The following is a 56,858-nucleotide window of genomic DNA, read 5'->3' as shown; positions in this document are numbered from 1 at the left end:
GGCGCGGCGCGCGGTTGCCCGCTACCGCGCCGTCTGCTGCCGCTGCACTTCCTGCGCCTTCATCTGCAGATAGTCGCTGCGATCGACCTCGTGCAGTTGCCGCGGATACTGCTCGGTCGCGTCGAACCAGCGCACGAGACGCTGGTCGAGCGGCTTGTCGAGCGTCGCGAGATACGCGTCGATCGCGAGGTAGTAGCGCATCGTGTTGCGCTCGAGCAGCCCGCGCACGCCGCCGACATAGTGCGGCTTGCCGCCCGACGCATCGGCGACGGTCGTGAAGCCGACCTTGTCGCTGCCGATCGTCGACAGGTACGTCTTCATCGCGAGCCGGCCGACCGTGCCGAAGCCGTACGAATACGTCAGATGCAAGAACGTGCGCGACTCGCCGAGCGGCACGGCTTCCAGCGCGATCCGGTAATCCTTCGTGCTCATCGGCCCGCTGTCGGCAGTCAGGTCGACCTGGAAATAATCGGGTGTCGCAGCCGCGACGCGATAGCGAAACTGCAGCCGGTACGTGTCCGACAGTTTCTGCTCGGTCTTGCGTCCGATATTCACGTCGAGCACCGCGCCGTTGCCGCCGGACGACGCATGGCAATACTTCGTGTTCAGATGCAGGATCAGCACCGCACACCAGTTCGCCGGGCCCTGCGCGGGATCGTTCAACTTGCCGTTGACGACCTGGAACGGGTAGTCGACCACCGCGTAGATGTCGCCCTTGAGCGTCGACGCCGCTTCCGACGACTCGAGGTACAGCGGGCGGTGGAACGGGTTGTTCTTCAGTTGATCGCCGAGGCTGTGGTAGCGCTCGAGCAGTGCGGCGGCGCCGTCGGCGCCGAACGACAGGGCGCTCCAGGCGATACAGCAGAGGGCGACGAGCGCGCGGGCGGCAAGACCGGCGAACCGCATCGGGCGCAGGCGTTCGGATAGCTCCATTCATGTGCTCCAACAGGTTGCACGACAGGGCTGCATCAAACGGACAGCATACGCCCGGATCGACAGCGATGCGCCCGCCCGAGTTTCATCGTACGCAAGGATCGGCGATCGGGCGGCCGCCGCACGCCGTCGCACTATCCACAGTTTCACTGGACAACCATGTGGAAAACCGGCGCTCTCCCTTGTCCCGCCTGGGTTTGCACGGCGCGCCCATAAAATGGGCAATGTACCGGGTCTGGATCGTCGAGACGGGCTTTCACCGCGTCATCGGCCGAGCGCCGACGAGCCGCTGCGTCGCCGGCTCCGATCGACCGCTCCCCGCGTCGCGCAACCTCGCCGCCCGAAAAACGAGCGCGCCCGACGCTCACTTGTCTGCCGCGAACGCACTCGCCAGCTGCCGCGCACGCTTCACGTCGTCGCCGTGCAGATAGATCGACGTGGTCGAGATCGACGCGTGGCGCAGGTTGTCGCGCACGGTCGTCAGTTCCGCGCCGCGCGCGAGCGCATGCGTCGCATGCGTGTGGCGCATCCAGTGCGGGCTCGCCTGCCGCAGCTTCTGCGCGAGCGCCGGATTGTCCGCTTCGACGAGATCGGCCGTCTGCACGAAGAAGCGCTGCATCACCTTCCACAGCCGCACGCTCGTGATCGGCGCCGCACCGTCCTCGGTGAGCCGCGAAATCAGCGGCGTGTCGGGCCGCCAGCGAACCGGCGTGACCGGTAATCGGCGTGCGACCAGATAGCGATCGAGCGCCGTCCGCGCGAGCGGCGGCAACGCGACGCGCGCCGCCTTGCTGCCTTTACCGACGACTTTCAGCCACGCGTCGCCGTGCGCATCGGTGTCGATGTCGCCGAGCGTCGCGCCGACCAGTTCGCTCGCGCGCAGCCCGGTCGCGTAGCCGAAATCGAGGATGAAGCGCAGCCGCTGCGCGGCCGCCGGCGTCCATGCGGCAGCCGGCACGTCGGTCTTGCGGAACTCGAGTCCGTCGGCGATCGTCCGCACCAGCAGCCACTCGCCTTCGGTAAACGCGTGCGACGTATCGAGCGCGCTCGCGCCGCGCGAGTCGCGCACCTTCACGCCGGCAAACGGATTCGCGAGCACGTAGCGCTGCTCGATCAGCCAGCGGAACATCGCGCCGAGCACCGACAGCGCATACGCGGCCGAGCGCGCCGACAGCGCGCCGGAAAACGGCCGCCAGTCCGGCGCGCCGCGTGGCCGCACGGGCCCGATCCAGCGCTCGTGCGGCGTCGGCCGCCGCAGGAACGCGCGATACGCGAGCGCGTCTTCGGTCGTCAACGACGACAGCGCACGGCCGCGCTCGACGATCGCCCAGAGGATCAGCCGCTCCGCTTCCTTCCGGTAGGCGCGCCGCGTCGCGGCCGACTCGTGCAGCGACAGCCACGCATGCACGGCCGCGTAATCGTTGTCGGCGTCGAGTGTGCAGGTCGCGCGCGGTGCGCGGAACGTGCCGGCCGATCCGTCGACTTCGTGCGGCAGCTTCAGCTGTTCCCATGGGACGATCGTGCCGCGCGGCGTCGCGGCAATCAACGCGCGCGCACGCTCGGTCAGCGCCGGATGCGCGGCGAAGAACGCCTCGATGCGCCGCGCACCGGCAAGGCCGAGGCCCGCGATCGCCTTCCACCACTGACGCCGGCGCGGAATCCGCACGGTCAGATCGGCGAGCGTCGCGATCCCGTGCGCGCGCAGCGCGGCGACCGCGCGCGCGGGCAGCCACGCATCGATCGCGTCGCCGATCTGCGGCACCGGCGCGCGCGCATGCCGCAGCACGCCGATCGCGTCGGTTGCCGCCTTCGCTTCCCGTAAACGCTCACCGTCGGGATGCGCGAGACAGGCCGCGAGATCGGGGCGGCCGACCTCGCGCGCGATGCGCACGAGCCGTCGGCGAATGCCGCCGATCACGCCGCGCGCCGAGCGGCCGTTGCCGAGGCGGTCGGGCAGATAGCGCTCGACCGCATCGCGCACGGGCATCCCCGCATACCACGCGCGCAGCGCGGCGAGTTCGTCGGCATCGGGAAAGCCTGCGGGCGCAGGGACGGGATCGGAGGAAGACAGGAGCGTGACGCGCGGTTTCATGGGCGCCAGTTTGACAGAACTGCGCGCGGCAGAAAACGCATGCAGCGCGGCGCCCGTCGCGATACGGCGCGCGCTGCCGGCAGCGCGTCGCCGCAGGCGGCGAGCGCCTCAGCCCGTGACGGGCGTGCGCCGCACTTCGGACAGATAGATCAGGATCAGCGACACCCACACGACGCCGTACAGCAACATGAAGCAGGTCGTGCGCACGCGCAGCAGATCGAGCAGCAGCCCGAACAGGATCGGCAACAGGAAGCCGCCGAGCCCGCCCGCAAGGCCGACGATGCCGGTCACGACGCCCATGTTGTCCGGGAAGTCGTCGGCGACGTACTTGAAGGTCGACGCCATTCCGAGCGCGAACACCGCGCCGAGCACGAACGTCAGCGCGACGAAACCGGCGACCGGCATCGACACGTTGATCGCCGCCGTGCCGTCGATCGTATGAATCACGAAGTCGGTAGCCGGATACGACAGCAGGAAGAGGCAAATCCACGCGACCCACAGCCCCCACCAGGTGACGGCATGCGCGCCGAAGCGGTCGGCGAGCGCGCCGCCGAGCGCGCGCAGCACGGAGCCCGGCAGCGAGAAGCCGGCCGCGAACGCGGACGCCATCACGAGCGACATTCCGTATTCGGCTTTCAGGTACTGCGGAATCCACAGCGACAGCGCGGTAAAGCCGCCGAACGTGATCGAGTAGTACTGGCAGAGCCGCCACACGCGCGGATCGCGCAGCACCTTGAACGAATCGAGCCACGAGCCGGCCGCCTTGCCCGCGCCCGGATCGCGCGCGGACATCAGCCAGAAGATCACGGCCGTGACGAGCAGCGCGACCGCGTAGACGCGCGGCACCGTGCGCCAGCCGTATGCGGACAGCAGCAGCGGCGTGACGAACAGGTTCACGGCCGCGCCGCAGGTGCCCGCGCCGAACACGCCCATCGCGAGCCCGCGCCGCTCGGGCGGAAAGAAACGCGCGACATACGGCGTGCCGACCGCGAACGATGCGCCGACGCAGCCGAGAAACAAGCCGATCACGAGGAACTGCCACAGCGCGTTCGCATAGCTCACGAGATAGACCGGCACGGCGCACACGACGAGCAGCACCGTCATCACGATCCGGCCGCCGAAGCGGTCGGTCCACGTGCCGAGCGGCAGCCGCATCAGCGCGCCGGTCAGCACCGGCGTCGACGTCAGCAGGCCGAATTCCGTACTGTTCAGCCCGAGCTCCGTGCGCAGCTGCACGCCGAGCACGCCGAACATCATCCACACGACGAAACACACGATGAAGGCGAGCGTACTGCCGGCCAGCACCGACCATGCGCGCAGCGGAATCGCCGGCGCGCCCGCGGGCGGTACCGGACTTTGTTGTTGTCGAATTGCCATATCAGAAAAATCCCGTGTCATTGGACGAGCGGCCCGTTCGCGCCGTCGAAGCGCACGCCTTCGATGCGCGCGCCGCCCGCGAGAATCGCCACGTATTGCCGCATCGCGCGCTGGCGCACGCGCGCCGTCAGATGCGCGGCAATCTGCGCGGCGACTGCGTCGAACGGCACCGTGTCGCCCGCTACGCGCCGGTCGATCCGCACGATATGAAAGCCGAAGCGCGTGTTGACGAGTTTCGGCAGCACGCCGAGGCCGTCGGTATCGAACAGCGCGGCTTCGAACTCGGGCACGGTATCGCCGCGCAGCACTTGCCCGAGGCTGCCGCCGACCTGCGCCGACGGACAATTCGACGACGCGCGCGCCACCGCGTCGAACGTATCGGGCGCGGCCACCACGTCGGCAAGCGCACGCTCGGCGCGCTGCCGCAGCGGCGCGAGCGGCACGCGGTCGGTCACCGCGAACAGCACGTGGCTCGCATAGACGATGTCGTTGCGCCGAAAGCGCGCCGGATGCTGCGCGTAGTAGCGCTCGCAATCGGCGCGATCGGGCTCCGGCACATGCGTCAGCTCGCGCGCGAGCAGCGCGTCGAGCGCCGCGTCGTCGAGCGGCGCGCCTTCGTCGAGCAATGCGAGCGACACCGCACGCTGCCGCAACAGTTCGCGCACGGCGAGCGCATGCCGTGCCGCATCGAGCGGGTCGCGCGCATCGCCGTGATGCTCGGCTTCGGCCGCGATCGCGTCGTCGCCGATCGCGATGCCGTTGACGACGAGCGGCGCCGTCGCGGCTTCGGAGAGAACGTCGTTCATGCGATCCCTTCAGCGCTTGCGCACGAGCTGATACGGGCGGACCAGATAGGCGACCGACGCGATGCCGCTCCAGATATGCACCATCCGCGTGAACGGCGAGACGAGGAAGATCGTGAAGCCGAGCAGGATATGCAGCCGGTACGTGAGCGGCACGCCGACGAGCAGGCTCGCGACGTCCGGCCGGAACGTGACGACGCCCTTCACGTAGTCGGTCAATTGCTCGAACATCGCGCCGTCCATGTGGCGCGTCGACAGCACGACGGTGCCGAGCCCGAGCGCGAGCTGCAGCCACAGCATCAGCACGATCACGATGTCGGACTGCCGGCTGCTGCGACGGATGCGCACGTCGCCGAGCCGCCGCCAGATCAGGATCGTCAGCCCGACGATCGACACGAGGCCGGCCGCGCCCCCCGCCACCATCGCGACGAGCTGGTGGCCCGACGCCGACAGAAACGGCGACACGAGCCAGTGCGGCGCGAGAAACCCCGCGAAGTGCCCGAGCACGACGACGAGCACACCCCAATGAAACAGGTTGCTGCCGAGCCGCAGCGCGCCGTGCCGCAGCAGTTGCGACGAGTCGCTTTTCCACGTGTACTGCTCGCGGTCGAAGCGGATCAGGCTGCCGAGCAGCAGCACCGCGAGACAGATATACGGGTAGATCCCGAACAGGAACGTATGCAGGTAATCGTTCATCGCTTTCCCCAGTAAGACGCGGCACTCACGCGCGACGCGCGGGCCGCCGGTCGTGGAATTGCACGGTTTGCTCGGCCGGCGTCGCCGCGCCGACGAAACGCACGGCCTCGTCCGCATACGCGGCGTCGAGCCCGCGATAGTCGGGACGCTCGGCCGCCGCGTCGTCGGCCGCCGACGTCGGCGCATCGGCCGGTGCGAGCCCGGCCATCGGCAGCAGCGCGCCGACGACGAAGCTGTAATGACTGCCGCGCTGCGCGAGCTGTGCCGCGAGCGCGCGCAGGATGTCGCCGGTCTCGCCGAGCAGATTGCGCGCGTCGGGCGCCGGCAGCCGCGACAGATATTCGAGGAACACCGGCAGATAGTCCGGCAGTTCGCCGGGCTTCAGATACAGCCCATGCTGCTCGTACATCTGCAGCAGATCGACCATCGCCTGGCCGCGGTCGCGCGATTCACCGTGCACGTGCTCGAACAGATGCAGCGACGTCGCGCGGCCGCGGTCGAACAGCGCGACATAGTTCTCCTGCAGCGTCAGCAGATCGCGTTCGCGCAGATACGCGAAGAACCGCTCGAGGCCCGTGCGCACCGCTTTCGGCCAGCGCGTGCGCGTGCCGTCGCGCAGATGCGCTTCGATCGAATCGAGCGCATCGACGAGCGCGTCGTCCGGATAGTCGAGCAGCGCCGCAAATGCCGCGTAGGTCGGATCGGGTGCGCTGCTCATCGCGACACCTCGCGAATCGGAATCGTCTTCGTGCCCTTCTCCTTCTTCGCGCTGAACAGGCTCGCGGACGACCGGCCGTCCGAACAGCCGTTGCCGAACGAGAAGCCGCACGAGGCGCGCAGGTCGTACGCGTTCTCCGCATACTCGCGATGCGTGGTCGGGATCACGAAGCGATCCTCGTAGTTCGCGATGGCAAGGTAGCGGTACATCTCGTCGACCTGCGCGACCGACAGCCCGACCTGGTCGAGCACGCCGCGCGCCTCGATGCCGTCCACGTGCCGCGCGCGCATGAACGCGCGCATCGCGAGCAGCCGCTCGAGCGCGAGCTTCACGGGCGCTTCGTCGCCGGCGGTCAGCAGGTTCGCGAGATAACGCAGCGGAATGCGCAGCGATTCGACGTCGGGCAGATAGCCGTTCATCCCGAGCGTGCCGCTGTTCGCGGCCGCGTTGATCGGCGACAGCGGCGGCACGTACCAGACCATCGGCAGCGTCCGGTATTCCGGATGCAGCGGGAACGCGATCTTCCAGTCGATCGCCATCTTGTAGGTCGGCGAGCGGCGCGCGGCCTCGAGCCAGGCGGCCGGCACGCCGTCGCGCTCGGCCTGCGCGATCACGGCCGGATCGTCCGGATCGAGGAACAGCGACAGCTGCGCGTCGTACAGGTCCTTGTCGTTCTCGACGCTCGCCGCTTCGCCGATGCGGTCGGCGTCGTACAGCAGCACGCCGAGATAACGGATGCGGCCGACGCAGGTTTCCGAGCAGACGGTCGGCTGCCCGGCCTCGATGCGCGGATAGCAGAAGATGCACTTCTCGGCCTTGCCGCTTTGCCAGTTGTAGTAGATCTTCTTGTACGGGCATCCCGACACGCACATGCGCCAGCCGCGGCACTTGTCCTGGTCGATCAGCACGATGCCGTCCTCCTCGCGCTTGTAGATCGAGCCCGACGGGCACGACGCGACGCACGCCGGATTCAGGCAGTGCTCGCACAAGCGCGGCAGGTACATCATGAACGTGTTCTCGAACTGCCCGTAGATCTCCTTTTGCACGTCCTCGAAGTTGTAATCCTGCGCGCGCTTCTCGAACTCGCCGCCGAGGATTTCCTCCCAGTTCGGCCCCCACTCGATCTTCTCGAGCCGCTGGCCGCTCACGAGCGAACGCGGCCGTGCAACGGGCATCGCGTTCGTGTTGCCGGCTTCCTGCAGATGCGCATAGTCGAACGTGAACGGTTCGTAGTAGTCGTCGATCTCGGGCAGATGCGGGTTCGCGAAAATCTGCGCGAGCAGCCGCCACTTGCTGCCCAGGCGCGGCTCGATCTTGCCGTCCGCGCGGCGCTGCCAGCCGCCGCGCCAGCGGTCCTGGTTCTCCCAGTCCTTCGGATAGCCGATGCCCGGCTTCGTCTCGACATTGTTGAACCACGCGTATTCCATGCCTTCGCGGCTCGTCCAGACGTTCTTGCAGGTCACCGAGCACGTGTGGCAACCGATGCATTTGTCGAGATTCAGCACCATCGCGATCTGTGCGCGTACTTTCATGATGCTTCTCCTTCGCGTACCGCCTGCGTTGTCGGGTGGCCCGCGTGTTCTTCTCCGTCGAGCCAGTCGATCCGGTTCATCTTGCGCACGATCAGGAACTCGTCGCGGTTCGAGCCGACCGTTCCGTAGTAGTTGAAGCCGTACGACAGCTGCGCGTAGCCGCCGATCATGTGCGTCGGCTTCAGCGCGATGCGCGTGACCGAGTTATGGATGCCGCCGCGCGTACCGGTGATTTCGGAGCCCGGCGTGTTCACGATCTTTTCCTGCGCGTGATACATCATCACCATCCCGGCCGGAATCCGCTGGCTCACCACCGCGCGCGCGCACAGCGCGCCGTTCGCGTTGTAGCACTCGATCCAGTCGTTGTCGGCCACGCCGATCGCCTTCGCGTCGTCCTCCGACATCCAGACGATCGGCCCGCCGCGCGACAGCGTCAGCATCAGCAGGTTGTCCGTGTACGTGCTGTGAATGCCCCACTTCTGGTGCGGCGTCAGGAAGTTCAGCACGCGTTCCGGGTTGCCGTTCGAGCGCTTGCCGAGCATGTGCGCGTAGCTGCCCGTGTCGATCGGCGGCTTGTACACGCACAGCGACTCGCCGAACGCGCGCATCCACGGATGATCCTGATAGAGCTGCTGGCGGCCCGTCAGCGTGCGCCACGGCACGAGCTCGTGCACGTTGACGTAGCCCGCGTTGTACGACACGTGTTCCGACTCGATCCCGCTCCACGTCGGCGACGAGATGATCTTGCGCGGCTGCGCCTGGATGTCGCGGAAGCGGATCTTCTCGTCCGCACGCGCGGCGGCCAGATGCGTGTGATCGATGCCCGTCGTGCGCGACAGCGCACGCCAGGCCTTCACCGCGACCTCGCCGTTCGTCTCGGGCGCGAGCGCGAGGATCACCTCGGCCGCGTCGAGCGCGGTATCGATGCGCGGGCGGCCCTGCGTCGCGCCCGCCTCGACGCGATAGTTCAGCTCGCCGAGCAGCTTCACTTCGTCCTGCGTGTCCCAGCCGATCCCCTTGCCCGCATTGCCGAGCGTGTCCATCAGCGGGCCGAGCGACGTGAAGCGCGCGTACGTGTTCGGATAGTCGCGCTCGACGACGGCCACCGACGGCATCGTGCGGCCCGGTACCGGCTCGCATTCGCCGCGCTTCCAGTCGCGCACGTCGAACGGCTGCGCGAGCTCGGCCGGCGTGTCGTGCGCGATCGGTGCGAGCACGACGTCGCGCTCGACGCCGAGATGGCCGTCGCAGAGTTCGGAGAAGCGCTTCGCGATGCCCTTGAAGATCTCCCAGTCGCTTTTCGCCTCCCACGCGGGATCGACGGCCGCCGACAGCGGATGGATGAACGGATGCATGTCGGACGTGTTCATGTCGTCCTTCTCGTACCACGTCGCGGTCGGCAGCACGACGTCCGAATACATGCAGGTCGTCGACATCCGGAAGTCGAGCGTCACGAGCAGATCGAGCTTGCCGCGCGGCGCGTCGTCGCGCCACGTCACTTCGTCGGGACGCCGGCCGCCCGTCGCGCCGAGGTCTTCGCCCTGCACGCCGTGCGTCGTGCCGAGCAGATGCTTGAGGAAATACTCGTGACCCTTGCCCGACGAACCGAGCAGGTTCGAGCGCCAGACGAACAGGTTGCGCGGATGGTTTTCCGGCGCGTCGGGGTCTTCGCAGGCCATGCGCAGCGTGCCCGACTTCAGCTGCTGCGCGATTTCGGCACCCGCCTGCGCCGGATCGGCAAGCTGCGCGCCGACCTGCAGCGGATTGCGCGCGAGCTGCGGCGCCGACGGCAGCCAGCCCATCCGCTCCGCGCGCACGTTGTAGTCGATCGGCGCGCCCTGGAATTGCGACGGATCCGCGAGCGGCGACAGCAGCGCCGCCGGGTCCATCGGATCGTAGCGCCACTGGTCCGTGTGCGCGTAGAAAAACGAGGTCGAGTTCATGTGACGCGGCGGACGGTGCCAGTCGAGCGCGAACGCGAGCGCGGTCCAGCCCGTCTGCGGGCGCAGCTTCTCCTGGCCCACGTAATGCGACCAGCCGCCGCCCGGCTTGCCGATGCAGCCGCACATGATCAGCATGTTGATGATCGCGCGGTACGACATGTCCATATGGAACCAGTGGTTGATCCCCGCGCCGATGATCACCATCGACTTGCCCTGCGTCTTGTGCGCGTTCTCCGCGAACTGGCGCGCGACCGCGATCACGTCCGCACGCTTCACGCCCGTGATCGCTTCCTGCCACGCGGGCGTGTACGGCAGATCGTCGTCGTAGCTCGCGGCCACGTCGCGGCCGCCGAGCCCCTGATCGAGCCCGTAGTTCGCGACGAACAGGTCGTACACGGTCGCGACCAGCATCTCGCCGTTGCGCGTCGCGATGCGGCGCACGCCGATCCGGCGCGACAGTTCCGCGCGATGCTGCGTCGAGTTGAAGTGCGCATGCGGCTGATTGCCGAAGTACGGGAACCGTACCTCCACCACGTCGTCGTGCTCGGTCGTGCACGACAGCCGCGGCGACAGCGCCGCGCCGCCCGACGTCTCGCTGCGCAGGTTCCACTTGCCGGCGTCCGCGGCGCCCTGCTGCGCCCAGCGGAAGCCGACCGAGCCGACCGGCACGACGAACTCGCCCGTCGCATCGTCGATCATCACGGTCTTCCACTCGGGATGCGCGGCCTCGTCGAGCGCGTCGTCGAAGTCCGACGCACGCACGAGCCGCTCGGGCACGTAGCCGTCGCCGTGCGGCACGAGCCGCACGAGGCACGGCATGTCGGTATAGCGCTTGCAGTAGTCGACGAAGTAGTCGCTGCGCGTCGGGCCCGCGAGATGAAACTCCTTCAGGATCACATGGCCCATCGCGAGCGCGAGCGCCGCGTCGGTGCCCTGCTTCGGATGCAGCCACAGGTCGCCGAATTTCGCGCCCTCCGAATAGTCGGGGAACACCGACACGACCTTGGTGCCGCGATAGCGCGCCTCGACGAGAAAGTGCGCATCGGGCGTGCGCGTCTGCGGGACGTTGGAGCCCCACATCATGATGAAGGTCGAGTTGTACCAGTCCGCCGATTCGGGCACGTCGGTCTGCTCGCCCCAGGTTTGCGGCGACGCGGGCGGCAGGTCGCAGTACCAGTCGTAGAAGCTCAGGCACACGCCGCCGATCAGCGACAGATACCGCGAGCCGGCCGCATACGACACCATCGACATCGCCGGGATCGGCGAGAAGCCGACAACGCGATCGGGGCCGTGACGTCCCACAGTGTGGACATTGGCCGCCGCGACGATCTCGTTGACCTCGTCCCAGCTCGCGCGCACGAAACCGCCGAGCCCGCGCCGGCTCTGATACGCGCGGCGCGCTTCGTCGTCGTCGACGATCGAGCGCCATGCCTCGACCGGCGCCATCGTGCGGCGCCGCTCGCGCCACAGCTTCACGAGCGCGCTGCGCACGAGCGGATGCTTGAGACGGTTCGCGCTGTACAGGTACCACGAGTACGACGCGCCGCGCGAGCAGCCGCGCGGCTCGTGATTCGGCATGTCGGGGCGCGTGCGCGGATAGTCGGTCTGCTGCGTTTCCCACGTGACGATCCCGCCTTTCACGTAGACCTTCCACGAGCACGAACCGGTGCAGTTGACGCCGTGTGTCGAGCGGACGACCTTGTCGTGCTGCCAGCGCAGCCGATAGCCGTCCTCCCACTGACGATCCTCGTCGGTGACGGCGCCGTGGCCGTCGGAGAAGCGCGGCCGCGCCGTCGTGAAGTAACGCAATCTATCCAGGAAATGGCTCATGGGGATCTCGTTCTTTTACGGTCTTTCGGCAGACCTTGATCATTTAAGGAGGCCGCAACGGCGAAGTAAAGGACGCGTTTCGGCCTGCATGCTGCGCGTGGCGGATCATCGTCATGGTGGCGACGTTCGGCGCATCGTTTACCGATACGAACCACGACATTGCTTACCCGATCGATTCACCGGAATTGAAACCATGTCGATGTCCTGATCGATTCGTGCGCCGTTGGCAGCACGTCGTCGACAGTGCTGCCGTCGCATCATGCGTCGCGCTTGTCGGCGACGTTCAGCATCACGACGAATCCGCACACGCCGACGATCAGCGCGATCGCGCCGCCGTGCAGTGCGGTCGGCTCGTCGAACAGCAGCCCGACGACGACGGCCATCATGCCGAGCAGCGTCACGAACACCGCGACCGTCGCGATGACGATCTTCGACGGGCGGCCGCTCATCATGCGTCCGCGCCGCTGCCCACATCGGACGACGCAGGTGCACGCTCGCCGCGAATCAGCAGCACCGGGCAGCATGCGCGGCGCACGAAGCGTTCGGCGACGCTGCCGAGCAGCATCCGCTGAATCCCGCGCCGCCCGTGCGTGCCGACCACCGCGAGATCGACGTCGTGCTCGTTCGCATAGCGTTGCAGTCGTGCGGCGACGTCCTCGCCAAGGCCGTCGGTTTCGACGAGTCCGGTGTCGCCGTTCACCGACGCTTGCCTGATCGCGTGCTCGGCCGCGCGCAGTGCGTCGATCCCGTCGCGGCGCAGTTCGTCGACCAGCGCCTGCGGATCGAAGCGGCCCGCGTACGCGAACAGCGCGGATCTGTCGACGACATAGACGACCGCGACCTGCGCGCCATTCGCTTTCGCGATTTTCAGCGCCTCGTCGAGCGCGTGTTTCGACGACGCACTGCCGTCGAACGCGACCATGATCGTGTTGTACATGCGGCTCTCTCCGGTTGCCGCCGCACGGAGGTTCGTGCGGCCATGCGACCATCATCCGCGGATCGGCGGCGCCCGACGTTGCGCGCGGTCAATCGAGGTTGCGCCGCTGCGTGCGTCAAAGCGACGCGCGGGTCGCGCCCGCACGCGGCGGCCCGCGCGGCCGCGCCCTGCAGTCCCCGCATCGAAAACGTTATCATCGACATGATTCGTTTCGTCCGGCTCGTTTGCCGGCTTCCTTTCACTACGCTCAACCGACATGACAACGACTATCGAACGCGTGGACGGCGCCGCCCAGCATCTCGTCGCCGCCCGCCATGCCGGCGCGCCCGGCCCGCTGCTGCCCGATGCTTTCCGTCCCGAAGACGTCGACACCGCGCTCGCGATCCAGCATCGCGTCGCGGACCTGCTCGGCGAGGCGATCGGCGGATGGAAGTGCGCGCTGCCGCCGCCCGAGCGCGTCGTCGTCGCGCCGATTTTCGCGTCGACGATCCGCGAAGCCGGCGCGCCGTACCGCGTCGTCACCAGCACGCCGAGCGTGCGGATCGAGCCCGAGATCGCCTTCGTGCTCGATCGCGACCTGCCGACCCGCGCGCAGCCGTACAGCGACGCCGACGTGCGCGACGCGATCCGCGAAGTGCGGCTCGTGCTCGAAGTGCTCGGCTGCCGCTATGCGGAACCCGCACGCGCGACGAAGCTCGAATTGCTCGCCGATGCGCAGTTCAATCAGGGGCTCTGCGTCGGGCCCGTCGTGCGCGACGGGCTGCATGCGTCGCTCGAAGCGTTCGAGATCGCGTTCGAGGGCGAGCTGCACCGCACGATCGACGGCCGCCATCCGGACGGCGATCCGCTGAAGCCGCTCGTCTGGCTCGCCAACTTCGCCGCGTCGCGCGGCGAGCCGCTGCGCGCCGGCCAGATCGTGACGACCGGTTCGTATGCGGGCGCGATCGAGGTGCCGCTCGGCGACGCGCTGACGGTCCGCTTCGGCGAACTCGGCAGCCTCGCGGTCACGCTGACCGCATAACGCACCGCCGTCCACGCACGCCGGCGACGCAATCCGGCATCATGGAGGGCGTGCCCTTTCCGCTCCGCGTCCTCGCCATGCCGCCGATTCCGCTACCCGCGCTGCTCGATCGCATCCTGCGCACCGTCGTGCGCCGCTATCGGCTGCCGCCGCTCGCGCGTTCGTCGTCGCTGGACGCATCGACGAACGCGGCCACCGTGATCGCGACCGTGATCGAGGAGGCGCGCGTCGCGCTCGCCGCGCACACGGCGCCCGAAGCCGCGCTGCAGGACCGCTTCGTCGCCGCGCTCGCGCGGATGATCCGCGATGCGGTCGATCCGCACATGGGCGATCCGGCGTTTCAGGCGGCGGTGCTGCGTCACGACGCGCCGAGCGTGCGCGACTACGCCGCGTTGTCTGCACATGCCGACCAGGACCGGCGCGCGCTGCGCTCGACCGTCAACACGCTCGCGCATCCGGCGAAGCGCGAACGTTGCGCCCATGCGTGGCAACGCGACGCGCTCGCGGAGCTCCATACCGCGGCATTTTCCGCATCGTGGAGCGCGTTCGATGCGACGGTGCGGCGGTGGCGCGCGCACCCGGACACCGCGAGCGATCCCGCGTTTGCGCGCGAACTCGCGAAACTGACGGACAGCCCGGCGCTCGCGCGCTTGCAACGCATCGATGCGCTCGCATCCGATCCGTCCGTGCGCCGCTACCGCGCGCTACTCGCGCGGCACGGCCCGCAGTCGGGCAGCGCGCTGGCGGTGGCACAAGGCGTCACGTCGCGGCAACGCGGTGCGGCCGTCGAAGCGGCGGCCGCGCAGGCGCTCGACGCGCTTGCGCAGCGGCTCGATGCGCACGACGGCACGCCGCGCTATCGCGTCGTGACCTCGATGCGCGTGCCGTCGGCGATACCCGGTCCGCACGATCGCGCCAAGACGGAATGGGATGCGGTATTGCTCGAGCGTGCGAACGACGATGCGCAGGCGCCGGTCTGGAACGTCTGCTTTCTCGTCGAAGCGAAGGCGTCCGCGGATGCGGCGACCACCGATCTGCCTAGACTGCAGCGCGGGTTGCGGCTGCTCGCCCAGGCCGACGCGGGCACCGTGTATTCGTTCGATACGCGGCAGGGCGCGGTACGCGTGACGGGTGCGTCGCTCCGTGCGCTGACGACCGACGAAGCGACGCTGCCGCGCGAAGTGATGTACTGCTGCGACGAGCACGCGGAGGTGACGCCGCGCCTGCTCGGCGCGGCCAGCCGCATGCAGCTGCTGTGCGCGCAGGCGAGCCTCGACTATGCGAGTACGCTGCTGCGAACCGGCGACGCCGATCCGCGCATGCTCGGCGTGATCTGGGAAGCGCTCGTCGGCGTGCCGCAATGGCGCTCCGTGCTGCACCAGTATTCGACGCTGCGTCAGGTGCGCGAGCTGATGGTGCGGATCGACGATCTGCTGGTGGCGATCGGCGACGCGGCGGCGTGACGCGCGACCGCCGCGTCGCGTCCGTTCATCGTGCGCCGTGGTGCGTGTGCGGCGCCGCTTCGTACCAGCGTCGCGATCGATTCACGACACCGACGACGAACAACATCACCGGCACCTCGATCAGCACGCCGACGACCGTCGCGAGCGCCGCGCCCGAGTGAAAGCCGAACAGGCTGATGGCGGTCGCGACGGCGAGTTCGAAGAAATTGCTCGCGCCGATCAGGCTCGACGGACCGGCGACGCAGTGCGCGACGCCGAGCCGCCGATTCAGCAGATACGCGAGACCGGAATTGAACAGGACCTGGATCAGGATCGGCACCGCGAGCAGCGCGATCACGCGCGGCGCGTCGACGATCGCGTCGCCCTGGAACGCGAACAGCAGCACGAGCGTGGCGAGCAGCGCGCCGATCGAATACGGGCCAAGACGCGCGACGGCGCGACGGAAATAGGCCTCGCCGCGCGCGAGCCAGCGCCGGCGCAGCCATTGCGCGACGAGCGCCGGAATCACGATGTACAGCACGACCGACATGATCAGCGTGTCCCACGGCACCGTGATCGCCGACAGCCCGAGCAGCAGCGCGACGAGCGGCGCGAACGCGACGACCATGATCGCGTCGTTGAGCGCGACCTGCGACAGCGTGAAATACGGATCGCCGTCGCACAGCTGCGACCAGACGAACACCATCGCGGTACACGGCGCGGCCGCGAGGAGAATCAGGCCCGCGACGTAGCTGTCGAGCTGCGCGGCCGGCAGCCACGGTGCGAACACGTGACGCACGAACACCCAGCCGAGCAGCGCCATCGAGAACGGCTTGATCAGCCAGTTGACGAAGAGCGTGACGCCGATGCCGCGCCATTGGCTGCGCACGCGCGACATCGCCGCCAGGTCGATCTTGACCAGCATCGGCACGATCATCACCCAGACGAGCACGCCGACCGGCAGGTTCACCTGCGCGACCTGCATCCGGCCGAGCGCGCGAAACACGTCCGGCAACAGCTGGCCGAGCGCGATGCCCGCGACGATGCAGAGCGCGACCCACGCGCTCAGGTAGCGCTCGAAAAACCCGATGGCCGGACGCGCGGCGCCGAGCGTCGTATCAGTGCCGCTCATCGCACGCCTGCCCCGGCTCTTCGCCAATCGCGCGCATCGCGTGCCGAATCGCGTCGCGATCGAGCGCGTCGAGCGGCAGCGCCAGGAATCGGCTCACGCGGTGCGCGATCTGGCGGCGCACCTTGTCGAATACGCTGCGTTTCTCGTCGTCGCTGCCCGCGCACGCGGCCGGATCTTCGAATCCCCAGTGCGCGGTGATCGGCCGGCCCGGCCACACCGGACACGCTTCGCCGGCCGCCGCGTCGCACACGGTCAGCACGAAATCCATCTGCGGCGCATCGGGCCGCGCGAATTCGTCCCAGCTCTTGCTGCGCAGCTGCGACGTATCGTAGCCGAGCGCCGCGCACTGCTCGATCGCGAACGGATTGACGACGCCCGCCGGGCGGCTGCCCGCGCTATACGCGCGAAACCGGCCGTTTCCCAGGACGTTGAACAGCGCTTCGGCCATCACGCTACGCGACGTGTTGCCGGTGCAGAGAATCAGAATCGAATAAGGTCGGTCGGTCACACGCGGCTCCACGGAAGATCACGACGGATTCGCCGCGGGCGGACAGCAGCCGCGCGCGTCGCTCGCCGCGCAGCTTGCGCCCGCGCAGCAGTTCTCCGTCAGGAAACCGATCAGGCCGTTCATCGCATCGAAGTGCGCCGTATAGAACACGAAGCGCCCTTCCTGCCGCGACTGCACGAGGCCGGCATGCGACAGATCCTTCAGATGAAACGACAGGCCCGACGGCGACAGCCCGAGCCGTTGCGCGATCTCACCGGCGGCGAGGCCGTTGGGGCCGGCCACCACGAGCGCACGGAAAATCGCGAGCCGCGATTCGTGCGCGAGCGCGCTCAGCGCGCGGACGACGTGATTGGAATCCATGCGCGGCACGATAGCGCATTCATTTCTATATTTCAAGTAGTGTTGAAATAAAGCCGCCCTGCGTGCCGCATTGGGTGCGCGGCGCCGCGGCCGCGCACGATCGGCGGCCGGACGCCGAGATCAGTACAGCTTGCGCGGCGGCAGCGCGCGCCGCACGCGCGAACGCTGGCGCACGACGGCGCTCGCCTTCTTGCGTTTGCGCATCGCCGTCGGCTTCTCGTAGCTCGTGCGGCTGCGCAGTTCGCGAATGAGCCCGGTTTTCTCGATGTCGCGGCGGAACCGGCGGAGCGCGACGTCGATCGGCTCGTTGGCTTTCAGCGTGATGCTGGTCATGAATGATCCTGTGTTGAAGCGTTGAAGGGAAAAACGTCAGCCGAGCCGCGTCATCACGGCGCTCGCAATTTCGTCGGATTCGAACTCCGTATAGCCGGAGCCGATCGTTAGCGCACGTACCGCCGCGAACATCCGGAACTCCTGCTGATGCGCGAGCGCCGAATCGCCGACGCCGGACGGCAGCGCCGTATCGGTTCCGCTTACTTCGCCGCGCCGGATCAGATCGAGAAGATCGTCGATGATCATGGTTGCCTCCGAAGGCCAGGGTGGGTTGCCGGTCGCGTCAAAGCGTGTCGGCAAAAAAGCCCGGCTTGTCGCGGTTATCGTCGATCATCGTTTCCGCATAGCGCAGCGATGCGCGGCGCGCATCGCCGGCCGTATCGAACGGCGACAGCTCGGCAAGGCGGAACGTCTGGCTGCGCGTCAGCATGTCGCCGGCGCCGCGCTGGCAGATCTTCACGGCGGCGTCGAAGCCCGCGTCGTAGTTGTGCGCGCTGCCGAGCTGCGCCGGCACGTGCGGATAGATCAGCGGATAGATTTCGAATCCGCGATAGAGATGCATGCTCATGGTGAACTCCTGAGGCTCGTGGCGACGAATCGCGCGGACGAGCGCGTGCTGCCGGTAGCGCCGATGCAGGCGCGGCGGACGGGATAACGGGACGACGATGCGCGTGGCAGAGGCGCGACGCGGTAAAGACAGCCGATGGAGGGGGGAGCGGTCGAACAGCAGCGGCGGCTCGGAGAAGTTCATCATACGCGCATCGGCCGCTGCGCGCGCGGGTTATTTCCGGCGTCGCGGCGCGTGCGAGGCGTCGCAGCGAGCGCGCCGTCGCCGCATGCGATGCGCACGCAGCGCGAACGGTTCGCGTACCGACTGCGGCGCTCAGCCGCGCGTATCGATCCAGTTGCGTGCCCAGCGCGCCGAGTGGCGCAACGCGGCTTCCTCGCTGCTGAAGTAGTCGAGCGAGTAGAACTCGTAGCACGTCGGCTCGGCGCGGCAGCCGGTGCGGCGCAGCGTCAGGTTCGACGAGAAGCTTCCGTCCGGAAGCCGATGAGCGGAAGGGGCGACGGCATAGCCGCCGTAATGTTGGGTATTCGTTGCTTGCATGGTGATTCAAATATCTCAGTGTTGGCGACAAGAACGCGCCGGCAGCCCCGATGAATTCGGGAACCGGGCGATTCGAGCGAGTGCAATCCGCAACACGTGGACGAACGTGTACCAGGCTCGCGTGAGCCTGTTCCGTTGTTGCCGTTGAACCGTTCGACGATGCCGATATCCGTCACATGGCGTCGCAATGCATTGCAAACGCATGCAGTCGCGCTGGGCCGCCGACGGGGCACCGGAAAAGGGTCAAGGAGGGAGAGGACAACAGATGCCGCGGCAAGGCGGCAATGACGAGCAGCAATCGCGCTTCTTGAAGATTTCAACGGCGGACAATACGTGGCACCGACGATACTGTCAAGCGATTTCGTGTTGTGACGTCGTTTTCTGCGATTTTCGGGTTCCGTCGCCCTGCACGAACGCGGGCGGCGATGCGGCCCTTCATGCCATCGTCCGGATCCCGAAGCAAATGCGAACGCGCCCCGCGTGCGGCGACGCGCGCTCGTCGAACGTCGAACGTCGAACGTCGAGCGCGAAAGCGCATCAGCGCAGCGTGCAGGCCAATTCGTCGAGCTGCGTGATCACCATGTTCCAGCCGTCGAAGAAGCCGAGCTTCTCGTGCTGCTCGCGCGATGCGTCGTCCGGATGCATCACGTGCGCGACGTAGCGCGTGCCCTCGCCTTCGTCGGTCATCGTGATGATCGCGGTGAAACCCATCCACGGCGTATTCGGGCGCCAGCCGGCCGTCAGCATCGAGGTGAACGCGAGACGCGACTGCGGCACGATCTCGAGAAAGCAGCCGGGGTTGTCGCTGATGCCTCCGTCCGGCCCTTTCATCAACGTATGAAACGCGCCGCCCGGTTTCAGATCGAACGCGAGCACGTCGGTGGTCCACGGCTTCGGACACCACCACACCTTCAGCAGATCGGGTTCCGACCATGCGCGCCACAACGCGGCGCGCGGTGCGCGCAGCACGCGCGTGATCATGAGGTCGCGCGAGTCGGCGCTATCGGCGGCGTTTCGGGTCATCGGCTTGCTCCTGTTGATGAAGTCGTTCGACGAATTCGACCATGCGATCGGATCGCGCTTCCCACATCGCGCGCTGCTCGGCGAGCCAGCGCTCGGCTTGCTGCAGCCGCTGCGGCTGCAGTTCGCAGGTGCGCGTGCGGCCGGACTTGGACGTGAGGATCAAGCCGCTGCGTTCGAGCACCGTCAGATGCTTCATGAACGAAGGCAACGCCATGTCGAACGGCGCGGCCAGCGTCGACACCGTCTGCGCACCGCTCGCGAGCGCGCAGACGATCGCCACGCGCGTCGGATCGGCCAGCGCGTGGAAGACGTCGCCGATCGACGACTGATACTTATCCATGCGGCTAAGTATAGGCGTCGGGGCGCGCGTGTTCAACCGGAACTTGATGCGCGTGCTGCGGCGGCTGTCGTGAGAGTCAGAGGACGCTCACGCGTCATCGTGCGCCCACCTTCCACAACGTCACTTCGTGCAACGTCTGGCCAGGCTTCAGCACGGTCGTCGGGAACGACGGATGATTCGGCGAATCGGGGAAATGCTCGGCTTCGAGCGCGAACGCATCCGTTTGCCGATAAACGGTGCCGCCCTTGCCGACGACGCTGCCGTTCAGGCCGTTCGACGTGTAGAACTGGAGCCCCGGCTGCGTCGTGTATAGCGCGAGAAAGCGGCCCGACGCCGGATCGTAGGCGCGCGCCGCAAACGCGGGCGCCGCTTCGCCGCCGTGATCGAGCACCCAGTTGTGATCGTAGCCGTGCGCCATCGCGAGTTGCGGATACGCGCTGCGCAAGCGCGCACCGATCGGCGTGGGCGCGCGCAGATCCATCGGCGTGCCGGCGACGCTCGCGAGTTCGCCGGTCGGAATCGACGTCGCGTCGGTCGGCGTGAAGCGCGACGCGTCGATCTCGATCAATTGCCGCTCGACGCTGCCGCTGTCGTGCCCGGCGAGATTGAAATAGCTGTGGTTCGTCAGGTTGACGACGGTGTCCTTGTCGGTCGTCGCGCGATAGTCGATGCGGATCACGTCGTCGTTCGTCAGCGTGTAGGTGACGTCCGTCGTCAGCGTGCCGGGAAAGCCGTTCTCGCCGTCGGGGCTCACGTAGCGCAGCGTGACGCTCGCACGCTGGCCGTCGCTGCGCGCGGCGGTGACCGTCCACACCTTCGCGTCGAAACTGTCGGGCCCGCCGTGCAGCGTGTTCGGCCCGTCGTTGAGCGGCAACTGCCACGTGTTGCCGTCGAGCGAGAAACGCCCGTGCGCGATGCGATTTGCGTAGCGGCCGATCAGCGCGCCGAAATGAATGTTGCCGTTGTGCGCTTCGTAGTCGGCCAGCGAATCGAAGCCCAGCACGATGTCGGCGACCTTGCCGGTTCGGTCCGGCACTTCGAGCGCCGTCACGATGCCGCCGTACGTGATGACTTTCAGCGTCACGCCGTGCGCGTTGCTCAGCGTGTACTGGCTCACCGCGCGACCGGTGCGCGTGACGCCGTAGTCGCTGCGATGGACCGATACGTCCGCCGACGGCGATGCCGCGTTCGCCGCGGTGCCGATCGTTGCGTACAGGAAGATCATGGCGATTGCGCGCTGCAGCCAGAGTCGTTTCATCACAAGCCTCCGAAGCGGTTTCGTTCGTATCGCGGTGCGCGTCCGCGCGTTGCGGAAAGCGTGCGCTGTGCGCAAGTTGTATGCCTGCTGGCGTCTTTGCGATGCGGGCGCGCGTGCGTCGACGCGGGGCGGCATGTGAGCGAATAGAACGGATAGAGGCGCGGAAGTTCAGCGGTCCGCTGCGGCGGGTGGGCGGGAGGTCGTCGCGCGGCGTGGAAGGTGGGAACGGGCGACGTCATGCCGACGGTCGTTCCGCGCGGATTGCAAGTGTGCGCATGCTGTGTGCGGGCGAGAGCGAGAAGAATCACGTTTCGATATTGCGCACGCGTTGCGCGTATGCCACGAGAGAGGACTCGTCCCGCCTCGCGCAAGGGCATAGCCGTTGCAGCGCGTCTTCGGGCGCTCAGGCATCCGGCCAAGCCGTTCGACGATCTCGCGCCGTCGCGCCGTCAGCGCTCGAAGATGAACGCACATCCGCTCCGCCCTTTTCGATCGGCGGAATTCGCGCTGCCTTTGCAGTGGGCACGGAGCAATCGCGACGCGCCGACCCGCGCGAGCGCATACGCGCGACTAAACCGCGCCGCGCATCTGCGCGACCGTGCGCGGCCGCACCGCGACCGTCAGAATCGCCGCGCCCGCCAGCGCTGACGCGCCCGCGAGCACGAACGCGCCCGCGTATCCGCCACCGTATTGCACGAGCCAGCCGGTCAGGCTCGGCGACAGAATGCCGGCGAGATTCGCGAGCAGGTGCACGAAGCCACCGGCCGCACCGACGCGCTCGCGCGGCACGATTTCCTGCAGCAACGACCAGCACGCTTGCGGCGCCATGAACGCGAACAGGCTCGCGATCGCGATCAGCGTGACGGCCGCACCGAGGGAATTCACGCGCGACGCGAGCAGCACGCACGCCGCCGCGACGCCGAGCCCGACGACGATCACGATCTTGCGTGCGAACAGCACGTCGCCGCTGTGGCGGTAGATGCGGTCCGATACAGTGCCGCCGGCGACGAAGCCGACCGTCGCGCCGAGCCACGGCAGGATGCCGACCACGCTCATCTGCTTGATGTTCAGATGCTGATAGTCGGTCAGATAGCTGGGTAGCCACGACAGGAAGAAATACAGCACGTAGTTGAAGCTGAAGAACGCGAGCGCGACGCCGAGCACCGGGCGCGACAGCAGATAGTGCAGCAGCGGACGTGCCGCGTGCGCGTCTGCTGCGTGCACGTCGCGCGTGCCGTGTACTGCGTCAACGCCGCGATCCGCTGCGATCTCGCGCGCCTCTTCCAGCGACACGCGCGGATGCGCGGCAGGTTCGTCGCGGAACAGCCGCCACCATGCGACAAGCCACAGGAAGCCGAGCGCGGCGATCACGACAAACGACACGCGCCAGCCGAACTGCAACGCGACGAGGCCGACGATCGGCGCAGCAATCGCCGCGCCGAGCGGCTGCCCGGCGTTCGTCCAGCCGACCGCTCGCCCCGCTTCGCGACGCGGAAACCAGTTCGAGATCGCCTTGTTCGTCGTCGTTCCCATCGGCCCTTCACCGATCCCGAACGCGACGCGCACGACCAGCAGATGCACGAACGACCCGGCCAGCGCGGTTGCACCGCAGAACAGCGACCACACGCCGGCCGCCCACGCGAACACGCGGCGCGGCCCGAAACGATCGGCAGCCCAACCGCCGACGAAACAAAACACGCAATAGCCGACGAAGAAGCTGCTGAACAATACGCCCATCTGCGCATCGCTAATGCCGAGATCGCGCTTGATGATCGGTGCGACGACCGACAATGCAGCGCGGTCCAGATAGTTCAGCATGCCGGCGCCGAACAGCAGTGCGCCGACCCACCAGCGGTATCGTGTTTTCATGTCGTCTCCTGTTGACCGGGCGGGCGGCGCTGCCGTGTGCCCGGTTCGATGTTTTGCGACCGCGCGGCCGATGCCGGCAACCGCTTCGCGATCTTCGCTCCAACGCGCGACTGCGCTGTTCAGCAGATCGTTGCGTGCGCAATCGTATTGCGCGCCAGTACCGCGTCGTCCGGCACGAAGCCGAGCCCCGGCATGTCGGGTAGCCGCAGTCGCGCACCGGGGCGCTGCGCGTCATGCAGCCGTTCGGGCCAGTCGAGATACGGAATCTCGAGCGCGACGTCGACCGGCAGCGTCGCGACCAGATGTGCGGTCGCGAGCAGGCCCGCGCCAAAGTAGAAGCAATGCGGAACAACGCGTACGCGGTGCTGCGCAGCCAGCGCGATGACCGCGCGCATCGCGGTCGGTCCGCCGATCTTCGCGACGCTCGGCTGCGCGACATCGAGGGCGTCGTGTTCGAACAGATTGCGAAAGCCGGCGACACCCGATGCGTTCTCGCCGGCCGCGACGCGCACGCCGGTGCCGCGCACGCGCGCGATTGCGCGCGCGTCGTCGCACGGCCATACCGGCTCTTCGATCCAGCCGAGCCCGAGATCGGCCAGTTCGCCGACGCGACGCACGGCTTCGTTCGCGGTCCAAGGACAGTTCACATCGACCATCAGCTCGCCGCCAACCGGCAATGCATCGCGGGCGGCCGCGATCGCCGCGCGTTCAGTCTCGTGCAGCTTGATCCGCCGAAACCCTTCGTCCCATGCGCGCCGCACGTGGCGGGCGACTTCGCCGAGCTCGTTCTCGTAGCTGACGAGGCTCGCGTACACGTCGATCTCGTCGCGCCGTGCGCCGAGCCAGCGATGCAGCGGCTGCCCCGCGTGCTGCGCGGACAGGTCGTGCAGCGCAGTATCGATCGCGGACAGCGCGTACAGCACCGGCCCGGTTCGTCCGAACGCATGCAGCGCGCGGTCGGCCGCGTCGCGCAATGCGGCGATCCCGCCGGGCGTCGGTTCGAATTCGGCGCCGCGGAACCAGCGCCCGACGGGGCCTTCGAGCGCGGCGAACGTGACGGGATTGATCAGATGGCCAAACGCTTCACCCCAGCCGACGTGGCCCGCTTCGTCGGTGACCTTGACGAGCAGCGATTCCATCCGACGCAGCGATCGGTCGGCCGCATTGTAGGTGTCCGCGGCGGGTGCCGACGTCGCGGCGGGGCGGCGGCCCGCGTCGAATGCGAGCGACAGGCGAATGACTTCGATGGCGGCAATTCTCACGAGCGAATTCTCGAGGGGGTGACGCTGCGACGGCAGTCCATATGATCTGTCATCATATGACTAACGTCGCGAAAACACAAGTCGAAGCCGAAACAAAGCCGAGGTTTTGAGCCGGAATGCGAATTGTCCACGCGGTTTTGTTATATGACGTCTTATGTGCACACTCTCCCTCGTATAGCAAGCGCGTCTCGGCGACACGGTACTCACGGCCGCGATAGACATGGCTACAGCGGTCGGGACCGCGTTCTTCGCAATCTTCAAGCGGCACTTCGGCACGTCGCCGTCGGCGTTCTACATGTAGCGCGCTTCGGCGCTGCGCCCTTTCGGATGCGCGGACGCCGCGCCGCCCAAACGCATACGGCCGCCCGAAGGCGGCCGCATGAGAACGAAAAAACGCGTGCCGTCTACTTGCTGTAGTCGTAGACCCCCCGCCCCGTCTTCCGCCCCAACCGCCCCGCCGCGACCATCTCGCGAAGCAACGGACACGCGCGATACTTCGGATCCCCGAAGTCCTTGAGGAACACGTCCATCACGGCAAGGCACACGTCGAGTCCGACGAGGTCCGCGAGTGCGAGCGGCCCGATCGGATGGTTCGCACCGAGCTTCATTCCCGCGTCGATCTCCTCGGCCGACGCGATCCCTTCCGCGAGCACGAAGAACGCTTCGTTGATCATCGGCACGAGAATCCGGTTCACGACGAAGCCGGGCGCGTTACGCACGCCGATCGGCGACTTGTCGAAACGCTCGGTCAGCGCGCGCACGGCCGCCGCGGTCGCATCGCTCGTCTGCAGCCCGCGAATGATCTCGACGAGCGGCATCAGCGGCACCGGATTGAAGAAATGCATGCCGACGAAACGCGACGGATCGGCGAGCAACGCCGCGAGTGCGGTGATCGAGATCGACGACGTGTTCGTCGCAATGATCGCGTCGGGCCGGGCGACCGATTCGATCTGCTTCAGAATGCGGCTCTTCAGCTCGACGTTTTCGGTTGCGGCCTCGATCACGATGTCGACCGACGCGAGCTTCGCGTAATCGGTCGAGGTCGAGATGCGTGCGAGCGCGGCATCGCGCGCGGCGGCGGCGAGCTTGTCTTTCGACACGAGCCGCTCGAGGCTGCCCTTCAGCGTCGCGAGCCCCTTCTCGAGCGCGGCGTCCGTGACGTCGATCATCACGACGTTCAGTCCTGCAACGGCGGCGGTCTGCGCAATGCCGTTGCCCATGGTTCCGGCGCCTACGACGCCGACGGTTTCGATGGCCATGACGATTCCTCGTATTCGATGCGTGTGTGCGGTGTGGAGCGGTCGATTATCAGATGTTCTCGAAGATCGCCGCAATGCCCTGCCCGCCGCCGATACACATCGTCACGAGCGCGTACCGCCCGCCGATGCGCTTCAGCTCGTACAGCGCCTTCACCGTGATCAGTGCGCCCGTCGCGCCGATCGGATGACCGAGCGAAATACCGGAGCCGTTCGGGTTGACCTTAGCCGGATCGAGGCCGAGCTCCTGCGTGACGGCGCAGGCCTGCGCGGCAAACGCTTCGTTCGCCTCGATCACGTCGAGATCGTCGATCTTCAGTCCCGCACGTTCGAGCACCTTCTGCGTGGCCGGCACCGGGCCGATCCCCATGTACGCCGGATCGACGCCCGCATGCGCATAGGCGACGAGACGCGCGAGCGGCTTCACGCCCTGCGCGCGCGCCGCATCGCCGCTCATCATCAGCACGGCTGCGGCCGCATCGTTGATGCCGGACGCGTTGCCGGCCGTCACCGTGCCGTTCTCCTTCGCGAACACCGGGCGCAGTTTCGAGAAATCCTCGGCGCTCGCCTCGTGGCGCACGTGTTCGTCGGTGTCGAATGCGACCTCGCCCTTCTTCGTGCGAATCGAGATCGGCAGGATCTGATCCTTGAAGCGCCCTTCGGCGATCGCGCGCGCCGCGCGACGGTGCGATTCGAGCGCCAGCGCATCCTGCGCGTCGCGCGAGATGCCGTATTTCGCCGCGACGTTCTCGGCCGTCACACCCATGTGGATCGACTGGAACGGGTCATGCAGCGCGCCGAGCATCATGTCGACGAGCTTCGCGTCGCCCATGCGCTGACCGAAACGCGCGGCCGGCACGCTGTACGGCGCGCGCGTCATGCTCTCCGAGCCGCCGCCGATCGCGACGTCGGCATCGCCGAGCAGGATCGTCTGCGCCGCGGACACGATCGCCTGCAGGCCCGAACCGCAGAGCCGGTTCACCGTCAGCGCGGGCGTGTGCTGCGCGACGCCGCCGTCGATCGCCGCGACGCGCGCCAGATACATGTCCTTCGGCTCGGTGTTCACGACATGGCCGAACACGACATGGCCGACGGCGTCGCCCGGCACGTTCGCGCGCGACAGCACTTCACGCACGACCTTCGCGCCGAGCTGGGTCGGCGAGAAATCCTTCAGGCTTCCGCCGAAATCGCCGATTGCGGTACGGACACCGCTTACGACCACGACTTCCTTCGCTGCATTGCTCATCGTCTTGCTCCGGTTCGTTCGCGCACGCCCATGCATGCGCGTGATGCGTCACATGTTCGGATAATTCGGCCCGCCGCCGCCTTCGGGCGTGACCCACACGATGTTCTGCGTCGGGTCCTTGATGTCGCACGTCTTGCAGTGCACGCAGTTCTGCGCGTTGATCACCAGACGATCGCTGCCGTCGTCGTTCTTCACGAACTCGTACACGGCCGCCGGACAGAAGCGGCCCTCCGGCCCCGCATACGTGCGCAGGTTCACGTTCACCGGCACGCTCGGATCCTTCAGCGTCAGATGCGCCAGCTGGTTCTCTTCGTGGTTCGTGTTCGAGATGAACACCGACGAGAGGCGGTCGAACGTCAGCTTGCCGTCCGGCTTCGGGTAGACGATCGGCTCGCACTGCGACGCCGGCTTCAGCATCTCGTGATCCGCATGCTTGTGGTGCAGCGTCCACGGCACGTTGCCGCCCATCAGCTTCTGCTCGATGCCGACCATCAGCGTGCCGAGATACAGCCCCTTGGCCATCCACTGCTTGAAGTTGCGCGCGCGGTACAGCTCCGTGTACAGCCACGACTGGCGGAAGGCATCGGGATACGCATTGAGCTCGTCGCTCTGACGGCCGGCCTGCACCGCGTCGAACGCCGCGTCGGCCGCGAGCATGCCGGTCTTGATCGCCGCATGGCTGCCCTTGATCCGCGAGGCGTTCAGGAAGCCCGCGTCGTCGCCGATCAGCGCGCCGCCCGGAAACACCGTCTTCGGCAGCGACATCAGCCCGCCGGCAGTAATCGCGCGCGCGCCGTACGACACGCGCTTGCCGCCTTCGAGGAATGCGCGGATCGACGGATGCGTCTTGTAGCGCTGGAACTCCTCGAACGGCGACAGGTACGGGTTCGTATAGCCGAGGCCGACCACGAAGCCGACCACGACCTGGTTGTTGTCCATGTGATACAGGAACGAGCCGCCGTAGGTGTCCGGCTTCAGCGGCCAGCCCGCCGTGTGGATCACGAGGCCCGGCTTGTGTTTGGCCGGATCGATTTCCCACAGCTCCTTGATGCCGATGCCGTACGCCTGCGGATCGGCGTTCGCGTCGAGCTTGAACTTCGCGATCAGCTGGCGGCCGAGATGGCCGCGGCAGCCTTCGGCGAACAGCGTGTACTTCGCGTGCAGCTCCATGCCGAGCTGGAAGTTCTCGGTCGGCTCGCCGTCCTTGCCCACGCCCATGTTGCCGGTGGCGACACCTTTGACCGAGCCGTCGTCGTTGTAGAGAATCTCCGCGGCCGGAAAGCCGGGAAAGATCTCCACGCCGAGCGCTTCGGCCTGCTGGCCGAGCCAGCGCGTGACGTTGCCGAGCGAGATCACGTAGTTGCCGTGATTCTTGAAGTTGTCGGGCAGCGCCCAGTTCGGCGTTTGCACCGCGCTCTTCTCGGACAGGAACAGGAAGCGATCTTCCGTCACCTCGACGTTCAAGGGCGCGCCGCGTTCCTTCCAGTCCGGGAACAGCTCGGTGAGCGCGCGCGGGTCCATCACCGCGCCCGACAGGATGTGCGCGCCGATCTCGGAACCCTTCTCGAGCACGCACACGCCGATCTCGGTGCCTTTCTCGGCAGCCAGCTGCTTGAGCCGGATCGCGGCCGACAGCCCGGCCGGGCCGCCGCCGACGATCACGACGTCGTATTCCATCGATTCGCGCGGGCCGTATTGCGCGATCAGATCCTGTGTGGTCAAAATCCTGTCTCCTCCGGTGTGCGTCCGCGTGCGCTCAGCTCAGAACTGGTCTTCCGTCATCGCGAGCACGCCCTGGCCGTTCTTCGCGCCGACGATCGACGCCGCGAGCCCGTTCGCCTGCACGAGCACGTTCTCCGCATAGCACTGCGCGATCGCGATCTTCGCGTCGAAGAACGCCGGATCGTTCGCGCGCTGCGCATCGGCCGCGACGAGCGCACGCGCCATCTGCCAGCCGCACAGCACGATGCCCGCAAGCTTCAGATACGGCACGCTGCCGAGAAATACCGCGTTCGGATCCTGCTTCGCATTCGCGAGCACGTAGTCGACCACCGACGACAGCGCCTGCGCGCCCTGCTCGAGCTGCGCCTTCATCGACGCGGCCGCCGCGCCGTCGAGCTTGCCGAGCGCCGCGACCGTCTCGCCGATTTCCGCGATCAGCGCACGCGCGACCGCGCCGCCGTCGCGCAGCGTCTTGCGGCCGACGAGGTCGTTCGCCTGGATCGCCGTGGTGCCTTCGTAGATCGCGAGAATCCGCGCATCGCGGTAGTACTGCGCGGCGCCCGTTTCCTCGATGAAGCCCATCCCGCCGTGCACCTGCACGCCGAGGCTCGCGACGTCGTTCACCATCTCCGTGCTCCAGCCCTTCACGATCGGCACCAGATATTCGTAGACGGCCTGATGACGCGCGCGCGTCGCCTCGTCCGGATGACGATGCGCGATGTCGCTGTGCGCGGCGGCCACGTACGCAAGTGCACGCGCGCCTTCGGTCAGCCCGCGCATCGTGCCGAGCATGCGCCGCACGTCCGGATGATGGATGATCGTGACCGACTGCTTCGCGGAACCGTCGACCGGGCGGCTTTGCACGCGCTCCTTCGCAAACGCGGCCGCTTTCTGGTACGCGCGATCGGCGACGCCGATGCCCTGCATCCCGACGCCGAAGCGCGCTGCGTTCATCATGATGAACATGTATTCGAGCCCGCGATTCTCTTCGCCGACCAGATAGCCGATCGCGCCGCCGTGATCGCCGTATTGCAGCACCGCGGTCGGGCTCGCCTTGATGCCGAGCTTGTGTTCGATCGACACGCAATGCACGTCGTTGCGCGCGCCGAGCGTGCCGTCTTCGTTGACGAGGAATTTCGGCACGATGAACAGCGAAATGCCCTTCACGCCTTCCGGTGCGTTCGGCGTGCGCGCGAGCACCAGATGGACGATGTTGTCGGCCATGTCGTGCTCGCCCCACGTGATGAAGATCTTCGTGCCGAACACCTTGTAGGTGCCGTCGCCCTGCGGCTCCGCGCGCGAGCGCACGAGCGCGAGGTCGGAGCCGGCCTGCGGCTCGGTCAGGTTCATCGTGCCCGTCCATTCGCCGGAGATCAGCTTCGGCACGTAGCGCTGCTTCTGCTCGTCGGTGCCGGCCGTCAGCAGCGCCTCGATCGCGCCGTCGGTCAGCAGCGGACACAGCGCGAACGACAGGTTCGACGCGTTCAGCATCTCGATGCACGGCGTCGCGATCAGCTTCGGCAGCCCCTGGCCGTCGTAGTCGGTCGGATGCTGCAGCCCCTGCCAGCCGCCTTCGACGAACTGGCGGAACGCTTCGCGGAAGCCGGGCGTCGCGGTCACCACGCCGTCCTTCCAGCTGCTCGGGTTGCGATCGCCGTCGACGTTCAGCGGTGCCAGCACCTCGCCGCAGAACTTCGCCGATTCGTCGAGCACGGCCTGCGCGGTGTCGTAGCCCGCATCCTCGAAGCCGGGCAGTTGCGCGACGGCATCGATGCCGGCCAGTTCCTTCAGCACGAACAGCATGTCCTTGACGGGGGCGATATAGCTCATGGTCGTATTCCAATCAGGCGGTGAATGAGGCGCGCCACACGGCCCGATACGGCAAAACCGGCCAGATCGACGCGATGTCGAACCCCATCGTAACGCCGCCGCGGCCGATTCTCATTGTCATATCCGGCCCAACTGGTGACAAAACCGGCCACGCGCTGCAGCGCCGCCGCGTGAAAATCGGCGACGGACCGCGCGCCCCGGCCCGCGCGAACGCGCAAGGGAGCCGGTTATGGGGACGGCCGAGGGAAGCCGGTTATGGGAGCGGCGAACGGTTGCCGGTTATGGGAGCGGCCCGCGCGCGGCCGCCACGGCGGCGTCAGGCGCGCCGCCGATACGTCCCCGGCGTACTGCCCGTCCAGTGCCGGAACGCGCGATGAAACGCGCTCGGATCGTCGAAGCCGATATCGGCGCCGATCGCCGCGATCGTGTCCTGCGTGTCGGTGAGCCGCTGGATCGCGATGTCGCGCCGCAGTTCGTCCTTGAGCGCCTGGAACGTCGTGCCTTCCGCGGCCAGATGGCGGCTCAGCGTACGCACCGAGCAATGCAGATGCTCGGCCGCCTGTTCGATCACCGGCAGATCGGGCAATGCCTCGGACAAATACTGCCGCACGCGGTGACAGACGCGCTGCTCGCTGAACGTCTCGAAGATCCAGTCGCCGGGCGCACGCGCGAGGAACTTGCGCAGGTTGCGCTTGCTCTGCCGGATCGGCGCGTCGAGATAGTCGGCGCTGAAGCGCATCAGCGTGCGCTCGCAGTCGAACTGCACGGGCCCCGAGAAGAAATAGAGATGATCGACAGCGTGGCGCGGCCGCGGACACGCGAACTCGATCTGCAGCAGCGGAATCCTCTGTCCGATCAGCCAGGAGCACACGCCGTGCACGAGCTTGAGCATCAGTTCCTGGCCGAGCGCGCCGATCGGCCCGACGGCCGGATTCGGCCGCAGCAGCACCTGCGCGACGAGGCCGTCGCGCTTCGATTCGACGAAGAAATCGTCGAGCAGGATATGGAAGAACTGGCCGAAGCGATGCTGCGCGGTCTCGAGATTGCGCGCATCGAGCAGGCTCAGGCACAGATATTTGAGCGTGCCGCCGCGCAACGGGCGCGAGAAGATGCCGGGCATCTCGTCGTCGAGCTCGATCGCGAGCGTGCGGTACAGCGTCGAGAACTGTTCCTCGGTCACGCGCGCGTGCGGCTCGCTGCGCAGCTCGGCCGGGATCCCGGCCTCGCGCAGGTAGCGCTCGACGATATCGTGCTGCACGCCGGCGCTCGCGAGAAAGCCGTTGACGAGCGAAATCGGCACCGTCGCGCTGGGCGGCGGCAGCGCGCGCCCGGGCCGGGCAGTCGGTGAATCTGAGCCGGTCATCGCGTCCCCGTCGATCGAACGGCTCGCATTGTACTGCAGCGGCTGCCGGCGCCGCGCGCGCACGACGGGCGGCGTCGCGCGCCGCACGGCGCCGTCCGCACGGCCTTGCGAGGCCATCAGTCGACGCGCGACAGTTCCCGGCGCAGGATCTTGCCGACCGTCGACTTCGGCAGCCGCTCGACGATGCGCACGCACTTCGGCACCTTGTAGCCGGCGAGATTCGCGCGGCAGTGCGCGACGATATCGGCCTCGGTCAGCGTGGCACCGGGCGCGAGCACCGCGAACAGCTTCACGGCCTCGCCGGTGCGCTCGTCCGGCATGCCGATGCACGCGCATTCGGCGACACCGGGCAACGCGGTCGCGACCGCTTCGACCTCGTTCGGGTACACGTTGAAGCCCGATACGAGGATCATGTCCTTCTTCCGGTCGACGATGCGCAGGAAGCCCGCCGCGTCGAACACGCCGATATCGCCGGTGCGGAAATAGCCGTCGGCCGTGAACGCCGCCGCGTTCGCCTCCGGCTGCTGCCAGTAGCCCGTCATCACCTGCGGCCCCTTCACGCAGATCTCGCCCGGCTCGCCGATCGCCGCTTCGCGATCGCGCTCGTCGAGCAGCTTCACGTCGGTCGAGGGCAACGGCAGGCCCGTCGTGCCGGTGAAGCGATCGACGAACAGCGGATTGAACGACACGACCGGCGACGTCTCGGACAGCCCGTAGCCCTCGCGGATGAAGTTGCCGGTGATCGCCTGCCAGCGCGCCGACACGACGTCGATCGTCGCCGCACCGCCGCCGATCGAGAGACGCAGCCGCGACCAGTCGACATTGCCGAGCCGCGGATGCGCGCTCAGCGCCGCATACAGCGTGTTCACGCCGACGAACACGGTCGGCCGCGCGGCGGCCAGCACGTCGACCAGCGCATCGACGTCGCGCGGGTTCGCGACGAGCCAGTTCTGCGCACCGGCCGTGAAGTACGACAGGAAGTTCACCGTCAGCGCGAAGATGTGATACAGCGGGATCGCGGTGACGATCACCTCGTCGCCCGCGCGCAGCGCGTCGGACATGAACGCTTCGAACTGCGCGACGTTCGCGACGAGGTTGCGATGCGACAGCGCCGCGCCCTTCGACAGCCCGGTCGTGCCGCCCGTGTACTGCAGCAGCAGCAGATCGTCGCCGTTCGGCGCGACGGCGTCGAACGTACGGCGCGCGCCGTCTTCGAGCGCGTCGGCGAATGCGATCGTCGCCGTCGGCAATGCGCCGCGCGCCGCGTCGGCGACGGGCACGATGCCGAGATCGTCGGGCCCGACGGTCAGCACCGTGCGGATCCGCGTGCGTACGATCACGTCGGCCAGCGTGCCGGTCGATCCGCCGCATACGACGATCGTCTCGACGCCCGCGTCGTTGAGCTGATGTTCGAGCTCGCGCGCGGTATAGAGCGGGTTGACGTTCACCTGCACCGCGCCGAGCTTGGCGACGGCGACGAACGCGATCGGAAACGCGGGCACGTTCGGCAGCATCACCGCGACGCGATCGCCGCGGCGAACGCCGACGACCTGCTGAAGATACGCGGCGAGCGCGGACGACAGCCGATCGACGTCCGCATAGGTCAGCGTGCGCGCGCCGGCGCGAAACGCGGGGCGGTCGGCGAAGCGGCGCATCGCGTCGCCGAGCCTCGCCGTGACCGATGCATCGCGATCGGCGTCGATCTCCGCGGGAATCGGGCCGTACGACGCGATCCAGGGTCTGTTTGTCATGATCGATCTCCTCCGTGGACGGCGCGCGCGGGCTGTCGGCCGTCCCGATCCGGCATGGCGCCGTGCGTGCGGCGCCTGCGCGTCCGAGGGACGCGGGCCGCCGCCTGAACGGCGACTATCGCTTGCACGACAGGCTCTTGAAAATGATCGGCGCGGCCGAAAAGGTGATTGAAACGGACACGCGCACGCCCGGATGTGTGTCGGCGCACACACGCGTGCCGCACGCAGCCGCCCGTATCAGGGTGAACCCGGTGGCGCGGCCGGACGTTCGCGGGCAGAATCGCTGGCCCGGACAGGTACTAAAACGGACGGACACTCCCCGCCATGACGCGCAGCACGCTTCCGAACCCGCCGGCCGCCCGCGCGGCGGCCGTGCAGGACGCGCCGTCGATGCACGCGCTGCACGACCGGCGCTATTCGCCGACGAAGCTGGCGGTACTCGTCGACGTCGCGTCGGCGCTCGGCGTCGACGCTGCGGTCGTGCTCGACGGCACGGGGCTCGATGCGGCGGCGGTCGCCGATCCCTTTACGCTCACGTCGTCGCTGCAGTTCGTGACGGCCGCGCGCAACGCGATTCGCGCATACGACGGCACCGATCTCGGCGTGCGCGTCGGCAGCCGGCTGCACGCGTCGAGCTACGGGATGTACGGCTACGCGCTGCTCTGTTCGACCTCGCTCGCGCACACGTTCGATTCGGCCGTCAAATACCACCAGCTCGCGAACCGCGTGCTCGCGATCCGTTGGGTCGAGCACGACGGCATCGCGTCGTGGCTGTTTCCGGACCCGCACGAAGTGGCGCTGCCCGATCTCGACACCGCGCTGTACCGATTCCTGATCGACCTGCAGTTCGCCGTGCATGTGACGATCATCAAGGACGTGATGGGCGCGTGGTGCGTGCCGGCGCGCGCGCAGTTCGCGCAGCCGCGGCCGCCGCATGCGGCGCTGCTGGCCGACGTGCTCGAATGCCCGATCGCGTTCGATCAGCCGCGTCATGCGCTCGGCTATCCGTCGGCCTGGCTCGCACGTGCGCCGCAGCTCGCCAATCCGATCACGGCCGCGCAGGTGTCGTCGCAGTGCGCGCGGCTGCTCGACGAATTGCGCAGCCAGGCCGACGTCACGCGGCGCGTCTATCAGGAACTCACGCGCACGCCCGGCCAGTTTCCCGACATCGACGCGATCGCGGACAGCCTCTGCATCACGTCGCGCACGCTGCGCCGCAAGCTCGAAGCCGAAGGCACGTCGTACAGCGCGCTGCTGACGAGCGTGCGCAAGGCGCTCGCGATCGACTATCTGAGCACGACCACGCTCAGCATCGACGATATCGCGTCGACGCTCGGCTTCAGCGACGCGGTCGGATTCCGCCATGCGTTCAAGCGCTGGACCGGCACGACGCCGAGCGACGTGCGGCGCAAGCGCGGCCGATGACGCGCGATGCGCGTCGGCGCGTCGGCGCGAGCGGAGAGCGGAGAGCCGAGGTCGTCGCGCGACGCATCGCGCGCCGTGCCGCGCCGACGCCGCTCAGCGCATCTCGCCACCCGTCGACGCGCCGTCGGCGCTCACGGCCGATGCAACGGGTAGCGCGAATTCGAACACCGCGCCGAACCCCGCGCGATCGACAAGCCGGATGCGGCTGTCGTTGAGCAGCAGCATCCGATGCACGATCAGCAGGCCGAGCCCGCCGCTGCGCGCGGCCGCGCCGCTCGCGGGCCGCTGCGGCCGCTGAAACAGCCCTTCGCGGCGCGCCGGCGGAATCCCTTCGCCCGTATCCGACACGGTCACGAGCACGCGGTCGCCGCGCGGCTCGACGGCGACCTCGACTTCGCCGTGCGCGGGCGTGTGCCGCAGCGCGTTGTCGATCAGGTTCGTCAGCACACGCTCGATCATCGCGACGTCGGCCGACACCGCCGGCACACGCGACGGAATCCGCGCATGCAGCGCAATGCCGCGCGCCTGCGCGGTCAGCTCGAACTTCTGGAACACGTCCTGCACGAGATCGACGATCGAGAACGCTTCGCGCTCCGGCTGCACGCCGCCCGACTCGAGCCGCGCGAGTTCGAACAGCGCCTGCGCGAGCCGGCCGACCTTCGCGCTCTGCGCGAGCGCGATCGACAGATAGCGGCGCCGGTCGGGCTCGGCGAGCGTGTCGGCCTTCAGCGACAGCGTCTCGAGATAGCCGTGCAGCGACGTCAGCGGCGTGCGCAGGTCGTGCGAGATGTTTGCGATCAGCTCGCGCCGCTGCTGGTCCTGCCGCGTCAGCGCGCGCCATTGTTCGCCGATCCGGTCGGCCATCTGCGCGAACGCCGATTCGAGCACCGCGATGTCGTCGCCGCGCCGGCCGGGCGCGCTGCGCGGCACGGGCGGCTGCGTGTCCGGCGCGCCGTCGGCGTCGAAGCGGCGCATCGCGTCGGTCAGACGGCGCAGCGGACGCGTGATCAGGCTGAACGCGACCAGCCCCGCGAGCAGGCCGAGCAGCGCGACGAGCGCCATCGACCAGAGCGTCGTGCGCAGCACGTTGCCTGCCTCGACGCGCGCGGCAAGCTGGTCGTGCGCCTCGCCGAGCAGCACGACGTAGATGTAGCCGGCCGGCGGCTCGCCCGCGCGCTGCAGCGGCGCCGCGCTGAACACCTTGCGTGCGTCGGCGCTGCGCGGATCGTCGCCGAGGATCGGCAGCGGGTCGCCCGCGATGAAGCGCTTCACGGGCGCGAGATCGACGCGGTCGCGCTTCACGTGGCCGGGCGGCGCATCGTCGCCGACGATGCGGCCCGCGTTGTCGAGCAGGTACACCTCGACGCTCGGGTTCACGCCCATCAGCTGGCCGAACAGCGTGCGTACCGCATCGGGGCGCAGCCCGTTCGCGCCCATCAGCGGCGTGCTGTTCGCGATGTGCGCGGCGAGATCGCGCGACAGCGCCTGCACGACTTCCTTCTCGCGCATGTCGTTCGCGCGGATCTGCAGCCACGCGGACGCGCCCGAGCAGGCGAGCAGCAGCACCGAAAAGACGAGCGACAGGCGGCGGGTGAGCGTGAGTCTCATCATGCGTCCCGCTGCTCGGGGGCCGCGAGCTTGTAGCCGCGCCCCCACACGGTCAGGATCCGCACGGGCTCGGCCGGATCGGCCTCGATCTTCGCGCGCAGCCGGTTGATGTGCGTGTTCACCGTGTGCTCGTAGCCTTCGTGCTGATAGCCCCATACCGCATTGAGCAGATCCATGCGCGAGAACACCTTGCCCGGATGGCGCGCGAAGAAGTACAGCAGATCGAACTCGCGCGGCGTCAGGTCGATGCGCGTGCCGTCGACGCTGGCCTCGCGCGCGATGGGGTCGATCGACAGTCCCGCGACGTCGAGCGTGCCCGCATCGATCCGCGAATCGCGCGCGAGCGCGTCGACGCGCCGCAGCAGCGCCTTCACGCGCGCCACCAGTTCGAGCACCGAAAACGGCTTCGCGAGATAGTCGTCCGCGCCGATTTCGAGGCCGAGGATCCGGTGCACCTCGCTCGAACGCGCGCTCGTGATGATGATCGGCGTGTAGCGCGCCATCGCGCGCGCGCGCCGGCAGATTTCGAGGCCGTCGACGCCGGGCAGCATCAGATCGAGGATCAGCGCGTCCCAGCCGCCCTGTTCCAGCAGCCGCAGCCCTTGCGCGCCGTCCGCGCTATGCACGACCTCGTAGCGTTCGTCGCGCAGATGCAGGCTCAGCACGTCGGCGATGTCGGCGTCGTCCTCGACGATCAGGATGCGTTTCGGATGGTCCATGGCGATGGCGCGGCGCGCCGGAGCGCGGTCGGGTTGCGGGGCGGATGCCGGATCGGACGGCGCCCGGCTCGAATGGCGGCGCGCGGCCGCTGCCGCCATTGTGCAAAATTTTCCGGCGGCAAGGGATCACAATTCATTTAACTTTCCGTGAGGACTTCGACACCGGCCGCTGCCTACGCTGTGCGCATGTTTTCAGGACCTGCCCTCAGGAGCCGATCATGCCCACCCGCAGACACTTTCTGTTCGCCGGCACCGCCGGCCTCGCCGCGCTGGCCGCGCTGTCGTCGGCCGGCCGCCGCGCGCTCGTCGGCCGCGCGTTCGCCGCGCCGCCGGCCGGCCGATTCGAAGTCGCGCTGAGCGACGCCGAATGGCACCGCCGGCTCACGCCCGCGCAGTACACGGTGCTGCGCGACGCGGGCACCGAGCCGCCCTACAGCAGCCCGCTCAACGACGAACATCGGCGCGGCACCTTCGCGTGTGCCGGCTGCGATCTCGCGCTGTTCTCGTCGAGCGCCAAATTCGACAGCCACACCGGCTGGCCGAGCTTCTGGCAGCCGCTCGATCACGCGGTCGGCACCGGTGCCGACACGTCGTTCGGGATGGTCCGCACCGAAGTGCATTGCCGCCGCTGCGGCGGCCATCTCGGCCACGTATTCGGCGACGGCCCGCCGCCGACCGGCCTGCGCTACTGCATGAACGGTCTCGCGCTCGTCTTCCACCCGGCGGCCGCCTGATCCGGCCCCGATCCGCTGACTCTTCGGAGACGCTCCCATGCTGCTCATCGTCCTCGCCTATCTCGGCGGCGTACTCACGATCCTCAGCCCGTGCATCCTGCCGGTGCTGCCGTTCGTGTTCGCGCGCGCCGACCAGCCATTCGTGCGCACCGGCCTGCCGCTGCTCGTCGGGATGGCGCTCACGTTCGCCGTCGTCGCGACACTCGCCGCCGTCGGCGGCGGCTGGGTCGCGCAGGCCAATCAGGCCGGCCGCTGGGCCGCGATCGTGCTGCTCGCGATCTTCGGCCTGAGCCTGCTGATGCCGCGCGTCGCGGAACATCTGACGCGCCCGTTCGTCGCGGCCGGCAACCGGCTCACCGGGCTCGCGCAGCGCGACGGCCGCCCGGCCGGACCCTTGTCGTCGCTGCTGCTCGGCGTCGCGACCGGCCTGCTGTGGGCGCCCTGCGCCGGTCCGATCCTCGGCCTCGTGCTGACGGGCGCCGCGCTGCACGGCGCGAACGTCGGCACCACGCTGCTGCTGATCGCGTACGCGGCAGGCGCCGCGACGTCGCTCGGCATCGCGCTCGTGATCGGCGGCAAGGTGTTCGCCGCGATGAAGCGCTCGCTCGGCGCCGGCGAATGGATCCGCCGCGGCATCGGCGCGGCGCTCCTGGCCGGCGTCGGCGCGATCGCGCTCGGTCTCGACACCGGTGCGCTCGCGCAGCTGTCGACGATCGCGACGGGCGGCCTCGAAACGCGCCTCGTCGACCGGCTCGGCGGCCGCGCGGCCGGCATGCCGATTGCGATGGCGGCCGCCGACGGCGCGTCCGGTCGCATGCAGCACGACGCCGGCACGGGCCCCGCGATGATGGCGGCGGCCGATACCGCGGCCGCGGACCGCAGCGCGCCGCCCGCCGGCGCGATGATGCGCGCGGCCGCGCCGATGGCCACACCGGCCGCGCTCCCCGTCGAAGGCACGCTGCCGTCGCTCGACGGCGCGGTGCAGTGGCTGAACTCGCCACCACTGACGGCGGCCGCGCTGCGCGGCAAGGTCGTGCTCGTCGACTTCTGGACCTATTCGTGCATCAACTGCCTGCGCACGCTGCCCTACACGAATGCGTGGGCGCGCAAGTACGCACGCTACGGCCTCGTCGTGATCGGCGTGCACGCGCCGGAGTTCGCGTTCGAGCGCGACATCGGCAACGTGAAAAAAGCGGTCCGCGATCTCGGCATCGACTATCCGGTTGCGATCGACAACCGCTATGCGATCTGGCGCGCGTTCAACAACGAATACTGGCCCGCGCACTACTTCGTCGATGCGCAGGGCCGCATTCGCCGCCATCACTTCGGCGAAGGCGAATACGCGGAATCGGAGCGCGCGATCCAGCAGCTGCTCGCCGAAGCCGGGCACCCGGACGCGCTGAACGTGCCGATCGGCCTGACGGGCGGCCCCGCCCAAGGCGCGCTCGCCGCCGCCGACAGCGCCGACGTGCGCTCGCCCGAAACCTACGTCGGCTATGCGCGTGCCGAAGACTTCGCGTCGCCCGGCGGCGTCGTACGCGACGCGGCGCATCGCTACGACGCGCCCGCGCATCCCGCGCTCAACGACTGGGGGCTGGCCGGCACGTGGCAGGTCGGCGCCGAGCACGCGACGCTCGCGGCGCCGGCCGGCCGGATCGTCTACCGGTTCCATGCGCGCGATCTGCATCTCGTGCTCGGCCCGGGCGCGAACGGCAAGCCGGTGCGCTTTCGCGTGACGGTGGACGGCGCCGCGCCCGGCGACGCGCACGGTACCGACGTCGATGCGCAGGGCTACGGCACCGTGACCGGGCAACGGCTGTATCAGCTCGTGCGGCAGCCGGGCGCGATCGCCGACCGCACGTTCTCGATCGAGTTTCTCGACGCCGGCGTCGACGCGTACGCGTTCACGTTCGGCTGAGCGCGCCGGCGCGCACGTCGCGCGCCGGTCGCCCGTTTCGAACCGACTGCGAAGGAGCACCACGATGAACACGACATCCTCCCCACAACCGGCGCGCCGGCGACGCACGGCGATGCTGCGGCGCATCGGCGCGCTCGCCGTCGCGGCGGCCGCCGTGATCGGCTATCAGCGCGCCGGCCGGTCCGCCGAGCCGCCGCGCACGGCCCCCGCCCCGACGCTCGACGAGACGCCCGGCGCGTCGCACGACGAAACGGCCGTGCTCGCCGGCGGCTGCTTCTGGGGCGTGCAGGGCGTTTTCGAACACGTGAAGGGCGTGAAGCAGGTCACGGCCGGCTACGCGGGCGGCGCATCCGAAACCGCGCATTACGCGCTCGTCGGCACGGGCCTGACCGGCCATGCCGAATCGGTGCGCATCGTCTACGATCCCGCGCGGATCACGTACGGCCGGCTGCTGCAGATCTTCTTCTCGGTCGCGCACGACCCGACCGAGCTGAACCGGCAGGGGCCGGACGAAGGCACGCAGTACCGTTCGGCGATCTTCCCGACCAGCGCACAGCAGCGCGCGATCGCGACCGCGTACGTCGCGCAGCTCGGTCGCGCGCATACGTTCGCCGCGCCGATCGTCACGCGCGTCGAGCCGTTCAAGGGCTTCTATCCGGCCGAGTCCTATCATCAGAACTACCTCGAGCTGCATCCGGACGCGCCCTACATCGCGTTCAACGATCTGCCGAAGGTCGCCGCACTGCAGCAGCGGTTTCCGGCGCTCTACCGCGCCGATGCGGTCCTGTGGCGCGACGCGAGCCGCTGACCGGCGCAGCGGCGGCACGAAGCAGCGGCGGCCGCGCGGGCCGCCGTTGCTTCGTCATATGAAATGTCCGACCGCAACGGCGGGACAAATGGACATCGATCGGGCTTCGCGCGGCAACTTCGCGTAGACTCCTCCAGATCGCCGTCGCGTCACGCGACGATCACCATCTGGTCAAGCAAGGAGGCGTCACGCATGCGCGCAGTGCCTTTGCCCGACAGCAACACCCTCGAACCCGCCAGCGGCGCGCTCGTGCGCGATCTGCGCCGCGTGCCGATTCACCCCGATTACTGGTATCCGCTCGCGTGGTCGCGCGAGCTCAAGCGTGGCAAGACGCTCGGCGTGCGCTTCGCCGGCGAGCCGATCGTGCTCGTGCGCACCGAATCGGGCGCCGTCTACGCGCTCGAAGACCGTTGCGCGCACCGCCAGGTGCCGCTGCATGCGGGCGTCGTCGCCGGCGAAACGCTGCGCTGCTGCTATCACGGCTGGACCTACGACTGCAGCAGCGGCCGCTGCGTCGACGTGCCGTATCTCGGCCGCGAGCGGCTGCCGAACGGCGTGCGCGCGTATCCGTGCCGCGAAGCGCACGGGCTGATCTTCGTGTTCCCCGGCGACGCGACGCGCGCCGACGAACGGCCGTTCCCGCTGCTCGCCTCCGCGGACGACCGCGGCTACAAGACGCGCCGCTTCGGCCGCGAGGTCAAGTGCCACTACTCGTTCATGCACGAGAACCTGATGGACATGAACCATCAGTTCCTGCACCGCAAGCAGATGGGCCAGATGCGCGCACGCTGCGTCGGCCGCCGTCGCGGCGACGACTGGGTCGAGGTCGACTACACGTTCGCGCGCATGGAAGGCAAGCAGCCGGTCGGCGAGGCGCTCGTGTTCGGTTCGAGCAAGAAGCCGGGCGACCAGGCGAACAAGAGCGTGATGACGGTGCGCACCGGCTACCCGTATCAGACGCTGCAGATCCGCTCGAGCGAGGGCACGCTCGTGATGGACCTGTGGATCGTCTACGTGCCGCTCGATGCCGCGCAGCGCACCAACCGCACGTTCGGGCTGCTGTCGATCCGCAAGCCGGGCGTGCCGTTCGCGCTCGATCTCGCGTGGCCGCTGCTCGTCTGGTTTACCGAGCGCATCTTCGGCGAGGATCGCTGGATCGTCGAGCGCGAGCAGGAAGCGCACGACGAGCAGGGCGCCGACTGGAACCACGAGGTGTTTCCCGTCATCAACGAACTGCGCGACCTGCTGCGCCAGTGCGGCGCACGCACGGTGATCCCGATCCGCGAAGTGGACGACGTGCGCTGACGCGCGCCGCCGCCCGCCCCGCGCCGCAGGCTCAGCGCGCGCGCTCGACCGGATGCGGCTCGCGCAGCCGGTTCGCGATGCGCGCCGCCTCGTAGTAGCCGGCCGCGGGCGGCCGCTTCAGGTAGCGGCCCGCGCCGCGCACCGCGCGCAGCTCGCCGTCGGCCCAGGCGAGCGCACCGCGCGTGAGCGTGTGCGTCGCGACGCCCTGCACGGTCATTCCCTCGAACACGTTGAAGTCTACCTGCTGGTGATGCGTGTTCACCGAGATCGTCTTCGTCGCGGCCGGATCCCAGACGACGAGATCCGCATCGGCGCCGACCTGCACCGCGCCCTTGCGCGGATACAGGTTGAAAATCTGCGCGGCATTCGTCGACGTGATCCGCACGAACTCGTTCGGCGTGATGCGACCGTGGTTCACGCCGTGATGCCACAGCACCGACATCCGATCCTCGACGCCGCCGCAGCCGTTCGGAATCTTCGTGAAATCGTCGCGGCCCATCGCCTTCTGCGAGGCGCAGAACACGCAGTGGTCGGTCGCCGTCGTGTGCAGCTGCCCGGCCTGCAGCCCGCGCCACAGCGCTTCGCGATGCTCGGCCGAGCGGAACGGCGGGCTCATCACATGCGCGGCCGCGCGCGTCCAGTCGGGATCGCGATACACGGCCTCGTCGATCACCAGGTGGCCGGGCAGCACTTCGCCGAACACGCGCAGCCCTTCGCTGCGCGCGCGCGTGATCGCATCGACCGCGTCCTTCGCCGAGACGTGCACGATATACACCGGCACGCCGAGCACCTGCGCGATGCGGATCGCGCGGTTCGCCGCCTCGCCTTCGACTTCTGGCGGCCGCGACAGCGGATGCGCTTCGGGGCCCGTCATCCCGCGCGCGAGGAGTGCCTGCTGCAGCCGGAACACGAGTTCGCCGTTCTCCGCATGGACGGTCGGCAGCGCACCGAGCTCGAGCGAACGCGTGAAGCTGTTCACGAGGATCTCGTCGTCGGCCATGATCGCGTTCTTGTACGCCATGAAATGCTTGAAGCTGGACACGCCGTGCTCGCGCACGAGCGTGCCCATGTCGCGATGCACGGATTCGTCCCACCACGTGACCGCGACATGGAAGCCGTAATCGGCCGCCGCCTTCTCGGCCCAGCCGCGCCATTCGCGAAATGCATCCATCAGCGGCTGCTTCGGGCTCGGGATCACGAAATCGATGATGCTCGTCGTGCCGCCCGCGAGCCCCGCGGCCGTGCCCGAATAGAAATCGTCGCTCGCCGTCGTGCCCATGAACGGCAGTTCCATGTGCGTATGCGGATCGATGCCGCCCGGCATCACGTACTGGTCGTGCGCGTCGACGATCGTCGCGCCGGCCGGCGCATCAATCTTCTCGGCGATCTGCAGGATCGTGCCGCCGTCCTGCGGCTCGGCGCACAGCACGTCCGCGCGATAGGAGCGGTCCGCATCGATCACGGTGCCGCCGCGAATCAGGATTGCCATCTCGTTGCCTCCTCGTTGACTGTCGGGTGCCGCATGGCGCGCATGCCGCGCGTCATGCACTCGCGATCTGCGCACGCTGCGCCGCGCGCCATCTCATCCACGTGCCGTACACGCACGACGCCAGCACGAGGCCGACGAACCACGCGTAGGTGTACAGCGTGTTGAAGAACGCCGGCACGTTCGGGAACGACGCCGGAAACGCGGTATGCAGAAAGCCGGGCAGGTTCGGCAGCACGCCGATCGCGAGCGCGGCGAGCGCGGCCGGATTCCAGCCGCGTGCATAGCTGAAGCCGCCGCTTTCGTCGAACAGCGCGTGCGTGTCGAGCTGCGTGCCGCGAATCAGGAAGTAGTCGACCATCATGATCCCGGCCACCGGCCCGAGCAGCGCCGAATAGCCGACGAGCCAGGTGAAGATGTAGCCGTCGGTCGTCGCGAGGATCTTCCACGGCATCATCACGATCGCGATCGTCGCCGTGATCAGCCCGCCCGTGCGGTACGAGATCCGTTTCGGCCACAGGCTCGAGAAGTCGTACGCGGGGCCGACCAGATTCGCGGCGAGGTTGCAGCACATCGTGTCGAGCGTCAGGATCACGAGCGCGATGCCGACACCGATGCCGGTCATCCGGCTCGTCAGGTCGATCGGATCCCAGATCGCGTTGCCGTAGATCACGACCGTCGCGGACGTCACGACCACCGACACGACCGACAGCAGCGCCATCGGCACCGGCAGCCCGAGCGACTGCCCGATCATCTGGTCGCGCTGCGAATGCGCGAAGCGCGTGAAGTCGGGAATGTTCAGCGCGAGCGTCGCCCAGAAGCCGACCATCGCGGTGAGGCCCGGCCAGAAGGTCGCCCAGAACAGCCCGGCCTTCTTGCCGCCGGCCGCGAACTGCGACGGCGCGGACAGCATCGAGCCGACGCCGCCCGCCTTCGAGGTCGCCCACCAGACGAGCGCGATGCACATCACGACCTTGATCGGCGCCGACCAGCTTTCGAGCCAGCGGATCGAATCGGTGCCGTGCACGATGAAATACAGCTGCAGTGCCCAGAACACCAGAAAGCACGCGAGCTGCCCGAGCGAGATGCCGACGAGCGGCAGCGCCGCGCCGTGCAGCGCGTTGCCGGTCAGGATGTTCAGCAGCGTGTAGATCGCGCTGCCGCCGAGCCAGGTCTGGATCCCGTACCAGCCGCACGCGACGATCGCGCGCAGCAGCGCCGGCAGTTTCGCGCCTTGCGTGCCGAACGACGCGCGCACGAGCACCGCATACGGAATCCCGTGCTTCGCGCCTGCGTGGCCGATCAGCAGCATCGGCACGAGCACGATCAGATTGCCGAGCAGCACGGTCAGCACCGCCTGCCACGGCGACATCCCTTCCTGGATCAGGCCCGCCGCCAGCATGTACGACGCGATGTTCATCACCATCCCGACCCACAGCGCCGCGAAGTGATACCACTTCCAGGTGCGTTGCGCCGGCGTCGTCGGCGCGAGATCGTCGTTGTACAGGCTGCCGCCCGGCATCGCCATGCCGTCGGGTTCGGCACCGTTCGCTGTCGCTTTCATCGGATGCGCTCCACGGAAACGTCCGCGCCGGCATCGCTCGATGCCGGCCGACGGAATCGAAAACGGCGGCCCGGCTCGCGCCGCGCCGCCGGCTACCGCTCAGGCCGCCTTCGCGTGCTTCTCGGGCGGCGTGGCACCCGCGCCTGCCTCCGCGCGTGCCGGGTTGTTCGGATGCGTGGTCCAGTTTGCGTAGCCGCCCGCGTCGACGCGCTCCATCGTGATGCACTGTTCGACCGGACACACGTGCATGCAGAGGTTGCAGCCGACGCAGTCGGCATCGACGACTTCGAAGTGCCGCACGCCGTCCTTCTCGCGCGTGATCGCCTGATGCGAGGTGTCCTCGCAGGCGATGTGGCACAGCCCGCACTGGATGCAACGGTCCTGGTCGATGCGCGCCTTGATGTCGTACTGCAGGTTCAGGTACTTCCAGTCGGTGACGTTCGGCACCGCGCGGCCGCGCACGTCGTCGAGCGTCGCATAGCCCTTGTCGTCCATCCAGTTCGACAGCCCGTCCACGAGGTCCGACACGATCCGGAATCCGTAATGCATCGCCGCCGTGCAGACCTGCACGCTGCCCGCGCCGAGCACGATGAATTCGGCGGCGTCGCGCCATGTCGAAATGCCGCCGTAGCCGGAGATCGGCAGATTCGGCGTTTCCGGATCGCGCGCGATCTCCGCGACCATGTTCAGCGCGATCGGCTTGACCGCGGGCCCGCAGTAGCCGCCGTGCGTGCCCTTGCCGTCGACGGTCGGGATCGGCGCCATCTGGTCGAGATCGACCGCGACGATCGAATTGATCGTGTTGATCAGCGACACGCCGTCCGCGCCGCCCTTGTAGGCGGCGCGCGAACCCATCCGGATGTCGCTGATGTTCGGCGTGAGCTTCACGAGACACGGCAGCTTCGTGCCTTCCTTGACCCAGCGCGTGACCATCTCGACGTATTCGGGCACCTGCCCGACCGCCGCGCCCATGCCGCGCTCGCTCATGCCGTGCGGACAGCCGAAGTTCAGTTCGACCGCATCGGCGCCGGTGTCCTCGACGAGCGGCAGGATCCATTTCCAGTCGCGCTCGTTGCACGGCACCATCAGCGACACGATCAGCGCGCGGTCGGGCCAGTCGCGCTTCACCTGCGCGATCTCGCGCAGGTTCACGTCGAGCGGACGATCGGTGATCAGCTCGATGTTGTTCAGCCCCGCGATCCGCTGGCCGTTCCACTGCACGGCGCCGTAGCGCGAGCTGACGTTGACGACGTGCGGATCGAGTCCGAGCGTCTTCCAGACGACGCCGCCCCAGCCCGCCTCGAACGCGCGGTTGACGTTGTAGGCCTTGTCGGTCGGCGGCGCGGAGGCCAGCCAGAACGGATTCGGAGAAGTGATGCCCGCAATGGTGCAGCGAAGATCGGCCATGTTCGGCTCCGTGAAGGTGGGGTCGTTGTCGTCGATACGAGGACGCGCGATGCACCGCTCACGCGGCGCGCACACTGCGTTGCGCGAGCGCGGCGTCGATCGATGCGGCCGCGCGCTTGCCGTCCTGCACCGCCTGTACCGTCAGATCGATGCCGCCCGTCGCGGCGCAGTCGCCGCCGGCCCATACGTCGGGCCATGCGGTGCGGCCGTCCGCGTCGACCGCGATGCGCGCGCCGTCGGGCGTCAGCAGCGCGGGGGCGACGCCGTCCGGCACGAGCGTCTGGCCGATCGCCTTCAGCACCATGTCGGCATCGATCGTCAGGCGCTCGCCGGACGCCGTGTCGAATTCGACGCCCGTCACCTGACCGCCTGCACCGAACATCCGCACCGGCCGCGCATGCGTGACGAGCGTCACGCCGTTCTTCTGCGCGAACTCGCGTTCGGCCCAGGTCGCACTCATCGCTTCGACGCCGCGCCGATACACGATCGTCACGCGCTCCGCGCCGAGCTTGCGGCTCTGCACGGCCGCATCGACCGCCGTGTTGCCGCCACCGATCACGACCACGCGACGCCCGACCGGCACGTTCTCGAGCGCATCGGCCTGCCGCACCTGTTCGATGAAATCGACCGCGTTCATCACGCCCGCGAGCTGCTCGCCCTCCACCGCGAGCGCGCGCACGCCGCCGAGGCCGATCGCGAGAAACACCGCATCGTGCCCTTCGCGCAGCGCGTCGAGCGTCAGGTCGCGGCCGAGCGCGACGCCCGTCTTCAGTTCGATGCCGCCGACCGACAGCAGCCAGTCCACTTCGCGCTGCGCGAAATCGTCGACGGTCTTGTAGGCGGCGATCCCGTATTCGTTGAGCCCGCCCGCCTTCGCACGCGCATCGAACAGCGTCACGCGATGGCCCGCGAGCGCGAGCCGGTGCGCGCATGCGAGCCCGGCCGGCCCCGCGCCGACCACGGCGACGTGGTATCCCGTGTCGGGCGCGCGCTGGAAGCGCACCGCGCCGCTCGCCATCGCCCAGTCGGTCGCATGCCGCTGCAGCGCGCCGATCGCGACCGGCTGCGCGTCCTGATGGTTGCGCACGCATGCACCCTCGCACAGGATTTCGGTCGGACAGACGCGCGCGCACATGCCGCCGAGCGGATTCGCGGACAGAATGTCGATCGCCGCGCCCTTCAGGTTGCCGTTGCCGATCTTGCGGATGAAGCCCGGAATGTCGATCTGCGTCGGGCAGGCGTGCACGCACGGTGCGTCGTAGCAGTAGTGGCAGCGGCTCGCGGCCGCCGCGGCCGCGGTGGGATCGAGCAGCGGCGCGATGTCCGCGAATTCGCAGGAGAGCTGCGTGGACGACTGGCGGTGCGCGGCGATATCGCCGGTTGGCTGGGTGGTCATACGCGTTCCTTCGGCTGGGTGGAGACAAAGCCGTCCCCGCCGGCTGCGTGCGCGGCGCCGGGACGATCGTGCTGCGGAATGCGGTACGGCGGCGGCGTGCGGGCCGCGCGCCGCGTTACGGCTGCTGCGTCATGACACCGGCTCGCACGCGCGCGACAGCATCGCGTGCAGCAATACGTTCGCGCCGGCCTCGATCCATTCGGGCGTCGCGTCTTCGACCTCGTTGTGACTGATGCCGTCGACGCACGGCACGAACACCATCGACGTCGGCGCGACCTGCGCGAGATAGCACGCATCGTGGCCGGCGCCCGAGACGATGTCGCGATGCGGATAGCCGAAGCGCTCGGCGGCCTCGCGCACGGCCTGCACGCACGCCGGATCGAATGCGACCGGCTTGTAGTAGAAGATCTGCTCGAGCGCCGTCTCGAGGCCGATGTCGGCCGCGATGCGCGCGACGCCGTCGCGCAGCGCCGCATCCATCTGCGCGAGCACCGCATCGTCCGGATGACGGAAATCGACGGTGAAGAACACACGGCCCGGAATCACGTTGCGCGAGTTCGGATGCACCTGCATCATCCCGACCGTCGCACAGCCGAACGGCGCGTGATCGAGGCCGATCCGGTTGACGAGATCGACGACACGCGACGCGCCGAGCAGCGCATCGCGACGGCGCGGCATCGGCGTGGGGCCGGCATGCGCTTCCTGTCCGGTGAACGTGATCTCGTACCAGCGCTGCCCTTGCGCATCGGTGACGACACCGATCGTCTTGCGCTCGGCCTCGAGAATCGGCCCTTGTTCGATATGCAGCTCGAACGCCGCATGCAACGGCCGGCCGCCGCACGGTACGTCGCCCGCATAGCCGATGCGCTGGAGTTCCTCGCCGATCGTCTTGCCGTCGACGTCCTTGCGCGACAGCCCGTACTCGAGCGTAAACACGCCCGCGAACACGCCCGACGCGACCATGGCAGGCGCGAAGCGCGAGCCTTCCTCGTTGGTCCAGATCACGACCTCGATCGGATGCTCGGTCTCGATTCCGTGGTCGTTCAGACTCCGAATCACTTCGAGACCGCCGAGCACGCCATAGATGCCGTCGAAGCGGCCGCCGGTCGGCTGCGAATCCGCGTGCGAGCCCGTAACGACCGGCGCCGCATCGGCGACGCGCCCGGCACGGCGCATGAACACGTTGCCCATCGTATCGACGGTCACCGTGCACCCGGCTTCCTTCGCCCAGCGAACGATCAGGTCGCGGCCCGCCTTGTCGAGATCGGTCAGCGCGAGGCGGCAGACGCCGCCCTTCGGCGTCGCGCCGATCTTCGCCATTTCCATCAGGCTGTTCCACAAACGCTTGCCGTCTACCTTGATCGACGGATCGATGGCCGTCCGCTTCAATGCTTCCGATACCGCATTCATGCGCGTCGCTCCTGTGGGGTCGGTGAGGCCGTCGATCCGGTCTTCGCCGGTGCGCACGCGATCCGTTTCGGCGCACACGTGCACGGCTGCGGTGCGTGTGCGCATCGTTCGCGCGTTTCGTCCGACACATCGCCGGCGGGGTTCGCGCGGCTGCCCGCCGCGCATCGAATCCTGTCCGATTGGACAGGTTTTAGACGATCAAAATTGCCAAAGCAATGTCTTTCTTGACGCGATCGAACGAGCGAGAAACGTGCCACCGCATCGCAACATCGCGCGCGCCCACCGCACGGCCATGCATGGGCGCGACGCACACGAGCGGCTAGAATGAAGCCCAACGCGGCATGCGCGCCGCGCAAGGACAACGATGAGACATGACGACGCGAGCGCCGCAGTGACCGAAAGCGATCCAGCGCACACGCCTTTGCGGCGACGCAAGGCGCACATCCGCGAGAGCAATGAAGCGCATCTGCTCGCGTGCGCGGAAGCCGTGTTCGCCGAGCGCGGGCTCGACGGAGCGAGCACCGCGATGATCGCGGAGCGCGCCGGTTTGCCGAAGGCGAACCTGCATTACTACTTCCCGACGAAACTCGCGCTGTACCGCCGCGTGCTCGACGATCTGTTCGAGGACTGGCACCGTGCGGCCGGTTCGTTCGAGGCCGGCGACGATCCGGTGGAGGCGATCGGCAACTACGTGCGCGCAAAGATGGCGCTGTCGCGCCGGCGCCCGCTCGGCTCGAAGGTGTGGGCGAACGAGATCATCCACGGCGCCGAGCATATGGAGGACATTCTGTCGGACCGCGTGAAGCCGTGGTTCGACACGCGCGTGAAAGTGATCGACGGCTGGATCGCGCGTGGGCTGCTCGCGCCGATCGATGCGCGTGCGCTGATGTATCTGATCTGGGCGACCACGCAGCACTATGCGGATTTCGACGCGCAGATCCGCGCGCTGAGCGGCAAGCGTGCGCTCACGCAGAAGGCGTTCGACGAGAAGACCGAGCAGGTCGTGCAGCTCGTGCTGCGCGCGTGCGGCGCCGTGTCGCCGAAAGCGCCGCGCTAGTGCGCGCAAAAAAGGGCGACGCGAGCGCGCAGCGGCGTGGCCGCGTGCGTCACTCGTCGTCGCCCTCGCACCGCGCGCGCCACCGTGCCGCGCGCCGATGCACTCGCCGTTACGCGACGCGTTCGATCGCGATCGCCGTCGCCTCGCCGCCGCCGATGCACAGCGACGCGACACCGCGCTTCAGCCCGTACGATTCGAGCGCGGCCAGCAGCGTCACCATCACGCGTGCGCCCGATGCGCCGATCGGATGACCGAGCGCGCACGCACCGCCATGTACGTTGACCTTGTCGTGCGGCAGATCGAGATCGCGCATCGCCGCCATCGGGACGACTGCGAACGCCTCGTTGATTTCGAACAGATCGACGTCGCGCAGGTTCCAGCCGGTCTTTTCGGATAGCGTGCGAATCGCGCCGATCGGCGCGGTCGCGAACAGATTCGGCTTGTTCGCAAACGTCGCATGGCCGACGATCACGGCCTTCGGCGTGAGACCGAGACGCTGCGCTTCGGAGCGGCGCATCATCACGAGCGCGGCGGCGCCGTCCGAGATCGACGACGCGTTCGCGGCCGTGACGGTGCCGCCTTCACGGAACGCGGGCTTCAGCGTCGGGATCTTGTCGAGCTTCGCCTTGCCCGGCTGTTCGTCGATCGACACGACGGTTTCCGTCTTGCCGGCCTTCACCGTAACCGGCGCGATTTCGGCCGCGAAGCGGCCTTCGGCGATCGCGCGCTGCGCACGCGTGAGCGACGCGATCGCGAATGCGTCCTGCGCTTCGCGCGTGAACTGATAGGCCTGCGCGCAGTCTTCCGCGAATGTGCCCATCAGGCGGCCTTTTTCATAGGCATCCTCGAGGCCGTCGAGGAACATGTGATCGAGCACCTGGCCGTGCCCCATCCGCATGCCCGCGCGTGCCTTCGGCAGCAGATACGGCGCATTCGTCATGCTTTCCATCCCGCCCGCGACCGCGACGTTTGCCGAGTCGGCATACAGCAGATCGTGCGCGAACATCGCGGCCTTCATCCCCGAGCCGCACATCTTGTTGACGGTCGTCGCGCCGGCCGACAGCGGCAGCCCGGCCTTCAATGCGGCCTGACGCGCCGGCGCCTGTCCCTGCCCCGCCGGCAGCACGCAGCCGAACACGATTTCGTCGATGCGCTCGGCCGGCACGTTCGCGCGCTCGAGCGCCGCGCGGATCGCTACCGCGCCGAGATCGCTCGCGCTCGCGGCGGCCAGGTCGCCCTGAAAGCCGCCCATCGGCGTACGCGCCGCGCCGACGATTACGATCGGATCCTGTGTCGTCATGATTCGTTTCCTCCAGTGTCAGCGCGGTGCCATGCGCAACGCGCCATCGAGACGGATGACTTCGCCGTTCAGCATCGTGTTCTCGGCGATATGGCGTACCAGCGCCGCGAATTCTTCGGGACGCCCGAGCCGCGGCGGGAACGGCACGCTCTTGCCGAGCGCGTCCTGCACTTCCTGCGGCATCGCGGCCATCATCGGCGTCGCGAAAATGCCCGGCGCGATCGTCACGACGCGAATGCCGAAGCGCGCGAGCTCGCGCGCGATCGGCAACGTCATGCCGACCACGCCGCCTTTCGACGCCGCATACGCGGCCTGTCCGATCTGGCCGTCGAACGCGGCCACCGATGCGGTGTTCACGATCACGCCGCGCTCGCCTTCCGCGTCGGCGTCCTGCTTCGACATCGCCTCGGCGGCAAGCCGGATCATGTTGAACGTGCCGACGAGGTTGATCGACACCGCGCGTGTAAAGCGCTCGAGCGAATGCGGGCCGTCGCGGCCGACGACCTTCTCGCCCGGCGCGACGCCCGCGCAGTTCACGAGCCCGTCGATGCGGCCGAACGCGTCGCGTGCGGCCGCGATCGCGGCCTGCCCGTCGGCTTCGCTCGTGACGTCGGTCTTCAGCAAGCGTGCCGCCGCGCGGAGTTCGTGCGCGACGCTCGCCAGCGCGTCGCCGTTGACGTCCAGCAGCATCGCCTTGCCGCCTTCGGCGACGACCATGCGCGCCACCGCGGCGCCGAGGCCGGAACCGGCGCCCGTGATCAGGAAAACGCGATCTTTGATCTTCATTCGGAGTCCGTTGTAGAAGGTGTTCAGGGTTGAGCGGCCTTGTCGGCCTCCATCTTGCGCAGCACGAAGCGCTGGATCTTGCCGCTCGGCGTTTTCGGCAGCGCGTCGACAAACTCGATCGCGCGCGGATAGGCGTGCGCGGACAGCCGCCGCTTCACGTGCAGACTCAACGCTTCGGCGAGCGCCGGCGTGCCTTCGTAGCCGTTCGACAGCACGACGAAGGCCTTGACGATCTCCGTGCGCTCGGGGTCGGGCACGCCGATCACGGCCGCCTCGCTGACCGCCTCATGTTCGATCAGCGCGCTCTCGACGTCGAACGGGCCGATCCGGTAGCCGGACGACGTGATGACGTCGTCCGCGCGGCCGATGAAGCTGACGGTTCCGTCCGGCTCGAGCTCGACGTTGTCGCCCGTGCGGTAATAGCCGCCTGCGATCGCCGGCGTGTCCTGCCGCCAGTATCCGTCGAACCACAGCAGCGGCGAACGCGCGATGTCGATCGCGAGCGTGCCGGGCTCGCCCGGGCCGAGCTCGCGACCTGCGTCGTCGAGCACCGCGACGCGGTAGCCCGGCATCGCGAAACCCGCGGAACCGGGATGGACGACGTGCGCGAGCCCGTGATGGTTGTTCACGACCATGCCAAGCTCGGTCTGGCCATAATGATCGTAGATCGGCGCGCCGAGCGCCGCATCGAACCAGCGCACGACTTCCGGGTTCAGCGGTTCGCCCGCGCTGCTGACTACGCGCAGCTTGCCCTTGATGCGCGCGGCCGCGTCGGAGCCGGCCGCCATCAGCATCCGGTACGCCGTCGGCGAACCGGCGAGGCTCGTAATGCCGAGCCGCTCGATCACGTCGTACGTGCTGTCGACCGTAAAGCCGCCTTCGTACAGCGTCGTCGCATGGCCGACCAGCAGCGGCCCCGTGATCGCGTAATACAGTCCGTATGCCCAGCCGGGATCGGCAATGTTCCAGAACCGGTCTTCGGCGCGCAGGTCGACCGCGTCGCACATGTACTGGCGAAACGCGAGCAGCGCGCGCAGCGGCACGGGCACGCCTTTCGGCAAGCCCGTCGTGCCCGACGTCGACATCATCATGAACAGGTCGGTGCCCTTGCGCAGCACGGGCTCGAACGTATCGGACTGCGCGTCCAGCGCCGCACGGAAGTCGATGTCGCCGTCCGGCAGCGGCGCTTCGGCAGCGCGCACCGTCGCGACGGGCGGACAATCGGCAACCTCGTCGAGCTTCGCGCGGTTCGCGACGTTCGTCACGACGAGTCGCGCATCACTCATGCGCAGCCGGTGCTCGATCGCCTTCGGACCGAACGCCGTGAACAACGGCTGATAGACGGCGCCCGCGCGCCACGTACCGAGGATCGTCGCGACCAGTTCGGGCGTGCGCGGCAACAGCCCGGCCACCACGTCACCCGGCTTCACGCCGCGCTCGACCAGCAGGTTCGCGACGCGCGCCGCAAGCGCTTTCATCTGAGCAAACGTGAAGCGATGATGCGCACCGTCGATGTCGATCCAGTCGAGTGCGACCGCATCGCCGGACGCATGACGATCGCAGCATTCGACGCAGGCGTTCAGGCCATGCTCGAGGTCGCCGTGCAACTGCGCCGCGACAGTGTCGATTCGGAACCGGGCCACGGCGTCGGCATACGCCGGCACCGCCCGGGCGGTTGCTCCATCAGGCATGCGTGTCTCCTGTTCATTATGACCGCCGGCGGGCCGCAAGGGCGTCGGGGGGTACATCGATGGTAGACAGCCGTCACATTGCAATCAATGACAAACAGAAACTAGAATCGTGATCGGTTTTGCCATGTCGGGAGACAGCAGACAAAATGGGGCCGCAAATGATCTCGCCGGGTTTCGTCGAGGATGCGCTTGCCTGCATGCGGCGGCAAGGGCTTCCGATCGCGCCCGTGCTGCACGCGGCCGGGCTGCCGCCGGTCGTGCGCGAGCCCGTGACACCGCAGCAGTACGGCCGGCTTTGGCTCGAGATCGCCAGCGCGCTCGACGACGAATTCTTCGGGCTCGCCGCGCGCCCGATGCGGCGCGGCAGCTTCACGCTGCTGTGTCACGCCGTGCTGAACGCCGGCACGCTGGAAAAGGCGTTGCGGCGCGCGCTGCAGTTTCTGCGCGTGGTGCTCGACGAGCCGCACGGCGAACTCGTCGTCGCGGACGGGCTGGCGCAGATCGTGCTCGTGCCGTCCGACACGCCGTATCCGGCGTTTGCATACCGGACGTTCTGGCTGATTCTGCTCGGCGTCGCATGCTGGCTGATCGGCCGGCGTATCCCGCTGCAGCGCATCGATTTCGCGTGCGCGAGCCCCGAGCAGCGCAGCGACTATCACCGCTTCTTCGGCGTGCCCGTGCATTTCGATCGTCCGGACAGCCGGCTCACGTTCAATGCCGCGTATCTGTCGCTGCCGACGATCCGGTCGGCGCAGGCCTTGAAGACGTTTCTGCGCGGCGCGCCCGGCAATCTGCTGGTGCGCTATCGGCACGATACGGGCTGGGTCGCGCGGACGCGCACGCATCTGAAAGCGTTGCCTGCAGCCGAATGGCCGGACTTCGACACGCTGGCCGCGCGGCTCGGCACGACGCCGCCGACGCTGCGGCGACGCCTGCGCAGCGAAGGACAAAGCTTCGCGTCGATCAAGGACGAACTGCGCGGTGCGCTCGCGCAGTCGCTGCTGCGCGAACAGACGTTGAGCGTCGCGGAGATCGCGGCCGCGCTCGGATTTACCGAACCGAGCGCGTTTCATCGTGCGTTTCGGAAATGGACAGGCACGAGTCCCGGCGCGTTTCGGCGCGACGTCAACGCGACGCAGGCCGAGCAGTGAGGGGCCGGTTTGCGCGGAAGCCGGCGGTCGATGCATTTGCTCCGTCGGCTCTCGCGCACCCGCTGCTCTCGGGCCGACGCTGGGCGGAGCCGGGCTGCTGTGCGCAATGCTCGGACCAGGTTGCGCGTGACACGGCCCGCTCACATACTGAGCGGTCCTTGCGGGCGAGGTCGCTGCGATGATGATGGTCGATCAGGGTGTTGCTTCGGTGCTGGGTGTCGTCGGATCCGCCGTGTCGCTGGTGGCGGCCGTGCCGTACGCGCTCGCGATCTACCGTCGCACCGTTCGCCCGCATCTGTTCACGTGGCTCATCTGGTCGGTCGTCACGGTCATTGCCGCGGCCGGTCAGTTCGTGGCGGGCGCGGGACCGTCGGCGTGGTGCACGGCAGCGATCGCCGTGACCTGCGTGCTGACCTTCGTCGCGAGCATCTTTCGAGGCGAACGCGGCTGGACCCGCGCCGACTGGGTGTTCCTGTGTGCCGCGCTGTCTGCCATTCCGCTCTGGATGCTGACCGACGACCCGACGCTGTCGATCTGCGTGGTGACGTTGATTGAACTGGCCGGCCTCGGCCCGACCGTTCGCAAGACGATCCGCGATCCGTGGAGCGAAAGCCTGACCTATTTCGCGCTCTGCATCGTCAAATACGCGCTGGCGGTACTGGCGCTGCGGAGCTGGAGCGTCGCAGTCGCGTTTTACCCGGTCGTGAATGTCCTGGCGTCGATCGGCATCTGCGTGGTGATGGTCGAGGGACGACATCGATTGCGGTCGAAAACGAAAGTCGAGCGCGGCTCATGAGCGATACGACGGACGGGAGACGAAATGCGCGCACCATTTGCCGTACGTGCCGCCCGCGCCTCGGATGCGGGGCACTTGACGACGCTGGCTTGCCTGTCGAAGGCGCACTGCAGGTATCCGCGCGAATGGCTCGACTTGTCGGAAGCCGATCTCAAGATCACACCAGAGACGATCGACGAGTCGACCGGTTACGTCGCCTAGTGCGAACGTCGGATCGTCGGTTTCTGGGTTAGGGCGGCGATGGATTGCGAGCGACCGACACCCGGATGGCTGTTCCTCCATCCGGGTCATATCGGTCAGGGTATTGGCCGCGCCCTGTGGACGGCGGTCCGGAAAGAGGCTGCAGCGCGAGGCATTGCAAGTTTCGCGATCGAAGCGGCCCCGAAGAAGACGGCCGTGCCGAATCACAGGGTCGTTTTCGCGCATTTCCGGTGCCCCAAATGCAAAAACCCCCGCCTGTTGGGCGGGGGTTTCTGGCTTAGGGAGCCTGACGATTACCTACTTTCACACGGGAATCCGCACTATCATCGGCGTAGAGTCGTTTCACGGTCCTGTTCGGGATGGGAAGGGGTGGGACCGACTCGCTATGGTCATCAGGCAAAGAGGGTTGTT

Annotated in this window: 49 protein-coding genes, 1 rRNA gene and 1 pseudogene; 12 read left to right on the top strand and 39 right to left on the bottom strand. The window is 68.0% G+C overall.

Going from position 1 to position 56,858, the window contains the following annotated elements; translation table 11 throughout:
- Positions 1-21 precede the first annotated feature (21 nt).
- The 10 genes from BST28156_RS26175 to BST28156_RS26130 all read right to left on the bottom strand — a co-directional run bounded on the left by BST28156_RS26175 (position 22) and on the right by BST28156_RS26130 (position 12,861).
- A complete protein-coding gene (locus tag BST28156_RS26175; RefSeq protein ID WP_012217831.1) occupies positions 22-933 on the bottom strand; it encodes a hypothetical protein in 912 nt (303 codons plus the stop codon).
- A gap of 364 nt (positions 934-1,297) precedes the next feature.
- On the bottom strand, positions 1,298-3,025 hold the full coding sequence (locus BST28156_RS26170) for a site-specific integrase (protein WP_012217830.1): 1,728 nt from the start codon (positions 3,023-3,025) through the stop codon (positions 1,298-1,300).
- 108 nt (positions 3,026-3,133) lie between these two features.
- Positions 3,134-4,402 (bottom strand): MFS transporter, encoded by a 1,269-nt coding sequence (locus tag BST28156_RS26165; RefSeq protein ID WP_012217829.1) that lies wholly within the window; start codon positions 4,400-4,402, stop codon positions 3,134-3,136.
- 17 nt (positions 4,403-4,419) lie between these two features.
- Positions 4,420-5,208, bottom strand: a complete 789-nt coding sequence (locus tag BST28156_RS26160; RefSeq protein WP_012217828.1) for a peptidylprolyl isomerase — start codon at positions 5,206-5,208, stop codon at positions 4,420-4,422.
- A gap of 9 nt (positions 5,209-5,217) precedes the next feature.
- A complete protein-coding gene (narI, locus tag BST28156_RS26155; RefSeq protein WP_006402922.1) occupies positions 5,218-5,901 on the bottom strand; it encodes a respiratory nitrate reductase subunit gamma in 684 nt (227 codons plus the stop codon).
- Between the two features lie 25 nt (positions 5,902-5,926).
- Complete coding sequence (narJ, locus tag BST28156_RS26150; RefSeq protein WP_012217827.1) at positions 5,927-6,619, bottom strand: nitrate reductase molybdenum cofactor assembly chaperone; 693 nt, start codon at positions 6,617-6,619, stop codon at positions 5,927-5,929.
- Positions 6,616-8,151 (bottom strand): nitrate reductase subunit beta, encoded by a 1,536-nt coding sequence (narH, locus tag BST28156_RS26145; RefSeq protein WP_012217826.1) that lies wholly within the window; start codon positions 8,149-8,151, stop codon positions 6,616-6,618. Before narH ends, narJ begins: the two co-directional genes overlap by 4 nt.
- Positions 8,148-11,924 carry a nitrate reductase subunit alpha gene (locus BST28156_RS26140; RefSeq protein ID WP_012217825.1) on the bottom strand — a complete coding sequence of 1,259 codons (3,777 nt, stop codon included), beginning with the start codon at positions 11,922-11,924 and terminating at the stop codon, positions 8,148-8,150. The genes narH and BST28156_RS26140 overlap by 4 nt, the downstream gene beginning before the upstream one ends.
- Positions 11,925-12,181: 257 nt before the next feature.
- Positions 12,182-12,373 carry a DUF2964 family protein gene (locus BST28156_RS26135; RefSeq protein WP_012464957.1) on the bottom strand — a complete coding sequence of 64 codons (192 nt, stop codon included), beginning with the start codon at positions 12,371-12,373 and terminating at the stop codon, positions 12,182-12,184.
- Entirely contained in the window at positions 12,373-12,861 is a 489-nt protein-coding gene (locus BST28156_RS26130; protein WP_012217824.1) for a universal stress protein, read from the bottom strand. Before BST28156_RS26130 ends, BST28156_RS26135 begins: the two co-directional genes overlap by 1 nt.
- Positions 12,862-13,117: 256 nt before the next feature.
- Between BST28156_RS26130 and BST28156_RS26125 the strand changes: the two genes are divergently transcribed.
- Positions 13,118-13,882, top strand: coding sequence for a 2-keto-4-pentenoate hydratase (locus BST28156_RS26125; protein ID WP_012217823.1), 765 nt, complete (start codon positions 13,118-13,120; stop codon positions 13,880-13,882).
- A gap of 77 nt (positions 13,883-13,959) precedes the next feature.
- The gene (locus BST28156_RS26120; RefSeq protein ID WP_012464958.1) at positions 13,960-15,345 is read left to right on the top strand and encodes a hypothetical protein; all 1,386 of its coding nucleotides are present in this window, start codon (positions 13,960-13,962) and stop codon (positions 15,343-15,345) included.
- A gap of 25 nt (positions 15,346-15,370) precedes the next feature.
- Here the strand turns inward: BST28156_RS26120 and arsB are convergent, their stop codons facing one another.
- The 18 genes from arsB to BST28156_RS26030 all read right to left on the bottom strand — a co-directional run bounded on the left by arsB (position 15,371) and on the right by BST28156_RS26030 (position 33,685).
- Positions 15,371-16,456: an ACR3 family arsenite efflux transporter gene (gene arsB, locus BST28156_RS26115; protein ID WP_012217821.1), complete on the bottom strand. Its 1,086-nt coding sequence runs from the start codon at positions 16,454-16,456 to the stop codon at positions 15,371-15,373.
- Positions 16,443-16,964, bottom strand: coding sequence for an arsenate reductase ArsC (locus BST28156_RS26110; protein WP_012217820.1), 522 nt, complete (start codon positions 16,962-16,964; stop codon positions 16,443-16,445). Before BST28156_RS26110 ends, arsB begins: the two co-directional genes overlap by 14 nt.
- 18 nt (positions 16,965-16,982) lie before the next feature.
- Positions 16,983-17,324 carry an ArsR/SmtB family transcription factor gene (locus tag BST28156_RS26105; protein ID WP_006408539.1) on the bottom strand — a complete coding sequence of 114 codons (342 nt, stop codon included), beginning with the start codon at positions 17,322-17,324 and terminating at the stop codon, positions 16,983-16,985.
- Between the two features lie 120 nt (positions 17,325-17,444).
- Positions 17,445-17,657, bottom strand: a complete 213-nt coding sequence (gene rpsU / locus BST28156_RS26100) for a 30S ribosomal protein S21 (protein ID WP_012217819.1) — start codon at positions 17,655-17,657, stop codon at positions 17,445-17,447.
- Between the two features lie 36 nt (positions 17,658-17,693).
- Positions 17,694-17,903, bottom strand: a complete 210-nt coding sequence (locus BST28156_RS26095) for a hypothetical protein (RefSeq protein ID WP_006402909.1) — start codon at positions 17,901-17,903, stop codon at positions 17,694-17,696.
- A gap of 37 nt (positions 17,904-17,940) precedes the next feature.
- Positions 17,941-18,225: a hypothetical protein gene (locus BST28156_RS26090; protein ID WP_006402908.1), complete on the bottom strand. Its 285-nt coding sequence runs from the start codon at positions 18,223-18,225 to the stop codon at positions 17,941-17,943.
- 315 nt (positions 18,226-18,540) lie between these two features.
- Complete coding sequence (locus BST28156_RS26085) at positions 18,541-18,765, bottom strand: hypothetical protein (RefSeq protein ID WP_006402907.1); 225 nt, start codon at positions 18,763-18,765, stop codon at positions 18,541-18,543.
- Positions 18,766-19,302: 537 nt separating this feature from the next.
- Positions 19,303-19,788: an SRPBCC family protein gene (locus BST28156_RS26080; RefSeq protein WP_012217818.1), complete on the bottom strand. Its 486-nt coding sequence runs from the start codon at positions 19,786-19,788 to the stop codon at positions 19,303-19,305.
- Positions 19,766-20,128: an ArsR/SmtB family transcription factor gene (locus BST28156_RS26075; RefSeq protein WP_006413246.1), complete on the bottom strand. Its 363-nt coding sequence runs from the start codon at positions 20,126-20,128 to the stop codon at positions 19,766-19,768. The genes BST28156_RS26080 and BST28156_RS26075 overlap by 23 nt, the downstream gene beginning before the upstream one ends.
- A 94-nt stretch (positions 20,129-20,222) precedes the next feature.
- A complete protein-coding gene (locus BST28156_RS26070; protein WP_012217817.1) occupies positions 20,223-21,386 on the bottom strand; it encodes an aldose epimerase family protein in 1,164 nt (387 codons plus the stop codon).
- A gap of 570 nt (positions 21,387-21,956) precedes the next feature.
- The gene (locus BST28156_RS26065; RefSeq protein ID WP_012217816.1) at positions 21,957-23,255 is read right to left on the bottom strand and encodes an MFS transporter; all 1,299 of its coding nucleotides are present in this window, start codon (positions 23,253-23,255) and stop codon (positions 21,957-21,959) included.
- Positions 23,256-23,374: 119 nt separating this feature from the next.
- Positions 23,375-24,517 (bottom strand): mandelate racemase/muconate lactonizing enzyme family protein, encoded by a 1,143-nt coding sequence (locus BST28156_RS26060; protein WP_012217815.1) that lies wholly within the window; start codon positions 24,515-24,517, stop codon positions 23,375-23,377.
- A 404-nt stretch (positions 24,518-24,921) separates the two neighbouring features.
- Entirely contained in the window at positions 24,922-25,776 is an 855-nt protein-coding gene (locus BST28156_RS26055) for a 3-hydroxybutyryl-CoA dehydrogenase (protein ID WP_006402899.1), read from the bottom strand.
- A gap of 49 nt (positions 25,777-25,825) precedes the next feature.
- Complete coding sequence (gene bktB, locus BST28156_RS26050; RefSeq protein ID WP_012464959.1) at positions 25,826-27,019, bottom strand: beta-ketothiolase BktB; 1,194 nt, start codon at positions 27,017-27,019, stop codon at positions 25,826-25,828.
- 48 nt (positions 27,020-27,067) lie between these two features.
- Positions 27,068-28,741, bottom strand: a complete 1,674-nt coding sequence (locus BST28156_RS26045; RefSeq protein WP_012217813.1) for an electron transfer flavoprotein-ubiquinone oxidoreductase — start codon at positions 28,739-28,741, stop codon at positions 27,068-27,070.
- Between the two features lie 39 nt (positions 28,742-28,780).
- The gene (locus BST28156_RS26040) at positions 28,781-30,571 is read right to left on the bottom strand and encodes an acyl-CoA dehydrogenase (protein ID WP_012217812.1); all 1,791 of its coding nucleotides are present in this window, start codon (positions 30,569-30,571) and stop codon (positions 28,781-28,783) included.
- A gap of 316 nt (positions 30,572-30,887) precedes the next feature.
- Entirely contained in the window at positions 30,888-32,051 is a 1,164-nt protein-coding gene (locus BST28156_RS26035; RefSeq protein ID WP_038442039.1) for an AraC family transcriptional regulator, read from the bottom strand.
- The gene (locus BST28156_RS26030; RefSeq protein WP_012217810.1) at positions 32,051-33,685 is read right to left on the bottom strand and encodes an AMP-binding protein; all 1,635 of its coding nucleotides are present in this window, start codon (positions 33,683-33,685) and stop codon (positions 32,051-32,053) included. Before BST28156_RS26030 ends, BST28156_RS26035 begins: the two co-directional genes overlap by 1 nt.
- Positions 33,686-34,009: 324 nt before the next feature.
- Here BST28156_RS26030 and BST28156_RS26025 point away from each other — a divergent pair, with 324 nt between their 5' ends.
- A complete protein-coding gene (locus tag BST28156_RS26025) occupies positions 34,010-35,110 on the top strand; it encodes an AraC family transcriptional regulator (RefSeq protein ID WP_012217809.1) in 1,101 nt (366 codons plus the stop codon).
- A 93-nt stretch (positions 35,111-35,203) separates the two neighbouring features.
- On the opposite strand, the gene BST28156_RS26020 is transcribed toward BST28156_RS26025, so the two are convergent.
- Both BST28156_RS26020 and BST28156_RS26015 read right to left on the bottom strand, forming a co-directional pair.
- On the bottom strand, positions 35,204-36,721 hold the full coding sequence (locus BST28156_RS26020) for a sensor histidine kinase (protein WP_012464960.1): 1,518 nt from the start codon (positions 36,719-36,721) through the stop codon (positions 35,204-35,206).
- The gene (locus tag BST28156_RS26015) at positions 36,718-37,437 is read right to left on the bottom strand and encodes a response regulator transcription factor (RefSeq protein ID WP_006402891.1); all 720 of its coding nucleotides are present in this window, start codon (positions 37,435-37,437) and stop codon (positions 36,718-36,720) included. The genes BST28156_RS26020 and BST28156_RS26015 overlap by 4 nt, the downstream gene beginning before the upstream one ends.
- Positions 37,438-37,655: 218 nt before the next feature.
- Here BST28156_RS26015 and msrB point away from each other — a divergent pair, with 218 nt between their 5' ends.
- From msrB to BST28156_RS25995, 4 genes are all read left to right on the top strand, one after another.
- A complete protein-coding gene (gene msrB / locus BST28156_RS26010) occupies positions 37,656-38,171 on the top strand; it encodes a peptide-methionine (R)-S-oxide reductase MsrB (protein ID WP_012217807.1) in 516 nt (171 codons plus the stop codon).
- Positions 38,172-38,208: 37 nt separating this feature from the next.
- Positions 38,209-40,089, top strand: a complete 1,881-nt coding sequence (locus BST28156_RS26005; RefSeq protein WP_012217806.1) for a cytochrome c biogenesis protein DipZ — start codon at positions 38,209-38,211, stop codon at positions 40,087-40,089.
- Between the two features lie 64 nt (positions 40,090-40,153).
- The gene (msrA, locus tag BST28156_RS26000) at positions 40,154-40,897 is read left to right on the top strand and encodes a peptide-methionine (S)-S-oxide reductase MsrA (protein ID WP_060097105.1); all 744 of its coding nucleotides are present in this window, start codon (positions 40,154-40,156) and stop codon (positions 40,895-40,897) included.
- Positions 40,898-41,089: 192 nt separating this feature from the next.
- Positions 41,090-42,202 (top strand): Rieske 2Fe-2S domain-containing protein, encoded by a 1,113-nt coding sequence (locus BST28156_RS25995; protein WP_012217804.1) that lies wholly within the window; start codon positions 41,090-41,092, stop codon positions 42,200-42,202.
- 31 nt (positions 42,203-42,233) lie between these two features.
- On the opposite strand, the gene hydA is transcribed toward BST28156_RS25995, so the two are convergent.
- From hydA to BST28156_RS25970, 5 genes are all read right to left on the bottom strand, one after another.
- Positions 42,234-43,691, bottom strand: coding sequence for a dihydropyrimidinase (hydA, locus tag BST28156_RS25990; RefSeq protein WP_012217803.1), 1,458 nt, complete (start codon positions 43,689-43,691; stop codon positions 42,234-42,236).
- A gap of 52 nt (positions 43,692-43,743) precedes the next feature.
- Complete coding sequence (locus BST28156_RS25985; protein ID WP_012217802.1) at positions 43,744-45,252, bottom strand: NCS1 family nucleobase:cation symporter-1; 1,509 nt, start codon at positions 45,250-45,252, stop codon at positions 43,744-43,746.
- A gap of 99 nt (positions 45,253-45,351) precedes the next feature.
- Positions 45,352-46,659: an NAD-dependent dihydropyrimidine dehydrogenase subunit PreA gene (preA, locus tag BST28156_RS25980; RefSeq protein ID WP_174903719.1), complete on the bottom strand. Its 1,308-nt coding sequence runs from the start codon at positions 46,657-46,659 to the stop codon at positions 45,352-45,354.
- Positions 46,660-46,717: 58 nt separating this feature from the next.
- On the bottom strand, positions 46,718-48,055 hold the full coding sequence (locus tag BST28156_RS25975; protein ID WP_012217800.1) for an NAD(P)-dependent oxidoreductase: 1,338 nt from the start codon (positions 48,053-48,055) through the stop codon (positions 46,718-46,720).
- A gap of 129 nt (positions 48,056-48,184) precedes the next feature.
- The gene (locus BST28156_RS25970; RefSeq protein WP_012217799.1) at positions 48,185-49,465 is read right to left on the bottom strand and encodes a Zn-dependent hydrolase; all 1,281 of its coding nucleotides are present in this window, start codon (positions 49,463-49,465) and stop codon (positions 48,185-48,187) included.
- A 364-nt stretch (positions 49,466-49,829) separates the two neighbouring features.
- Here BST28156_RS25970 and BST28156_RS25965 point away from each other — a divergent pair, with 364 nt between their 5' ends.
- Positions 49,830-50,522, top strand: a complete 693-nt coding sequence (locus BST28156_RS25965) for a TetR/AcrR family transcriptional regulator (protein WP_012217798.1) — start codon at positions 49,830-49,832, stop codon at positions 50,520-50,522.
- Between the two features lie 109 nt (positions 50,523-50,631).
- Here the strand turns inward: BST28156_RS25965 and BST28156_RS25960 are convergent, their stop codons facing one another.
- Genes BST28156_RS25960 through BST28156_RS25950 form a run of 3 tightly spaced genes read right to left on the bottom strand, consistent with a single transcriptional unit; the run spans position 50,632 to position 54,299 of the window.
- The gene (locus BST28156_RS25960) at positions 50,632-51,822 is read right to left on the bottom strand and encodes an acetyl-CoA C-acetyltransferase (RefSeq protein WP_012217797.1); all 1,191 of its coding nucleotides are present in this window, start codon (positions 51,820-51,822) and stop codon (positions 50,632-50,634) included.
- Positions 51,823-51,840: 18 nt separating this feature from the next.
- Positions 51,841-52,608, bottom strand: a complete 768-nt coding sequence (locus tag BST28156_RS25955; RefSeq protein WP_060097110.1) for a 3-hydroxyacyl-CoA dehydrogenase — start codon at positions 52,606-52,608, stop codon at positions 51,841-51,843.
- Between the two features lie 23 nt (positions 52,609-52,631).
- Positions 52,632-54,299, bottom strand: a complete 1,668-nt coding sequence (locus BST28156_RS25950; RefSeq protein ID WP_012217796.1) for an acyl-CoA synthetase — start codon at positions 54,297-54,299, stop codon at positions 52,632-52,634.
- A gap of 146 nt (positions 54,300-54,445) precedes the next feature.
- On the opposite strand from BST28156_RS25950, the gene BST28156_RS25945 reads away from it, so the two are divergent.
- The 4 genes and pseudogenes from BST28156_RS25945 to BST28156_RS35115 form a co-directional block, all read left to right on the top strand.
- Positions 54,446-55,450, top strand: a complete 1,005-nt coding sequence (locus BST28156_RS25945) for an AraC family transcriptional regulator (protein WP_012217795.1) — start codon at positions 54,446-54,448, stop codon at positions 55,448-55,450.
- Between the two features lie 178 nt (positions 55,451-55,628).
- Positions 55,629-56,246, top strand: a complete 618-nt coding sequence (locus BST28156_RS25940; RefSeq protein WP_012217794.1) for a hypothetical protein — start codon at positions 55,629-55,631, stop codon at positions 56,244-56,246.
- A gap of 75 nt (positions 56,247-56,321) precedes the next feature.
- Positions 56,322-56,447, top strand: a complete 126-nt coding sequence (locus tag BST28156_RS35120; protein ID WP_012217793.1) for a hypothetical protein — start codon at positions 56,322-56,324, stop codon at positions 56,445-56,447.
- 39 nt (positions 56,448-56,486) lie between these two features.
- Positions 56,487-56,606, top strand: a pseudogene (locus BST28156_RS35115) (GNAT family N-acetyltransferase); the annotation flags it as partial.
- A gap of 125 nt (positions 56,607-56,731) precedes the next feature.
- Here BST28156_RS35115 and rrf read toward each other — a convergent pair.
- Positions 56,732-56,844: ribosomal RNA gene (gene rrf / locus BST28156_RS25935) — 5S ribosomal RNA — on the bottom strand.
- Positions 56,845-56,858: the final 14 nt, after the last annotated feature.

Source organism: Burkholderia pseudomultivorans (assembly GCF_902499075.1).
Lineage (GTDB): Bacteria > Pseudomonadota > Gammaproteobacteria > Burkholderiales > Burkholderiaceae > Burkholderia > Burkholderia pseudomultivorans.
Note: the sequence above shows the minus strand (reverse complement) of the source record. Positions and strands in the feature narration are given on the sequence as shown.

What these genes read in the sequence shown, in the direction of transcription:
- BST28156_RS26175 (WP_012217831.1), bottom strand. Translation starts at nt 933, where the DNA reads ATGGAGCTATCCGAACGCCTGCGCCCGATGCGGTTCGCCGGTCTTGCC.
- BST28156_RS26170 (WP_012217830.1), bottom strand. Translation starts at nt 3,025, where the DNA reads ATGAAACCGCGCGTCACGCTCCTGTCTTCCTCCGATCCCGTCCCTGCG.
- BST28156_RS26165 (WP_012217829.1), bottom strand. Translation starts at nt 4,402, where the DNA reads ATGGCAATTCGACAACAACAAAGTCCGGTACCGCCCGCGGGCGCGCCG.
- BST28156_RS26160 (WP_012217828.1), bottom strand. Translation starts at nt 5,208, where the DNA reads ATGAACGACGTTCTCTCCGAAGCCGCGACGGCGCCGCTCGTCGTCAAC.
- narI (WP_006402922.1), bottom strand. Translation starts at nt 5,901, where the DNA reads ATGAACGATTACCTGCATACGTTCCTGTTCGGGATCTACCCGTATATC.
- narJ (WP_012217827.1), bottom strand. Translation starts at nt 6,619, where the DNA reads ATGAGCAGCGCACCCGATCCGACCTACGCGGCATTTGCGGCGCTGCTC.
- narH (WP_012217826.1), bottom strand. Translation starts at nt 8,151, where the DNA reads ATGAAAGTACGCGCACAGATCGCGATGGTGCTGAATCTCGACAAATGC.
- BST28156_RS26140 (WP_012217825.1), bottom strand. Translation starts at nt 11,924, where the DNA reads ATGAGCCATTTCCTGGATAGATTGCGTTACTTCACGACGGCGCGGCCG.
- BST28156_RS26135 (WP_012464957.1), bottom strand. Translation starts at nt 12,373, where the DNA reads ATGAGCGGCCGCCCGTCGAAGATCGTCATCGCGACGGTCGCGGTGTTC.
- BST28156_RS26130 (WP_012217824.1), bottom strand. Translation starts at nt 12,861, where the DNA reads ATGTACAACACGATCATGGTCGCGTTCGACGGCAGTGCGTCGTCGAAA.
- BST28156_RS26125 (WP_012217823.1), top strand. Translation starts at nt 13,118, where the DNA reads ATGACAACGACTATCGAACGCGTGGACGGCGCCGCCCAGCATCTCGTC.
- BST28156_RS26120 (WP_012464958.1), top strand. Translation starts at nt 13,960, where the DNA reads ATGCCGCCGATTCCGCTACCCGCGCTGCTCGATCGCATCCTGCGCACC.
- arsB (WP_012217821.1), bottom strand. Translation starts at nt 16,456, where the DNA reads ATGAGCGGCACTGATACGACGCTCGGCGCCGCGCGTCCGGCCATCGGG.
- BST28156_RS26105 (WP_006408539.1), bottom strand. Translation starts at nt 17,324, where the DNA reads ATGGATTCCAATCACGTCGTCCGCGCGCTGAGCGCGCTCGCGCACGAA.
- rpsU (WP_012217819.1), bottom strand. Translation starts at nt 17,657, where the DNA reads ATGACCAGCATCACGCTGAAAGCCAACGAGCCGATCGACGTCGCGCTC.
- BST28156_RS26095 (WP_006402909.1), bottom strand. Translation starts at nt 17,903, where the DNA reads ATGATCATCGACGATCTTCTCGATCTGATCCGGCGCGGCGAAGTAAGC.
- BST28156_RS26090 (WP_006402908.1), bottom strand. Translation starts at nt 18,225, where the DNA reads ATGAGCATGCATCTCTATCGCGGATTCGAAATCTATCCGCTGATCTAT.
- BST28156_RS26085 (WP_006402907.1), bottom strand. Translation starts at nt 18,765, where the DNA reads ATGCAAGCAACGAATACCCAACATTACGGCGGCTATGCCGTCGCCCCT.
- BST28156_RS26080 (WP_012217818.1), bottom strand. Translation starts at nt 19,788, where the DNA reads ATGACCCGAAACGCCGCCGATAGCGCCGACTCGCGCGACCTCATGATC.
- BST28156_RS26075 (WP_006413246.1), bottom strand. Translation starts at nt 20,128, where the DNA reads ATGGATAAGTATCAGTCGTCGATCGGCGACGTCTTCCACGCGCTGGCC.
- BST28156_RS26070 (WP_012217817.1), bottom strand. Translation starts at nt 21,386, where the DNA reads ATGAAACGACTCTGGCTGCAGCGCGCAATCGCCATGATCTTCCTGTAC.
- BST28156_RS26065 (WP_012217816.1), bottom strand. Translation starts at nt 23,255, where the DNA reads ATGAAAACACGATACCGCTGGTGGGTCGGCGCACTGCTGTTCGGCGCC.
- BST28156_RS26055 (WP_006402899.1), bottom strand. Translation starts at nt 25,776, where the DNA reads ATGGCCATCGAAACCGTCGGCGTCGTAGGCGCCGGAACCATGGGCAAC.
- bktB (WP_012464959.1), bottom strand. Translation starts at nt 27,019, where the DNA reads ATGAGCAATGCAGCGAAGGAAGTCGTGGTCGTAAGCGGTGTCCGTACC.
- BST28156_RS26040 (WP_012217812.1), bottom strand. Translation starts at nt 30,571, where the DNA reads ATGAGCTATATCGCCCCCGTCAAGGACATGCTGTTCGTGCTGAAGGAA.
- BST28156_RS26035 (WP_038442039.1), bottom strand. Translation starts at nt 32,051, where the DNA reads ATGGCCTCGCAAGGCCGTGCGGACGGCGCCGTGCGGCGCGCGACGCCG.
- BST28156_RS26030 (WP_012217810.1), bottom strand. Translation starts at nt 33,685, where the DNA reads ATGACAAACAGACCCTGGATCGCGTCGTACGGCCCGATTCCCGCGGAG.
- BST28156_RS26025 (WP_012217809.1), top strand. Translation starts at nt 34,010, where the DNA reads ATGACGCGCAGCACGCTTCCGAACCCGCCGGCCGCCCGCGCGGCGGCC.
- BST28156_RS26020 (WP_012464960.1), bottom strand. Translation starts at nt 36,721, where the DNA reads ATGATGAGACTCACGCTCACCCGCCGCCTGTCGCTCGTCTTTTCGGTG.
- BST28156_RS26015 (WP_006402891.1), bottom strand. Translation starts at nt 37,437, where the DNA reads ATGGACCATCCGAAACGCATCCTGATCGTCGAGGACGACGCCGACATC.
- msrB (WP_012217807.1), top strand. Translation starts at nt 37,656, where the DNA reads ATGCCCACCCGCAGACACTTTCTGTTCGCCGGCACCGCCGGCCTCGCC.
- BST28156_RS26005 (WP_012217806.1), top strand. Translation starts at nt 38,209, where the DNA reads ATGCTGCTCATCGTCCTCGCCTATCTCGGCGGCGTACTCACGATCCTC.
- msrA (WP_060097105.1), top strand. Translation starts at nt 40,154, where the DNA reads ATGAACACGACATCCTCCCCACAACCGGCGCGCCGGCGACGCACGGCG.
- BST28156_RS25995 (WP_012217804.1), top strand. Translation starts at nt 41,090, where the DNA reads ATGCGCGCAGTGCCTTTGCCCGACAGCAACACCCTCGAACCCGCCAGC.
- hydA (WP_012217803.1), bottom strand. Translation starts at nt 43,691, where the DNA reads ATGGCAATCCTGATTCGCGGCGGCACCGTGATCGATGCGGACCGCTCC.
- BST28156_RS25985 (WP_012217802.1), bottom strand. Translation starts at nt 45,252, where the DNA reads ATGAAAGCGACAGCGAACGGTGCCGAACCCGACGGCATGGCGATGCCG.
- preA (WP_174903719.1), bottom strand. Translation starts at nt 46,659, where the DNA reads ATGGCCGATCTTCGCTGCACCATTGCGGGCATCACTTCTCCGAATCCG.
- BST28156_RS25975 (WP_012217800.1), bottom strand. Translation starts at nt 48,055, where the DNA reads ATGACCACCCAGCCAACCGGCGATATCGCCGCGCACCGCCAGTCGTCC.
- BST28156_RS25970 (WP_012217799.1), bottom strand. Translation starts at nt 49,465, where the DNA reads ATGAATGCGGTATCGGAAGCATTGAAGCGGACGGCCATCGATCCGTCG.
- BST28156_RS25965 (WP_012217798.1), top strand. Translation starts at nt 49,830, where the DNA reads ATGAGACATGACGACGCGAGCGCCGCAGTGACCGAAAGCGATCCAGCG.
- BST28156_RS25960 (WP_012217797.1), bottom strand. Translation starts at nt 51,822, where the DNA reads ATGACGACACAGGATCCGATCGTAATCGTCGGCGCGGCGCGTACGCCG.
- BST28156_RS25955 (WP_060097110.1), bottom strand. Translation starts at nt 52,608, where the DNA reads ATGAAGATCAAAGATCGCGTTTTCCTGATCACGGGCGCCGGTTCCGGC.
- BST28156_RS25950 (WP_012217796.1), bottom strand. Translation starts at nt 54,299, where the DNA reads ATGCCTGATGGAGCAACCGCCCGGGCGGTGCCGGCGTATGCCGACGCC.
- BST28156_RS25945 (WP_012217795.1), top strand. Translation starts at nt 54,446, where the DNA reads ATGGGGCCGCAAATGATCTCGCCGGGTTTCGTCGAGGATGCGCTTGCC.
- BST28156_RS25940 (WP_012217794.1), top strand. Translation starts at nt 55,629, where the DNA reads ATGATGATGGTCGATCAGGGTGTTGCTTCGGTGCTGGGTGTCGTCGGA.